The 57,671-nt window shown below is 35.2% G+C and carries 57 protein-coding genes and 1 pseudogene (1 of these 58 running past the window's edge); 49 read left to right on the plus strand and 9 right to left on the minus strand.

What is annotated here, in order from left to right; all coding sequences use genetic code 11:
* Positions 1-24: 24 nt before the first annotated feature.
* Positions 25-582, minus strand: coding sequence for an elongation factor P (gene efp / locus RYK16_RS03545; RefSeq protein WP_294206919.1), 558 nt, complete (start codon positions 580-582; stop codon positions 25-27).
* 230 nt (positions 583-812) lie between these two features.
* Between efp and cls the strand changes: the two genes are divergently transcribed.
* A complete protein-coding gene (cls, locus tag RYK16_RS03550) occupies positions 813-2,330 on the plus strand; it encodes a cardiolipin synthase (protein WP_314850811.1) in 1,518 nt (505 codons plus the stop codon).
* 24 nt (positions 2,331-2,354) lie between these two features.
* On the opposite strand, the gene RYK16_RS03555 is transcribed toward cls, so the two are convergent.
* Positions 2,355-3,170, minus strand: a complete 816-nt coding sequence (locus RYK16_RS03555) for a hypothetical protein (RefSeq protein ID WP_314850812.1) — start codon at positions 3,168-3,170, stop codon at positions 2,355-2,357.
* Positions 3,171-3,412: 242 nt separating this feature from the next.
* Here RYK16_RS03555 and yhfZ point away from each other — a divergent pair, with 242 nt between their 5' ends.
* The 27 genes and pseudogenes from yhfZ to RYK16_RS03690 all read left to right on the plus strand — a co-directional run bounded on the left by yhfZ (position 3,413) and on the right by RYK16_RS03690 (position 26,841).
* On the plus strand, positions 3,413-4,339 hold the full coding sequence (gene yhfZ / locus RYK16_RS03560; RefSeq protein ID WP_314112406.1) for a GntR family transcriptional regulator YhfZ: 927 nt from the start codon (positions 3,413-3,415) through the stop codon (positions 4,337-4,339).
* A 10-nt stretch (positions 4,340-4,349) separates the two neighbouring features.
* Positions 4,350-5,138 carry a tyrosine-protein phosphatase gene (locus tag RYK16_RS03565; protein ID WP_314850814.1) on the plus strand — a complete coding sequence of 263 codons (789 nt, stop codon included), beginning with the start codon at positions 4,350-4,352 and terminating at the stop codon, positions 5,136-5,138.
* A gap of 75 nt (positions 5,139-5,213) precedes the next feature.
* A complete protein-coding gene (locus tag RYK16_RS03570) occupies positions 5,214-5,561 on the plus strand; it encodes a PRD domain-containing protein (protein ID WP_314850816.1) in 348 nt (115 codons plus the stop codon).
* A 16-nt stretch (positions 5,562-5,577) separates the two neighbouring features.
* Positions 5,578-5,946 (plus strand): DUF2620 domain-containing protein, encoded by a 369-nt coding sequence (locus RYK16_RS03575; protein WP_313984433.1) that lies wholly within the window; start codon positions 5,578-5,580, stop codon positions 5,944-5,946.
* Between the two features lie 33 nt (positions 5,947-5,979).
* Positions 5,980-7,290, plus strand: a complete 1,311-nt coding sequence (locus tag RYK16_RS03580) for a YhfT family protein (RefSeq protein ID WP_314850818.1) — start codon at positions 5,980-5,982, stop codon at positions 7,288-7,290.
* Between the two features lie 76 nt (positions 7,291-7,366).
* On the plus strand, positions 7,367-8,341 hold the full coding sequence (locus tag RYK16_RS03585) for an amidase family protein (RefSeq protein ID WP_314850819.1): 975 nt from the start codon (positions 7,367-7,369) through the stop codon (positions 8,339-8,341).
* 2 nt (positions 8,342-8,343) lie between these two features.
* Entirely contained in the window at positions 8,344-9,198 is an 855-nt protein-coding gene (locus tag RYK16_RS03590; RefSeq protein ID WP_314850821.1) for a hypothetical protein, read from the plus strand.
* Between the two features lie 2 nt (positions 9,199-9,200).
* A complete protein-coding gene (locus tag RYK16_RS03595; RefSeq protein WP_314850822.1) occupies positions 9,201-10,307 on the plus strand; it encodes an aminotransferase class V-fold PLP-dependent enzyme in 1,107 nt (368 codons plus the stop codon).
* Positions 10,294-11,451, plus strand: a complete 1,158-nt coding sequence (locus RYK16_RS03600) for an alanine racemase (RefSeq protein WP_314850824.1) — start codon at positions 10,294-10,296, stop codon at positions 11,449-11,451. The genes RYK16_RS03595 and RYK16_RS03600 overlap by 14 nt, the downstream gene beginning before the upstream one ends.
* Complete coding sequence (locus RYK16_RS03605; protein WP_314850826.1) at positions 11,448-12,668, plus strand: phosphopentomutase; 1,221 nt, start codon at positions 11,448-11,450, stop codon at positions 12,666-12,668. The genes RYK16_RS03600 and RYK16_RS03605 overlap by 4 nt, the downstream gene beginning before the upstream one ends.
* A gap of 88 nt (positions 12,669-12,756) precedes the next feature.
* Positions 12,757-13,671 (plus strand): AEC family transporter, encoded by a 915-nt coding sequence (locus RYK16_RS03610; protein ID WP_314850828.1) that lies wholly within the window; start codon positions 12,757-12,759, stop codon positions 13,669-13,671.
* A gap of 74 nt (positions 13,672-13,745) precedes the next feature.
* The gene (locus RYK16_RS03615; RefSeq protein ID WP_314850830.1) at positions 13,746-14,735 is read left to right on the plus strand and encodes an ADP-ribosylglycohydrolase family protein; all 990 of its coding nucleotides are present in this window, start codon (positions 13,746-13,748) and stop codon (positions 14,733-14,735) included.
* 42 nt (positions 14,736-14,777) lie between these two features.
* Positions 14,778-15,473, plus strand: coding sequence for an ankyrin repeat domain-containing protein (locus RYK16_RS03620; protein WP_314850832.1), 696 nt, complete (start codon positions 14,778-14,780; stop codon positions 15,471-15,473).
* A 112-nt stretch (positions 15,474-15,585) separates the two neighbouring features.
* Entirely contained in the window at positions 15,586-16,353 is a 768-nt protein-coding gene (locus RYK16_RS03625) for a nucleotidyltransferase domain-containing protein (protein WP_314850834.1), read from the plus strand.
* A 247-nt stretch (positions 16,354-16,600) separates the two neighbouring features.
* Positions 16,601-16,849 (plus strand): hypothetical protein, encoded by a 249-nt coding sequence (locus RYK16_RS03630; protein ID WP_314850835.1) that lies wholly within the window; start codon positions 16,601-16,603, stop codon positions 16,847-16,849.
* 265 nt (positions 16,850-17,114) lie between these two features.
* Positions 17,115-17,324: a helix-turn-helix transcriptional regulator gene (locus RYK16_RS03635; protein ID WP_298664133.1), complete on the plus strand. Its 210-nt coding sequence runs from the start codon at positions 17,115-17,117 to the stop codon at positions 17,322-17,324.
* A 2-nt stretch (positions 17,325-17,326) separates the two neighbouring features.
* Positions 17,327-17,803, plus strand: a complete 477-nt coding sequence (locus RYK16_RS03640) for a hypothetical protein (protein WP_314850839.1) — start codon at positions 17,327-17,329, stop codon at positions 17,801-17,803.
* Positions 17,804-17,810: 7 nt separating this feature from the next.
* Entirely contained in the window at positions 17,811-18,299 is a 489-nt protein-coding gene (locus RYK16_RS03645) for a low molecular weight protein-tyrosine-phosphatase (RefSeq protein WP_314850840.1), read from the plus strand.
* 136 nt (positions 18,300-18,435) lie between these two features.
* Entirely contained in the window at positions 18,436-18,762 is a 327-nt protein-coding gene (locus RYK16_RS03650; protein ID WP_314850842.1) for a hypothetical protein, read from the plus strand.
* Between the two features lie 3 nt (positions 18,763-18,765).
* Positions 18,766-19,812, plus strand: coding sequence for a V-type ATPase subunit (locus RYK16_RS03655; protein WP_314850844.1), 1,047 nt, complete (start codon positions 18,766-18,768; stop codon positions 19,810-19,812).
* A gap of 13 nt (positions 19,813-19,825) precedes the next feature.
* The gene (locus RYK16_RS03660; RefSeq protein ID WP_314850846.1) at positions 19,826-21,646 is read left to right on the plus strand and encodes a V-type ATPase 116kDa subunit family protein; all 1,821 of its coding nucleotides are present in this window, start codon (positions 19,826-19,828) and stop codon (positions 21,644-21,646) included.
* A 251-nt stretch (positions 21,647-21,897) separates the two neighbouring features.
* A pseudogene (locus RYK16_RS08360) lies at positions 21,898-22,110 on the plus strand (ATP synthase subunit C); the annotation flags it as partial.
* Between the two features lie 9 nt (positions 22,111-22,119).
* Positions 22,120-22,428 carry a V-type ATP synthase subunit F gene (locus RYK16_RS03670; protein ID WP_314850847.1) on the plus strand — a complete coding sequence of 103 codons (309 nt, stop codon included), beginning with the start codon at positions 22,120-22,122 and terminating at the stop codon, positions 22,426-22,428.
* Between the two features lie 9 nt (positions 22,429-22,437).
* Complete coding sequence (locus RYK16_RS03675; RefSeq protein ID WP_314850848.1) at positions 22,438-23,046, plus strand: V-type ATP synthase subunit E family protein; 609 nt, start codon at positions 22,438-22,440, stop codon at positions 23,044-23,046.
* Positions 23,036-24,790 carry a V-type ATP synthase subunit A gene (locus tag RYK16_RS03680; protein ID WP_314850961.1) on the plus strand — a complete coding sequence of 585 codons (1,755 nt, stop codon included), beginning with the start codon at positions 23,036-23,038 and terminating at the stop codon, positions 24,788-24,790. Before RYK16_RS03675 ends, RYK16_RS03680 begins: the two co-directional genes overlap by 11 nt.
* Positions 24,791-24,805: 15 nt before the next feature.
* Positions 24,806-26,224 (plus strand): V-type ATP synthase subunit B, encoded by a 1,419-nt coding sequence (locus tag RYK16_RS03685; RefSeq protein ID WP_006526330.1) that lies wholly within the window; start codon positions 24,806-24,808, stop codon positions 26,222-26,224.
* A gap of 2 nt (positions 26,225-26,226) precedes the next feature.
* Complete coding sequence (locus RYK16_RS03690; protein WP_314850850.1) at positions 26,227-26,841, plus strand: V-type ATP synthase subunit D; 615 nt, start codon at positions 26,227-26,229, stop codon at positions 26,839-26,841.
* Positions 26,842-26,910: 69 nt separating this feature from the next.
* On the opposite strand, the gene RYK16_RS03695 is transcribed toward RYK16_RS03690, so the two are convergent.
* Entirely contained in the window at positions 26,911-28,155 is a 1,245-nt protein-coding gene (locus tag RYK16_RS03695; RefSeq protein WP_314850852.1) for a carbohydrate-binding domain-containing protein, read from the minus strand.
* A 204-nt stretch (positions 28,156-28,359) separates the two neighbouring features.
* Between RYK16_RS03695 and RYK16_RS03700 the strand changes: the two genes are divergently transcribed.
* From RYK16_RS03700 to RYK16_RS03715, 4 genes are read left to right on the plus strand one after another with little or no spacing between them, the layout of a single operon-like run.
* Positions 28,360-29,514 (plus strand): RecX family transcriptional regulator, encoded by a 1,155-nt coding sequence (locus RYK16_RS03700; RefSeq protein WP_314850853.1) that lies wholly within the window; start codon positions 28,360-28,362, stop codon positions 29,512-29,514.
* Positions 29,501-30,442, plus strand: a complete 942-nt coding sequence (locus RYK16_RS03705) for an HD domain-containing protein (RefSeq protein WP_314850855.1) — start codon at positions 29,501-29,503, stop codon at positions 30,440-30,442. The genes RYK16_RS03700 and RYK16_RS03705 overlap by 14 nt, the downstream gene beginning before the upstream one ends.
* 2 nt (positions 30,443-30,444) lie before the next feature.
* Positions 30,445-31,752, plus strand: a complete 1,308-nt coding sequence (locus RYK16_RS03710) for a MurT ligase domain-containing protein (protein ID WP_314850857.1) — start codon at positions 30,445-30,447, stop codon at positions 31,750-31,752.
* A gap of 2 nt (positions 31,753-31,754) precedes the next feature.
* The gene (locus tag RYK16_RS03715) at positions 31,755-32,486 is read left to right on the plus strand and encodes a glutamine amidotransferase (RefSeq protein ID WP_314850858.1); all 732 of its coding nucleotides are present in this window, start codon (positions 31,755-31,757) and stop codon (positions 32,484-32,486) included.
* Positions 32,487-32,495: 9 nt separating this feature from the next.
* On the opposite strand, the gene RYK16_RS03720 is transcribed toward RYK16_RS03715, so the two are convergent.
* From RYK16_RS03720 to RYK16_RS03730, 3 genes are all read right to left on the minus strand, one after another.
* Complete coding sequence (locus RYK16_RS03720; RefSeq protein ID WP_314850859.1) at positions 32,496-32,894, minus strand: HIT family protein; 399 nt, start codon at positions 32,892-32,894, stop codon at positions 32,496-32,498.
* Positions 32,895-32,956: 62 nt separating this feature from the next.
* Positions 32,957-33,838, minus strand: a complete 882-nt coding sequence (locus RYK16_RS03725; protein WP_314850860.1) for a peptidyl-prolyl cis-trans isomerase — start codon at positions 33,836-33,838, stop codon at positions 32,957-32,959.
* Positions 33,838-34,821, minus strand: coding sequence for a peptidylprolyl isomerase (locus tag RYK16_RS03730; RefSeq protein ID WP_314850862.1), 984 nt, complete (start codon positions 34,819-34,821; stop codon positions 33,838-33,840). Before RYK16_RS03730 ends, RYK16_RS03725 begins: the two co-directional genes overlap by 1 nt.
* Before the next feature lie 188 nt (positions 34,822-35,009).
* Between RYK16_RS03730 and sufC the strand changes: the two genes are divergently transcribed.
* The 9 genes from sufC to RYK16_RS03775 all read left to right on the plus strand — a co-directional run bounded on the left by sufC (position 35,010) and on the right by RYK16_RS03775 (position 45,091).
* Entirely contained in the window at positions 35,010-35,852 is an 843-nt protein-coding gene (sufC, locus tag RYK16_RS03735; RefSeq protein WP_314850864.1) for a Fe-S cluster assembly ATPase SufC, read from the plus strand.
* A complete protein-coding gene (locus RYK16_RS03740) occupies positions 35,852-36,652 on the plus strand; it encodes a SufD family Fe-S cluster assembly protein (protein ID WP_314850866.1) in 801 nt (266 codons plus the stop codon). The genes sufC and RYK16_RS03740 overlap by 1 nt, the downstream gene beginning before the upstream one ends.
* Positions 36,649-37,869, plus strand: coding sequence for a cysteine desulfurase (locus tag RYK16_RS03745; RefSeq protein ID WP_314850868.1), 1,221 nt, complete (start codon positions 36,649-36,651; stop codon positions 37,867-37,869). Before RYK16_RS03740 ends, RYK16_RS03745 begins: the two co-directional genes overlap by 4 nt.
* 13 nt (positions 37,870-37,882) lie before the next feature.
* Complete coding sequence (gene sufU, locus RYK16_RS03750; RefSeq protein ID WP_314850870.1) at positions 37,883-38,338, plus strand: Fe-S cluster assembly sulfur transfer protein SufU; 456 nt, start codon at positions 37,883-37,885, stop codon at positions 38,336-38,338.
* Positions 38,335-39,762, plus strand: coding sequence for a Fe-S cluster assembly protein SufB (gene sufB / locus RYK16_RS03755; RefSeq protein ID WP_314850872.1), 1,428 nt, complete (start codon positions 38,335-38,337; stop codon positions 39,760-39,762). The genes sufU and sufB overlap by 4 nt, the downstream gene beginning before the upstream one ends.
* On the plus strand, positions 39,755-40,276 hold the full coding sequence (locus RYK16_RS03760; protein WP_314850874.1) for a 5-formyltetrahydrofolate cyclo-ligase: 522 nt from the start codon (positions 39,755-39,757) through the stop codon (positions 40,274-40,276). Before sufB ends, RYK16_RS03760 begins: the two co-directional genes overlap by 8 nt.
* A gap of 83 nt (positions 40,277-40,359) precedes the next feature.
* Positions 40,360-41,211, plus strand: coding sequence for a DegV family protein (locus RYK16_RS03765; protein WP_314850875.1), 852 nt, complete (start codon positions 40,360-40,362; stop codon positions 41,209-41,211).
* A gap of 94 nt (positions 41,212-41,305) precedes the next feature.
* Complete coding sequence (locus RYK16_RS03770) at positions 41,306-42,511, plus strand: FprA family A-type flavoprotein (protein ID WP_314850877.1); 1,206 nt, start codon at positions 41,306-41,308, stop codon at positions 42,509-42,511.
* A 102-nt stretch (positions 42,512-42,613) separates the two neighbouring features.
* Positions 42,614-45,091, plus strand: coding sequence for a metallophosphoesterase (locus RYK16_RS03775; protein WP_314850879.1), 2,478 nt, complete (start codon positions 42,614-42,616; stop codon positions 45,089-45,091).
* 63 nt (positions 45,092-45,154) lie between these two features.
* Here RYK16_RS03775 and RYK16_RS03780 read toward each other — a convergent pair whose 3' ends face one another.
* On the minus strand, positions 45,155-46,270 hold the full coding sequence (locus RYK16_RS03780) for a hypothetical protein (RefSeq protein ID WP_314850880.1): 1,116 nt from the start codon (positions 46,268-46,270) through the stop codon (positions 45,155-45,157).
* A gap of 91 nt (positions 46,271-46,361) precedes the next feature.
* Here RYK16_RS03780 and RYK16_RS03785 point away from each other — a divergent pair, with 91 nt between their 5' ends.
* The 3 genes from RYK16_RS03785 (at position 46,362) to RYK16_RS03795 (ending at position 50,948) form a co-directional block, all read left to right on the plus strand.
* Positions 46,362-48,866: an NYN domain-containing protein gene (locus RYK16_RS03785; RefSeq protein WP_314850882.1), complete on the plus strand. Its 2,505-nt coding sequence runs from the start codon at positions 46,362-46,364 to the stop codon at positions 48,864-48,866.
* 8 nt (positions 48,867-48,874) lie between these two features.
* Positions 48,875-49,459, plus strand: a complete 585-nt coding sequence (locus RYK16_RS03790) for a thymidine kinase (RefSeq protein ID WP_314850884.1) — start codon at positions 48,875-48,877, stop codon at positions 49,457-49,459.
* Positions 49,460-49,580: 121 nt separating this feature from the next.
* The gene (locus RYK16_RS03795) at positions 49,581-50,948 is read left to right on the plus strand and encodes an MATE family efflux transporter (protein WP_314850885.1); all 1,368 of its coding nucleotides are present in this window, start codon (positions 49,581-49,583) and stop codon (positions 50,946-50,948) included.
* Between the two features lie 52 nt (positions 50,949-51,000).
* Here the strand turns inward: RYK16_RS03795 and RYK16_RS03800 are convergent, their stop codons facing one another.
* Together RYK16_RS03800 and RYK16_RS03805 are read right to left on the minus strand one after the other, a co-directional pair.
* The gene (locus RYK16_RS03800; protein WP_314850886.1) at positions 51,001-51,897 is read right to left on the minus strand and encodes a putative ABC transporter permease; all 897 of its coding nucleotides are present in this window, start codon (positions 51,895-51,897) and stop codon (positions 51,001-51,003) included.
* A 77-nt stretch (positions 51,898-51,974) separates the two neighbouring features.
* Complete coding sequence (locus tag RYK16_RS03805) at positions 51,975-53,462, minus strand: DUF1846 domain-containing protein (RefSeq protein ID WP_314850887.1); 1,488 nt, start codon at positions 53,460-53,462, stop codon at positions 51,975-51,977.
* Between the two features lie 90 nt (positions 53,463-53,552).
* Between RYK16_RS03805 and RYK16_RS03810 the strand changes: the two genes are divergently transcribed.
* From RYK16_RS03810 to RYK16_RS03830, 5 genes are all read left to right on the plus strand, one after another.
* Positions 53,553-54,638 (plus strand): MmcQ/YjbR family DNA-binding protein, encoded by a 1,086-nt coding sequence (locus RYK16_RS03810; protein ID WP_314850889.1) that lies wholly within the window; start codon positions 53,553-53,555, stop codon positions 54,636-54,638.
* A gap of 21 nt (positions 54,639-54,659) precedes the next feature.
* The gene (pepF, locus tag RYK16_RS03815; RefSeq protein ID WP_314850891.1) at positions 54,660-56,465 is read left to right on the plus strand and encodes an oligoendopeptidase F; all 1,806 of its coding nucleotides are present in this window, start codon (positions 54,660-54,662) and stop codon (positions 56,463-56,465) included.
* Between the two features lie 88 nt (positions 56,466-56,553).
* Positions 56,554-57,102: a glutathione peroxidase gene (locus RYK16_RS03820; RefSeq protein ID WP_314850892.1), complete on the plus strand. Its 549-nt coding sequence runs from the start codon at positions 56,554-56,556 to the stop codon at positions 57,100-57,102.
* A gap of 76 nt (positions 57,103-57,178) precedes the next feature.
* A complete protein-coding gene (locus RYK16_RS03825) occupies positions 57,179-57,604 on the plus strand; it encodes an NUDIX domain-containing protein (protein WP_314850893.1) in 426 nt (141 codons plus the stop codon).
* Position 57,605: 1 nt separating this feature from the next.
* Positions 57,606-57,671: the start of a hypothetical protein gene (locus RYK16_RS03830; RefSeq protein WP_314850895.1), read on the plus strand. It continues 807 nt past the right edge of the window; only the first 66 of its 873 coding nucleotides appear in the window; the start codon lies at positions 57,606-57,608; its stop codon lies off the right edge, out of view.

Genomic DNA, 57,671 nt, shown 5'->3' on the forward strand with positions numbered 1-57,671 from the left:
AAATGTCATAGCTTATTTTAATGATTAAGCACGTCCAGAGTACTTACCATCAGCTGTGGAGATTTCGATTACTTCTCCTTCGTTGATGAATAATGGCACACGAACATTTAAGCCAGTTTCTACAGTAGCGTTCTTTGTAGCAGATGTTGCTGTATTACCCTTAACTGCAACTTCGCACTCTGTAACCTGTAAGTTAACCTTATCTGGTAACTGTACACCTAAGATTTCTCCGTTATAAACCTGAATGTTTACCATTGAAGATTCCTTAAGGAAGTTCTTTTCCCAGTCTAAGCGGCTTGCTGGAATTTCGATCTGTTCATATGTTTCTGTATCCATGAAGATTAAGTTTGCACCATCGTTATAGAGGTACTGCATTTCTCTTTTATCGATGAAAGCTTCTTCTACACGGTCAGAACCAATTAGGCTAAGTTCCTTTACTACACCTGTTCTTGGGTTTTTAACTTTAACAGCGACCTTCATCTTAGCCATAGCTGTCTTATTACGGTCAACTGTGATTGCTTGGTATAAATCACCTTCCCAAACGAAACACTGACCTGGTTTAATTTCTGTTGATTGAATCATGATATTAACTCCTTTCAATTTCCGCATATAATTTTCTCTTAATATTGGCTTTTTTACAACCTTTTCAACCGAAAAAAGTAAATAAATTATCTGTTCTAGCAAGTTTTTAAAAATTATTCTAATTTTCAGGAAAATATAGGGCAGCATATGAATGTTACAAGAATTATGAAGTATTGACAATTGTGATGTATAAATGGTACATTTTGAACATAGATTTAGTGAGGGAATGTATGAGTTTTTTTGAAAAAGTCTTTCGGTTTGGACTCATTGCAATCGGTCTAATTATTCAAGTTATTATTGTTCGTAATCTATTTATATTCTTTACAGTACATTTTGTTTGGATAGAGGTAGTACTGCACCTACTAAGTATGATTTTCGTCATTAATATTATCAATAATTCACGTCATTTATCTGCGGATATGCTGTGGATTTTATTAATTATTTTATTTCCAATTCCAGGAACAGTCATATTCTTATTGTTGGGTGCAAATTTAATTACATCTAAAACTTTTAGAGAACTAATTAAAAGTACAGCTGATTCCAAGAGATACTATGTTCAAGATGAAATAGTTTTAAAAAAGTTAGAAGAAATGGCACCTCAGATGAAGGGTGATTTTCACTACTTATCTAAGACTGAAGGATATCCAATCTATCGCAATTCTGATTTTGATTATTATCCTCTAGGAGATATTGGTTATCCTGTAATGCTAGAGGAAATGAAGAAGGCAAAGAAATTTATCTTCTTAGAGTACTTTACAATTGAAAAAGGAAACCTTTGGGAAGGTATGCATACAATCCTGAAAGAGAAAGTTGCTCAAGGCTTAGATGTACGTGTAATGTATGATGATATGGGTACAATTCACTCTCTTCCAACAACCTATGCAAATATGCTTGAAAGTGAAGGAATCAAGTGTGTACGCTACAACAAGATTAATCCATTCTTAGGTGCAGTTATGAATCATCGTGATCATCGTAAGATAATGGTTATTGATGGCACAGTAGCATTCTCGGGTGGTATGAATTTAGCAGATGAATACATTAATCAGAAGATGGTCTTTGGTCACTGGAAGGATAATGTAATTCGAGTTAAGGGTGAAGCAGTTTGGTCCTATACTGTACTCTTCTTAACAAACTGGAATGCGATTCGTAAAACTGATGATGATTATACAGTCTTCAAGGTAGACTCTGTTACACAGCATACAGATGGCTATATTTCCCCATATGGTGAAACACCATTTGATGGAGAAAATACAGGGCAGAATATCTATATGAATATATTGAATCGTGCCAGTGAGTATGTATACATTTGTACACCATATTTAATTATTGATACTGAATTAGAAAATGCATTAATCTTAGCAGCTAAACGTGGTGTAGATGTACGTATTATTACGCCAGGGATTCCAGATAAGAAGATCGTTTGGAATATTACAAGATCGTTCTATCGCAATCTGATCGATGGTGGCGTAAAAATCTATGAGTACACACCAGGCTTTATTCATGGGAAAGTATTTGTGAGTGATGATATAGTTGCGACGGTTGGTACAATTAATCTTGATTATCGCTCTCTATATTTACATTTTGAAAATGGCACATATCTCTACGGTTCTAAGAAAGTACTAGATGTACGTGATGATATGTTAGATACCATCAGTAAATCGCACCAGGTTCAAAAGGGTGAAATTAAGGATGGATTGTTACGTAGATTATTTATTGGTGTTGTGAAGTTATTTGCACCATTATTATAAAAATAAATGAAGATGCTATAAAGCTTAAGCATCTTCATTTTTATCAATCTTATATGTTGATTCAGTAGACTGTGTAAGTGTTTCTGATTCGTCTGGTTTTATTTCTACATACTTATAGAAATAGTATAGCGCATGTGCATAATAGGCACAGAATACTCTGTATTGTGTAAGAATTAGCACAATAAGTAAAGGAATAAACATTGCGGTAATTAATGGAATCATTGATTTAGTGATTTTATATAAAGAACTAGGGTCTTCAAGTGTAACAATAGGGATTAGAGCTGCACCACCAAAGATGGTTTTTATAATAGGGAATATGATAACTAGGGTAAAGAGTAAGGCTGCTAAGCATATCCAGATGTAGTGAATATCCATTTTAATCATATCTTTAAATGAATCAATAGCCTCTTTTATACTATGTCTGATTGCGTCTTGATATGCGTGTGGTGGGTAAGTATAGATCGCAAATGCAATAAAAATTGTTAAATAGTAAAGTACTAATTTTGGAATCAGTAATAAAAATGTATTGGAGATACAGTATGCAAATAAATTATCTAAGAATGCTATAAAAGAAGAGATACATAAGATAATTAGCCATTTCTCCTTTACGGGTTCAAAGAGATCAATTAGTTTGGTATAAGAGCCTTGTGCAATTCTATATATTTGCATGAGGATTAGAAGCGTGAAAAACTGCATTATAATTGAACTAATAAATGATAGAAGGAAACTTGAATGTTCAACTTCAGCAAAGTTAAGTGGACTAATAGTACCATTTACAATCATCTGAATGGCCGGGAAATCAGAGAGGATAGAGATTAATAATTGTAAAAATAAATACAAAAGAAAGTACTTCCAAATACTCTTCTTCCGAATCTGATTCACATGATCATAAAATTTATTATCGACAAACATATTCGTATTCTCACTTTCTATTAATTATGAAGTATGCCTAAATAAATCTTCTATATGTATATTGTATCACTAGAAAAATAACATTTATAAAACAATTTTATAAAATTTAATGTACATTGAATATTCAAAAAAATGAATATTCATCCTATAATAATCATAGGAGTTAAACTATGGACTATAATAATCAGTTAATGAGCAAAAATGGACTTGCAGTACTAAGTCTTGCAAAAGCCCTTATAAAATATAAAGTTGGGGATAGGACACCAACTGTTACGGAGTTAAGTGAGAAACTGAATATTTCAAGAGGTACTGCACAATCTGCGCTTAAGACCTTGCAGAATAATAATGCGATTCATATTGTAAGTAAAGGACACTTAGGATCTTATGTAATTGAAAAGAATGATAAGATTCTACTTGAACTTGCAGGCATTAATTTACTGGTAGGTGCTATGCCATTACCATATTCTAGAAAATATGAAGGACTAGCAACAGGCATTATAACAACCATGGAAAATAAACATGGTATCCCAATGACACTTTCGTATATGAGAGGTGCTAAGAATCGAATCGCAATGGTCTTAGAGAATCGTTATAATTTTGCGGTTGTGTCGAAATACGCAGCGAAAGAGTTTTTAAATGCGCATAAAGGTCAAATTGATATTGTATGTGAATTTGGAGAAGGTACTTATTGTTCGTCGCATGTTATCGTATTCCATGATGCACATATAAAAGATATTCAGGATGGTATGCGAATTGGTATCGATCGTGACTCAATTGATCAAAGTGATATTACGAAGCGTGCATGTGGAATGAAAAAGGTTGAATTTATTCCTGTCGAATCAAACAATTTACTGCGACTAGTTCAAAATGGTGAGATTGATGCGGCTGTTTGGAATGAAGATGAAATCATTGATAAGATGTCAAAAATAAATTACGTAAAAGTTACAATTGATGATAATGATGATACAAATGCAGTTATTGTAACAAATGGTAAATCACCTGAAATGACTGAACTATTACGTCAGATGCTTGATGTAAAAGAAACCTTAACGATTCAAAATCTTGTTCTAGATGGAATTGTAACACCGAGTTATTAGGTAATATATTATGAGAATACAAGATGAAAAGTTTCGTCGTATCTGTAATTTTAGGGATTTAGGTGGTTATTTTACCCGAGATGGTAAAAAGGTTAGAACAGGACTGTTATATCGTAGTTGTTACCTAGGGTGGATGAATGAAGAAGAACTACATCATTTACAAGATTTAGGGATTAAAACGGTATTAGACTTGCGTACATCATATGAAGCATTTGATGATCCGGACCCAATAATTGAAGGAATTGAAAATTATAGAGTAAGTGGAATGCGTGACCGCAATGGGGAGGGTGTAGATTTCTCACCGTATGGGATTCATAAGATGATCATTTCAGATGATAGTGATCAAGAAACATTGCATAAGCACATGGTCCAATTATATCGGGATATGATGTTTAGGAATGAAGGTTTCATGTTTATCATTGAAATGATGAAACAGAATATAGAATTTCCAATACTATTTCATTGTGCTACTGGGAAGGATAGAACAGGTGCAATCGCAGCTCTTATGTATTTATTACTAGGTGTATCTATAGAAGATATTATGGAGGACTATCTATTATCTAATCAGGCTTATTATGAACGTATTGAAAAGGCACTAGAAAATAATCAATGCGCAATCAAGAAGGAACCGACACTTAAACGAATCATCATGATGGAAGCAGGTGTAGATGAACAGATGGGTAGGGAAATGCTTGATGGAATATTAGATAAATACTCTAGCTATGAAGAATTCTTCTTGAAAGAATATGGTATTGATGAAGATATGCGCGAATATGTTCGTAGCATGTTCCTTATATAATTTGTGTTGACTATAAAAGCAATTATAGGTATTATTGAAATATCAATATACAATATTCTGTATAATGGAGATAAGATGTTAAAAGATAGAATAGAAATATTAAGGTCTGCAGCAGTTATCAATGATAATGTTGCACAATATGTAAATAAAGTTATAGATGCATTAGAGAAATATCAGTTTGATGAGTCAAAGATGGAGATGTTTACTACACATCTTGCAATGGCAGTACAACGTATTATGACAAATGGAGAAGTGGAGCATCTTGATGAATCCATTTGGAATGAAGTAAAAATCTTTGATACATTCAATGAAGCAAAACAGGTCTATGCTAGCATTATTAGTAATGCGCCTGTACAGATTCCAGAGAGTGAAGAAAAGTTCTTGTTAATGCATTTATGTAACTTACTTCAAAAAGAGAGCTAAAAGGAGAATTTAATTTATGAAAATTGTTGTTGGTGGACAAATTAATAAGCAAGAAATTCATGACTATATCCAAAAATATTTTGGAGAAGGAAATGTAGAACTTGCTGTAAAAAATGATTTAGATGCTGTTATGGCTATGAAAGCAGGACAGTTTGATTATTACATTGGTGCTTGTAATACAGGTGGAGGTGGTGCATTAGCAATGGCAATGGCTCTACTTGGAGCAGGGGCATGTAAAACAATTTCTATGCCTGGAAAGATTTTATCGGATGAAGAGATTATACAAGCTGTAAATGAAGGGAAAACTGCATTTGGTTTTACTTCTCAACATATGGAACAGGTTTTACCAGTTTGGTTGAAAGCTATTCAAGAAAAGAATAGCTAAGATATACCTAATTAACGAAAGGGGATAATTATAATGAGGTATTTTGTATTAGCCGCTATTGGTGCATTAGCATCTATTTTAGCGAACAGAGGTATTGCGGTATTCAATGATGGATTCCGCCCAATCGTTCCACAATTCTATGATGGACAAATTTCAAGAAAAGAATTAGCAACAATGAGTTTTGCGATTAGTTTTGGTTTAGTAATTGGATTTGCTATTCCAACATCAATCGCTGCTTCTATTATTCTAATTCACTGTATTTTACTAACAACAGATATTATTGGTACGTTCTGCCCTGATTCTCTTGTTGGTACAGTAATTGCAGGTGTAGTCGGTGCTGCATACGGGGTTGCTATTTTATTAGGTTTAGAATCTATTGTTAACTTATTTGGTTCTTTACCATTTAACTTCTTAGCAAATCTAGGATCAGTATCTTCATATATTACAGCTGCATTTGCTATTTTCCCGGCGGTTGCTGTCGGTTATCAACACGGCTTCAAGAAGGGAGCAGTTGCTGGATTAATCACATTAGCTGTTTACTTATTAACAGTTAAGTTTGGTAAGTTTGCTCTTGGTGAAGCAAAGGTTGCTTTAAATGGTTTTGGTATGGCTATGCTTGCAGGTATGGTTTGCCTACTAGTATTTGCTACAGGCGTTAAAGGTACAGGCGATGCAAATAGCTCGTTGGTTACTACATTTAGTGATAAGGTTAAGAGAATTCGCTCTAACTGGTGGTTATTGGCCATTATGGGTGGATTAGTTGCTATGGCTACTTCATTAGGTATTGTTGCAGGTGACCCAATCTCTCTTGGACTTGTTTCTGAAGGTTCATGGGCTGAAGCCGCAATGGTAGCATTAGCACGTGCTATTGGATTTGTTCCACTCGTATTTACAACTGCAATTGTTACAGGTGTATATGGACCAGCAGGTTCTACATTTGTATTTGTTGTAGGTTTATTATTACATGGTAATCCATTTGTAGCTGTTATTGCAGGCGCAGTTGTCATGGTAGTTGAATTAGCATTAATCAACGTATTTGCAAAGGGTATGGATAAGTTCCCTGGTATGAAGGATATGGGTGAACATATTCGTACATCTATGAATAAGGTTCTTGAAGTTGCATTAACAGTTGGTGGTGTAGTAGCGGCAGAAGCTATGGCGGCTAAATTTGTAGGTATTGCTGGATTTGGTGCACTATTTGTTGTAGGTTGCTTACTGTTGAACCGTATTTCTAAGAAACCAATAGTTGAATTAGCGGTTGGACCTGTAGCGTGCATTGTATTCGGTATCTTACTAAATATCTTATTAGTACTACAATTGATTGCATTAGCACCAGTTGCATAAATTAATATGCAAAGTGCGGTACGGGTAAATTTGCCGCGTGCCGCACTTTTCACTTTATGTATAGAAAGGGCAGAATATGAAAGTAGAACATATGCATCGACTAGCAAATTTAAATCCATTTCATTCGGTAATTCGTTCAAGACCAGTTCTAGAAGGAAATGGTCTATTATTGGGTGTAAAGAATGACTTTCATATTCAACCTACATTTATCCAAGATTTAGTAGATTCAAAAAATTATCAACTTCATACGATTGATGTTATGGCAAACGGTGGAAGAGCAATAGATTTACAGTTAATAAATCCAATTACCGGTAATTACATGAGTGGTTCTTCTTCTGGAACAGCAATCAATGTTTTTCTTGGTATGAATGATATAGGAATTGGATCCGATGGTGGTGGCTCTGTTTTAGCACCTGCCATGTGTTTAAATTTATTTGGATTTATTTCCTATCTCATCGATAAGGAAAATATGAATTTATATTCGAAGGTATCTACCGACAACATTAAATTTCGACCATCACTTGGTTTTATTACAAAGGATTTCAATATATTAAAAGATATAATTAAGATGACAGTACCTTTAGAAAAAGGACAAAATTCTAAAATCTATATATCGTCAAGGGATATAACAACTTATCCATTTGAGATTGAAAAAATTAATTTTCCTGACATCTATGGCGATAGAAGAGAGAATATATCTTTCTTACAAGAAGTATTACCGAGTGTTGACTTTATTATCTCCAAAGAAGGCCCTGTTGATATAGAGGGATTTGGAGATAGTGTGTTTGGCCACTTTGATGAAAGAACTCAATTTATTCAAAGAAAATCCAAGAAAGGATTATTGCGTGTGGCAAATATGGTTGGTGCTACAGCAATATCGATTCCAACAGATGAACTTGGTGTTAGTTATCTTGGAATCTGTGAGTCAATTCCTTCCAAAATTTCAGTGATGTTAGAGAAGATGGAAGAACTTGTGATTCCACAGGATGAATTGATTGAACGTTATTTTAGAAATCCAGAAACATGGTTTCGGAAAGGTTATGGAGAATAAATATGAAATATCAGAATATTACATACTCACATGAGCACCCGCGTATTGATTTATCTACTGGTAAAAATGATCCGGACTGCCTATTGAATGGTTATCTTGATTGTATTGATGAATTACGGGATATTCACGCAAAAGGGGTAACGCGTTGGGTAGATTGCTCAAATCATGGTATTGGTGTTGATTGGGAAAATAATAAAAGAATTTTTGAAGATGTTGGCATTGAAATTATCAACTCTACAGGATTCTACAAAACTCCATTTATGCCAGATTATGTTAGTACTGCAAGTGTAGAAGAATTGGTACAAATTATGCTAGATGATCTTGCTAAAGGTGCAAAGGTAATCGGCGAGATTGGTACAAGTAAAAATGAATGGACTAAGGATGAACATAAAGTATTTGAAGCAGCTGTTATTGCACAAAAGCAAACGAATGCAGTTATTATTACACATACTACATTAGGTACATTGATCAAGGAACAAGTTGATTTCTTCTTAGAAAAAGGTGTGAATCCAAAGAAAGTAATTATTTCTCATGTGGCGTTATCAAATGATTTGGATGCACTTCGATATGCTCTACAAAAAGGATTTAATATTGCATTTGATACAATCGGAAAGACGAAATACTTACCTGATGAAACACGTATTGAATTTATAAAAACATTAGTGAAAGAAGGGTATACTACACAGCTGCTAATGTCTATGGATATTACAAGACAGAGTCATCTCAAGAAAAATGGTGGAGTAGGTTATGCATATTTACTCGATACATTTATCCCTATGCTTGAAAGGGCGGGTGTATCTCAGGAAACAATTTCTACTATAACATCAGAGAATTTCACAGAGATTTTGGAGGCTTAAATATGAAAACATATCCATTAGAATCAATTTCATTAGCGGAAGCGAAACAAAAACAGTTTCAACTAATTGATGAGATTACAAAAGAATTTCAAGGCAAAGAGTTTCTGTCTGCAGGGGACTTTGGTGTAGTGCCTGGTTTAAATAAACCGGTATATGCTCAAAAAGTTGAACGAGTGATTGCAAATTTCTTTCATGCGGAGAAGGCGTTATTAGTAATTGGTTCTGGTACCGGTGCTATTCGCAGTGGTTTACAAGTGATGTCATCACCAAATGAAGAAATATTAGTACATACAGCACCAATTTATCCAACAACTGAGACAAGTTTTCTTTCAATGGGACTTGTTCCTGTAAGGGCAAATTTTAATGACCTTGAAGATATAAAACAAGTTCTTAATGAACATAAGAATATACGTACTGCACTTGTTCAATACACACGTCAAGCGATTGATGATTCGTATGATATGGAAGAAGTGATTCGTGCTATTAAATCCCTCAGAGATATACAAATTATTACAGATGATAACTATGCAGTAATGAAGGTTCATAAAATTGGGGTAGAACTTGGTGCAGATTTATCTGCGTTCTCCTGCTTTAAATTATTAGGGCCAGAAGGAGTTGGCGTTGTTGTTGGTAAAGCATCCTTAGTTGACGCAATCGAAAAGATGAATTATTCAGGTGGTTCAAAAGTTCAAGGGTGGCAAGCGATGGAAGTATTACGTGGTTTAACTTATGCTCCTGTGGCACTAGCGATACAAGCTGAAGTAAATGAAGAACTTGTAAGACGTCTAAATAATCATGAAGTAGAAGGTATCAAAAATGCATTCTTAGCGAATGCACAATCCAAAGTATTATTGGTTGAATTTGAAGATAATATTGCAAAAGCAGTGTTGGAAGAAGCAGAGAAGTTAGGTGGTCTACCTAACCCAGTTGGAGCTGAGTCCAAATATGAAGCAGTTCCTATGTTCTATCGTGTATCTGGAACATTTAGAAAAGCAGATCCAACACTAGAAGAGAGAATGATACGTATCAATCCAAATCGAAGTGGACCAGATACGATAATACGTATTCTGAAAGAGAGTATTAGAAAGGCGAAAGATGTTTCTAGATAAGTTATGTAAAACAAATCCAAATCTTATTCAAACAACAGTACATATGCATCAACAGAAACAGATTATGCCTGATACATATGTTGTTGATGTTGATCAGTTTATAACCAATGCAAAAGCAATTCTACAAAAAGCGAACGATCAAAATATTGAACTCTATTATATGCTAAAGCAGATTGGACGTAATCCATATCTTGCTATGGAACTAGAGAAAATTGGTTACAAAGGTGCAGTCGTTGTGGACTTCAAAGAAGCTGAAGTGATGATGAAAAATCATCTTCATATTGCACATGCAGGTCATCTAGTACAGATTCCATCAATGATGGTGAATAAGTTAGTAGAGTATGGCTGTGACTATATCACAGTTTATTCTTATGAAAAATTAGTTGAAGTTAACGAAGCTGCTAAGAAAGTGGGTACCATTCAAAAGATATGTGTACGTGTTATTGGTGAAAATGATCGTATCTATAGTGGACAAACCGCGGGCTTCTACTTAGATCAATTAGAAGAACTTGTACAAAAAGCAAAATACTTAACACATATTGAAATTGCTGGGGTTGATAACTTTCCGTGTTTTCTTTACGATGAGACAACAAAGCAGATTGAAGTACAAGAAAACCTATATACCGTCCTAAAAGCAAAGAAAATTTTGGAAGGTTTAGGTTGTCGTATTCAAAATGTGAATGCTCCTTCAGCGACATGCGTGCATACACTAGAACTGATGAAGCAGTATCCTGAGATTACTTCAGCTGAACCAGGTCATGGACTCTCTGGTACTACACCATATCATGTTGATCATGATACAGAAGAGATTCCAAGTATTCTCTATCTTTCAGAAGTAAGTCATGTATTAGATAACCATGCATATATTTATGGTGGCGGATACTATCGACGTGGACATATTCAAAATGCACTGATTGGAAATTCTTATGAAGGATTAGTAAAAGATAGTGTTATCCTTCCGGATATGGATTCTATTGATTATCATTTTGGATTGGAGAATCCACATCACATTGGTGATAGTGCGATATTATGTTTCCGTTATCAGATTTTTGTGACTCGTAGTGACGTATGTCTTGTGAAAGGAATTCATTCAGGAAGTCCTGAGATTGTAGGTGTATATGATAGTCTAGGAGGTAAGAAATGAAAAAGAGATTTATTATTATCGTCTTAGATGGGTTTGGAATTGGTGCAATGCATGATGCAGCGCAAGCAAGAGCTGGTGATGAGAAGTCAAATACACTGGCTTCAATTTTGGATGAATTCCCAGATTTAAAGTTACCTACACTAGAAAAACTTGGTTTGATGAATGCCTTTGGAAGAGAGAGCAATTGTATGAAGTTTCAACCAAAAGCTAACTTTGGTAGAAGTGAATTAATGCATCAGGGTGCAGATACATTTATGGGTCACCAAGAAATCATGGGTACCAAACCAAAGAAACCACAGTTTGTTCCTTTCCAAGAGAAAGTAGATGAAGTTGCTAAACATCTTAAAGATGCGGGACATAAAGTTGAAATTATTAATCGAAATGGACTGCGTTATGTCGTTGTTGATGATTATGTAACTGTTGCGGATAACTTAGAAGCAGATCTAGGTATGTGCTACAACGTAACAGCTCCACTTGACTACATGCCTTTTGAAAAGGAATATGAAATTGCTAAATTGGTTCGTGAAGTTTCTACAGTAGGACGTGTCATTGTATTTGGTGGAACTGGTAATACGATGCAGGATTTATATAATGCTGAGGAAATTCGCGAGGGTAAGTATATAGGTATTGCTTCCGCAAAATCAAAATCGTATGACCAAGGATATCAATGTCTGCATTTAGGATATGGTGTAGATAAAGAAGTACAAGCTCCTACAATACTAACAAAGAATGGTATTCCATGTACGCTTATTGGAAAGGTTGCAGATATTGTCGCAAATGATTTGGGTAAGTCTATCTCGTGTGTTCCAACACCAGAAGTTATGGAAATTACTCTAAATTCAATTCTTGAAATGGAGCAGGGATTTATCTGTACAAATGTTCAAGAGACAGATTTAGCAGGACATGCACAAAACGCTGCACGTTATGTTGAAGTCCTAAAACAAGCAGATGAAGGATTAGCTAAAATCCTTCCACATTTAACTGAGAACGATATTCTAATCGTTCAAGCAGACCATGGAAATGATCCACATATTGGCCACTCTAAACACACAAGAGAATATGTTCCACTTTTAATCTATCGTAAAGGATTAGAAGGAGTACAAGTAGGAACACGTAAAACTATGTCTGATATGGGTGCTAGCTGTTGTGATTACTTTGGTGTAGAAGCACCACAAAATGGTGAGTCATTTATTGAACTTATTGGTGGAAAAAACTAAGATTTTATCCAATCAAATTAAATACCTTACTATTTAAGAGTCTTTATATTAGAATAGTAGGGTATTTTATTATTCATGAGGTATAAGTATGTCACTATTTACGCAGATGATACAACTACAGATGCAAATCCTATTGATGCTAGGCATCGGTTTTTTCTTGCGTAAAAAGGAAATTGTAACAGCTGAAATTCGCAAAGGATTATCTACACTATTAATTAATGTAGTTTTGCCATGTACTGTAATTCTTTCTTTTATGAATGATTCCAATGTAAATTCAGAATTATTAATGGCTTGTTTAGTGGCTGTGATTATATCTGCAATCATTCAGACTATATCTATTATCGGCAGTAAATTTCTTTTCCAGAAATACGAAAAAACGGATGCTAATGTATTGACCTATGGCATGATTGTTTCAAACTCAGCATTTATTGGTATTCCTGTGATTCAAAGTATCTATGGTAGTGAAGCAATCATGTTTGCATCTGTATTCCAAATTCCAATTATTGTAACGATGTGGACAGTTGGTTTAGCCTTATTTAAACCAATTGATCCTAAACATGCTTTAAAGTCTGTGTTTAAAAATCCATCTGTAGTTGCTGTGTTAATTGGATTTATCATTATGCTTACAGGTATTAAGTTTCCAGTATTTATTACTAAAACAATAAGTAGTATTGCAGCCTGTACAACAGCAATCTCTATGTTTGTAGTAGGATCAATCTTAGCAGAGATTGAATGGAATAACCTATTAGATAAGAAAGTATTATTCTTCTGTTCTATACGTCTAATTGCGTATCCTTTAATTGTATATATTGCATTATCATTCTTAAATGTTCCAACTTTAATTAAGGCGATAGCAATTATTATGACAGGCATGCCTGCGGGATCTACAGCAGCAATTCTTGCAGAGCAGTATGGATGTGATGCGAAGTTTGCAGCAAAGCTAATCCTAGTTTCTACAGTATTATCTGTGATTACGATTCCAATTCTATGTTTAGGTTTATAACAATGTAGTACAATTATCTCATCAGTAACTTTGATACTGCTTTAAATCAGTTTGATTGTTACAGAGAGGGTAATATGAATAGACATTATAATCAGTATCTTGGAGCAATCATTGGGCATGCAGTTGGTGATGCGATGGGTTTTCCCACTGAATTCTCAAAGAGGGAAGAACTATTAAAGAATCCAGTGATTGAAATGATTGATAGTCCAGATGTAGGTCAACCTGCAGGGTCATGGTCGGATGATACTGCTATGGAAATCGCAACAATCGATTCATTTATCCAAAAGAAATGTTTTGATTACAAAGACATCATGGATAAATGGGTAAAGTGGATTAGTAAATCAGAATACACACCAACTGGTGTGGCTTTTGATATTGGTAGAACTTGTTTAAAGGCGATAAAAAAATATTGTAATGGTACAGCTCCATTACAGTGTGGCGCTACATCAATAAATGAAAATGGGAATGGTTCACTTATGAGAATCTTGCCAATTGCTTTATATGCATATTCAAAAAATCTTGACGATATATCAATTCGTAAATTAACAAATGAAGTCTCTTCATTAACGCATGCACATGAAGTCAGTAGGCTAGGTTGCTATATCTATGTGCAGTTTATAATATGCTTGTTAAAAGGATATACGAAAGAAGGAGCATACAAACATATTCAATGTTTAGACTATAGCGCTTATGATATGCATTCTTTAAAGTTATACAAAAGAATTTTAGATGAGCAAATTGAAGTTCAAAGACTGAATCAGATTAAATCCACGGGATATATCGTTGATACATTAGAGTCTGCAATTTGGATTTTTATGAATGCACAACACTATAAAGAAGCTATCATTGCGTCAACAAATATTGGTGGAGATACTGATACGATAGGCGCAATTGTTGGGTCAATGGCTGGTATTTATTATGGATTTGATAGCATACCATCTAATTGGTTAGATAAACTACAAAGAAAAGATTATTTAATAGAACTTGTGGATAGATTTGAAAAGTCTATCGCTGTATTACCTAAAAATGTTTCTAAACCAATACACAGAGCAAAGAAATACTGATTGAAACAAACTATAAATTCTTGTTTAAGAAAGAGGAGCGATATGAAAAAATTATTTACTGCCATTAGGAAACACGACTTAGAATTGGTTAAACAAATTATTGAGAAGAAACCTGAGCTGGTCAATTGCGTTGCGAAGCAACCACCAAAAAAAGATGATGGACAATCGCCTTTACAGGTTGCTCTTAAAACGGAAAATATTGAGATTGCTAATTATCTCCTTGATATGGGAGCAGATGTCAATTTCATTGAGAGCGAGACTTGCTGTAATGAGTGGAGGGCACCAGTAATTCAGGATGCAATAACCTGTGCGGTAATGTGCTCTAGGTGGAGTAGTTATAATAAATATAACCGTTCCTCTCGAGTTTTCTCAACAAAAGAGCGTGCTAATGATGCGCTAGCCTTGCTAAAAAGGATTATCGCTTCAGGCGCTGATATCAATGCAAAGGATTCATTTGGGATCGATTGTCTGGGTCACTTTGCTTCTCAGGCGGACCAGATACTACCACATCCGTTAGAGTATTATAAGGAAGATCTTGAAAGTTACTACAGGGAATTTACCGAGGAAGTTCACGAAGATCTTAGATGTGTTTTACGGACACTAAAAGATGCCGGTGTAGATGTAAACTATAGACATCATGGTTATTCTGTAAGAGAATTTTTTAGTAAAAAAACTGTTTCGATTTTGTTTGATGAAGTGTTTGGGCGTGATTTAGAAAAAGAAGTTGAAACGAAATAGATTACATCAACAAATTTATATTTATCATCTGAATGATTTTGGAGAAGTTAAATACTTCTCCATTTTATTTGGTGAGACAAAACTTACTTTGTTTGTTATTATAAAATAAGTTATGAAAGAAATCATTCAAAAGAAGTTAGAAGAAATTGAGAAACAAGAGCATGTAAAAATAATTTTGGCAATCGAATCTGGAAGTAGAGCTTGGGGTTTTGAATCGGCGGATAGCGACTACGATGTAAGATTTATTTATGTTCGTGAACCAGAAATGTATCTTAGACTCGATCCTGTTCGTGATGTAATTGAGTGGCAATTAGATGAAGTATTCGATATTAGTGGCTGGGATATTAAGAAAGCATTACAACTATTATATAAATCAAATCCAACACTATTTGAATGGATTAATTCTCCAATTGTTTATAAGGAAACAATCGAAGGAAGAGAATTAAGAGACCTATCAAAACAATATTTTGATGTAAAGAAGAGTGTTATGCACTACTTAAATATGGCATCAAGCACTTTCGAGAGTTATTTGCAGGATAAAAGCGTTAAGTTAAAGAAATATTTTTATGCATTAAGACCTATATTAGCATCAAAGTATGCATTAGAAAATAAAACACAACCTCCTATTAAATATAACGATTTAATGGATACAATGCTAGAAGATAAATTAAAGACTGAAGTTAATCATCTATTGGAATTGAAGATGAAATCTAAGGAGACTGAATATATTCCTGTAGTAGATCATTTAAATCAATACATCGAAGAGAATATAAATAAAATCAAAAATTATGCAAATGGCATTGCTGAATCAAAGTTTGACTGGGAAGAATTAAATCTATACTTTCTAAAATTAGTACAACAAAAAAGTAACGATATTTGATGACCGATTATTGATAGTTGTAGAGTTAAATCAAAATTCTATATATCTATACTATAAAAAGTATTATAATATATATGATAATTTTTGCTTTGGTAAAAATTATTCTCCAACCTTGAAGTCAATAAAATGCATGGATAATCTAGTAATTTACTCGATTCAGCTGAAAAAGGTGACACAATGTTATACATATAGTCCGCTATCTTGTGCAGTATTGATGTATGGGAGTCAAGGGGAAAGGAGGATATTCATGGCTAAAGTTAAAGGGGTGTCTTCAAAGACACATACTCAAAAACAGTTGGATGATTACGCAAATCAGCACAATCCAAATAACAAAGCATACAGGGCAAGAGTGAAAAATGATATGACTTATAAAATCAAATTAGTAAAAAATGAGTCTACTTTTCCAAAAAAGAAATATGCTAAGTTTAAAAAGAAACGTGGTCTAGATGCTGCACTGGATTGGATGTGTTACAGCAATCCATTTGATTTTGAGTGATTAACATCTATGAATACAGAAAACATCTATGTAGTAATACACAGATGTTTTTCTTATTATCAATATTATTTATTATCTTTAAATATTCAAGACAAATTCGTACTGATTTATGGACAAATTTATAGATGCGTATTTTTAGACTATAATTATTATATTATTAAAAAATATATGCAAAGCGAACTTGACATATAATGCAAAGTTAACTATACTTTAAATGCAAAGTAAACTTTGCGTATATATCGATATATCAGATAGGAGTATAAAGGTGAAAAATAGAATCAAGGAATTAAGAAAGGAACATAAACTTTCTCAAGGTGAACTTGCGGATTTAGTTGGTACGACAAGACAGACGATAACTTCAATTGAAGTAGGGAAGTATACTGCCTCATTACCACTAGCGTATAAGATTGCGAAGCAGTTTTCATTGAGTATTGAAGAAGTATTTGATTTTACAGAATTAGAGGAAGAGGAATAAACATGGACAAGAAATTATTAAAAGTAAAACAAGAATTACAAAAATATACAAATATTTGGATAGTGGTTGCAATATGTTCGATATTGCTTCTTGCTGTAAATAAATTAGGATATCTGACGAAATCATATGCAGATAGTCACATGGCTAACTATATGGATGGATTTTATACGGGCCTATTTATTGTAATAATCGTGGTAGCTATGTGTTATATTGCAAAGAATTATAAAGCAATGAAGAATGAAAAAGATTTGATGCGTTTATATAACGAGATGCATGATGAAAGATGCCGTCAGATTGAATTAATGTCTAAACGTCAAGCATTTTTGATTGCGGAAGATTTATTGCTGGTAGTTGCTGTGATTGCAAGTTTCATAAATTCTTATCTATTCGCTGGTATCATCATTTCAATGATTGTATTTATTTTTACTTCTATTTTCTGTAAGGAATATTACAAGAGGACTTATACAGGAGAAGAGTAAGTATACTATGACGATAAAGATATTATTTGTCTGCCATGGAAATATCTGTCGTTCGCCAATGGCGGAATATATCTTTCGTAAACTAGTAAGTGATGCAGGTGTTAGTGATAAATTTGAGATAGCTTCTGCTGCGACTAGTTCGGAAGAGATATGGAACGATAGGGGTAACCCAGTTTATCCTGCTGCAAAACAAAAATTATGCGAGCATGGCATTTATTGTGATGATAAGCGTGCTCGCCAAATTACAATAAGTGATTATGCATACTATGATTTATTAGTGGGAATGGATGAGATGAATATTCGTAATATGAAACGTGTATATCACAATGATCCAGAAGGGAAGATACATCTATTATTGGAGTATACAGGAAATCGCAGAGGTATTTCGGATCCATGGTATAGCGGTGATTTTGATACAGCATATCGTGAAATTGAAGAAGGTTGTATCGCATTATTTAAATATCTAACAAGTGAAAGTGGACATCTACAGTCGTAGATGTCTTTTTGTAACTGCTTACTTTTTTAAATTTGGAAAAAATATGACTGAGTTACAGGTTTTATATCCGTTTTACCTGTAAATTTGAGATGAAAAGGACTATAATTATAGGCGCTAATGTTTATGGGAGGTAGCTATGGAAATAGAAGTAATTCAAGATCTTATTAAGATGGATGAAGATACACGAAATAGGATTAATAATGCCCATGAATTGAAATACAAATTGAAGCAGGCAATCGAGCAGGAGAAAAAGAAACTGACAGATGAAGCTTGGGCCAATGTAGAGACACAAGTTAAATCAATGCGTGAAGAAATTCGTACGACTCATGAGAAGAAACAAGCAGAAGCGAAAGCGATGTATGAGAAGGAATCAAAGCGTATCTCAGACATGTTTTATGCAAATAAAGAACGCTGGATTCAAATGATTGCGGATTATACAGTTGGAAAAAGAGAACAGGAGTAGCAAATGAGCAAATCAAGTAATGCGATTACCGCAAAGGCGAGAGCGATGCTTGCAGAACATTTGACACCTGTTGATTACGCTTCGATGTTACAGAAAAAGACAATTGGTGATATTGCAGTATTCTTGCAAAATCATCCTCTCTATAAAGAGTCCTTGGAAGGAATTAATCCAAAGGCGATACATCGTGGACACTTAGAAGTTCTACTTCGTACAGGTGTATTCAATCGATTTGCGAAGCTGATTCGCTATGCGGATGATAATGCAAAACATTTTGGTCATATCGCTGTAATGGAAACAGAAATTGAACTCATTTTGATGAAGCTACATACATTATCTGATCAAGATAATGAAATACTCCGTCAGAATATGATTTCTAAATTACCATTATATATAGGTAACTATACATCTTTTCCTTTAGAGGATTTGGCAAAGAGTTCCACATTCCAGGATGTTTTAACATTAATGAAAGGTACTTCTTATTACGATGTACTAAAGAAGTATGAGCAGAAATCATTAGAAGATGTTGATTTTATCAGTTTGGAACATTCCTTGCGTACTAGATACTATGCAACGTGTCTAGATACGATTGAGAAGTATTCCAATAACGTGTCAAAAGATAAGATGAAGGAAATTGTTTTATCTCGTATTGAGTTAGAAAATATCGCTATCATCTATCGTTTAAAGAAGTATTTCACAGTATCAAAGGAATACGTAAAACAGATGCTTGTTAACTATTGTTGTTTCTTCCGCATGAAGGATTTATATGACATGGTAGATAACGATAGTGCTGAACAAGTTATTCAACGCTTAGAGAAATCAAGATATAAAGTATATTTGTCGAATCAAAAGTTCCTATATATTGAACACTATGCACAACGCATTAGTTTCAATATGAGTGCACATTTCATTCGTACATATACCGATCCAAATCTTGCGCTACTAGCATATGTAATATTGGCAGATATTGAGATTCAGAATGTAATTGATATTATCGAAAGCGTAAGATATCAAATTCCGCAAGAGCGCGTGAAAGCTCTGCTGATTTATTAAGAAAGGAACGCACATGGCTATTGAGAAAATGAAATTTGTCAGTGTGTGCACGGACCCGGAACATCGAGATGCGATGTTACTAGCGGGGATGAACACAGGTCTGTTACAGCCAGAGATAGCGACCAACATTATCAATGAAGATAATAATGGTAGTCTTATCAGTACGGATAATCCTTACCAGGAATATGTACAGACATTTAAGAGTATTGCACATGCAGTAGGGTGTGATTTAAACGTAAAAGAAAAGATTACATCTAGTTATACCAATGCTGAAATTGAAGCATATATCAAAGAATTGAATGAAGAGTTTGGTTTAGATTCTATTGCACAAAGTGAAACATTGTCACCTGATGATGAGAAAGCTTTGAAGGAATTAAGTCAATTAATCTTCGAAAAGATGCATGCATGTAACTATCTAAACTTCGGTTTTGGTAGATTACCAATGGATAGTTTTAAGAAGTTATCCTTGTATCGTGAAGAAATGTTTGTATTACATCGTCTACACTCCACAGCACAGTATGTATGGCTTGTATATGTAACGAGTGATACTTATGCTGCTAAGACTTCTAAGATCTTCCAGAGTTTATTCTTTGAACCAATTACAATACCAAAGTTTGATATTCAGGAAAGAGTGGAACAGTGCCGTATTAAGATGGTGGATATGTATTCCTATTGTGTACGTCAGAGTTCTATCTGTAATATGTATCCATATGTTGCAGTGTTAGACCAGAAACAAATCCTCAGTGGATTTATGAAGGCATCTGATGTGGATGCGTATAAAGCTGCCTTTGAAGGATTACCGGTTGACTTTAGAGTGAAGGATCCAAGTGAAGTAAAAGACCTCAAGTGTCCAACACTATTAAAGAATGGTTTGTTCTTCAGACCGTTTGAATTATTCATCGAAATGTATGGTTTACCTGCATATGATGATTTTGATCCAACAATCTTCATTGGAATTACATACTGTATCTTGTTCGGTATCATGTTTGGTGATTTAGGACAAGGACTTGTGCTTGTAATTCTTGGCTTCTTATTTGAGAAGAAGGGTAAGTTATTTGGAATTGTTGGTAGAGTAGGTATTACATCAATGATATTTGGTTTCTTATTTGGTTCTGTCTTTGGACACGAAACATTATTGAATCCTATTCACCAATCCTTATTTGGTGTAAGAGATAAATTATTTGAAGTGATGGCTTCATCTAGTACGATGGTTCTTCTGATTGGTGCAATTGCGATTGGTGCAGTTCTTATCTTAGTAACAATGATTATGAACATGTGGAACCGTGCTCGCAAGAAAGAGTGGGCTGAATTCTGGTTCTCTCAGAACGGTGTTGCTGGATTTGTATTCTATGGATTTATCATCACAGCTGCGGTATTGAATGCTGCTATGAAAGTGAATGTATTCAAGCCAATGTTTATTGTTCCATTTATTGTTGTGCCAATTATCTTATTTATGATGAAGGAAGCTTTTGCGGAGATGTTTGAAGGTCACTCATTAAAACCAGAAGGTGGTTGGGGTAACTACTTCGTTATGAACTTCTTTGAAGCATTCGAAATCTTATTGAGTTTTGTAACAAACTCCATGTCATATCTGCGTGTTGGTGGTTTCGTATTAAGCCATGCAGGCATGATGCTTGTTGTAATGACGCTTGTAAAGATGACAGGTAATGCAGGTATCGCAGTAGCGATATTTGGTAATATCTTCGTTATGGCGTTAGAAGGTTTGATTGTTGGTATTCAGACGTTACGTTTGGAATACTATGAAATGTTTAGCCGTTACTATAACGGTGGTGGAATTAAATATCAGGCATATACTGCCGAAGATGCAGAATAAAACATTTAGGAGGAGAAATCATGTTATTATCTACAAAAGAAATTTTATTACCATTAGTTGCTGTTATTTTAGTTGTTGGTCCATTATGGATTCTATTACGTAAAGGTGTTAATACTACAAATGCTAAGACAAGAATTCTTGCACAGATTGCGATCTTTGCTGGTGTGTTCTTAGTTACATTATTATTCCAAGCTCGCTCATTTACTGCTTTAGCTGAAGAGGCTACTACAACTGCTGCTACAGGTGATTTAGCAAAGGGTCTAGGATTTATCGCTGCTGCGATTTCTGTCGCTGCTTCCTGTTTAGGTGCTGGTTGGGCCGTTGCTTCTGCTGCTCCAGCTGCTATAGGTGCTGTTTCTGAAAATGGAGACAACTTCGGTCGTGCAATTATCTTCGTTGCCCTTGGTGAAGGTGTAGCGATTTACGGTTTGCTAATTTCTATCTTGATTATCAATGCACTCTAAGGAAGTTGCATGAAAGCATATTGTATTAGTGATAATACTGACACGTTGATGGGAATGCGTCTTGCTGGATTTGAAGGCATCGTATTACATGAACGCCAAGAAATATTAGATAAACTCAATCAGTTGATTGCTGATCCAAATGTTGCGATTGTCTTAATGACAACCAAGGCAATGGAACAGGTGGCTGATGTTGTCGCAAGAAAGAAATTAGTATTACAACGTCCATTAATTACTGAGATTTCTGACCGTCATGGTTCCGCTAAGATTGGCGAAACTATTGACCGTTATATCAGTGAGGCAATTGGCGTAAAACTATAGAGGTGAGCAATGGAAGAATTTGAAGAGAAAATAATCAAATCCATTAAATCCGATATGCTGAACCAATCTACTTTAGTTGAAGAAACTGTTATGAAGGAAATTCAAATGATGCATGATGAGCAGTTGAATTACTTCATGGTAGGTCTAAAGAAGGAAACAGAAGCTTATCTTGAGAAAGAAACAAACGATTTACGTTTAAGTGCTTCTTCACAGCTATCCCAAGAAACTTTAAAGATCAAGCATGATTTACTAAAGCTTCGTATGGATTTTATTAATCAATTGCTAGAAGGTGCTAGTAAGAAAATTGAAGACTTTGTAAAGTCTAGTCAATATAGAGATTATCTTGTAGAAAATATTAATCTAATTAATGTTACTCCTACAGGTATCTTTACAGTTAGAAAAGAAGATGAAGAATTGTTCAAAGAATTGTTAAAAGAGAAGAATATTTCAGCGAATGTTCAAACAGGATATTTCCGCTTTGGTGGATTTACTTATTCTGATTTAGAAAATCGTATGGAATATCGTTGTGATTTGAGCGAGAAGCTTGAAGAAGCACGTCTTTTATTCCGTGAACATTCTGGATTCATTATTACGGAAGGAAGTGACGATCATGAGTGATGTAATTTATTCAATTAATGGTTCAGTTATTTCCGTCATCAACACGAAATCTTTCTCAATGCGTGAGATGGTTTATGTTGGTGTAAAAGAACTTCTTGGTGAAGTTATTCGTGTTGATGAAGATAAAACAATGATTCAGGTATATGAATCTACAACAGGTTTGAGACCAAATGAACCAGTAAAGGGAACAGGTCATTTATTAAACGCAACACTAGGTCCTGGTATCTTACGTAATATTTATGATGGTATTCAAAGACCATTAGATGAGATTGCTAAGGAACAGGGTGCCTTCATTGCGGAAGGTAAATCTGTACCTGCATTAGATCTTGAAAAGAAGTGGAATGTTACGATGTTAGTTAAGGAAGGCGATACTGTAAAAGAAGGACAGATTTTCGCTACGACTCCTGAAACATCTTTAATTGAACACCGTTCTTTAATTCCAGTTGGTTTAAACGGTACAGTTGTAAAGGCATTACCAAGTGGAGAGTATACTGTTAATGATGTACTACTTGTTGTAAAGAGTGACTTTGATGAATCAGAGGTCGAAGTAAAACTGATGCAGCAGTGGGCTATTCGTAACCCACGTCCAATTATTAAGCGTGAGCCAATCTCTATTCCTTTAATTACTGGACAGCGTGTTATCGATACAATGTTTCCAATTGCTAAGGGTGGATCTTCTGCGATTCCTGGGGGCTTTGGTGCAGGTAAGACAATGCTTCAGCACCAGATTGCCAAGTGGTGTGATGCGGATATCATCATCTATGTAGGTTGTGGTGAACGTGGTAATGAAATGACACAGGTTCTAGAAGAATTTGCTGAATTAATTGACCCTAAGTCTGGCAAGCCATTGTTAGACCGTACGGTATTGATTGCGAATACTTCAAACATGCCAGTAGCTGCACGTGAAGCATCTATCTATACAGGTGTTACTATGGCTGAATACTATCGTGATATGGGATATCATGTGGCGCTTATGGCTGACTCTACATCTCGTTGGGCTGAAGCCTTACGTGAAATTTCTGGTCGTTTGGAAGAAATGCCTGCAGAAGAAGGCTTCCCAGCATACTTACCATCACGTATCGCACAGTTCTATGAACGTGCAGGTATGGTAGATGCGTTATCTGGTAAGAAGGGGTCTGTTACTTTAATCGGTGCAGTATCACCACAGGGTGGTGACTTCTCAGAGCCAGTTACACAGAATACAAAACGTTTCGTACGTAGTTTCTGGGCCTTAGATAAATCACTTGCATATATGCGTCACTATCCAGCTGTAAACTGGACAGACAGTTACTCTGAATATATCGATGATTTAACACGTTGGTATGATAAGAATGTAGCACATGACTTTATTGACTTACGTCAAGAGATGCAGTCTATTTTGCATGAAGAAGCACAGTTAATGGAAATTGTTAAGTTGATTGGTTCTGACGTATTACCTGAAGATCAAAAGTTAACACTAGAGATTGGACGTGTTGTACGTGTTGGATACCTCCAACAAAACTCTTTCCATCCAGAAGATACTTACGTTTCTCTTGAGAAACAATACAAGATGTTAAAGGTGATTCATTACTTAAGACAAGCATGTACACCATATGTTCAAAAGCATATTCCTGTATCCCTCATGACACAGACAGGTGTATTTGATGAAGTTATCAAGATGAAATATGATGTACCAAATAACAATCTAGCATTACTCGATACATACAATGAGAAGATTGATGCGGCTTTAGCGTCAATTCAATAAGAGAGGAGGATTTCAATGAGTTTACAGTTATTAGGTTTAGATGAAATCCAAGGCTCTCTTGTTGCGTTGGATCATGTAAAGAATGTTTCAAACGAAGAAATGGTATCAATCCTTTTAAATAATGGCTCAAGACGTAAGGGTAGAGTTGTTGAAATTGAAGGGGAACGTGCCATCATTCAGGTTTTTGAAGGAACAGATGGATTAGGTAAAACAAACACAAAGACAAAGTTATTAGGACATCCAATGGTATTAGGTGTATCCAAAGAAATTCTTGGCCGTACATTTAATGGTGTAGGTGATCCAATTGATAACCTTGGACCTGTATACATCAATAAATATGAAGATGTAAATGGTAAACCTTTAAACCCAGTTTCTCGTGAATATCCACGTAACTACATCAATACAGGTATCTCTGCGATTGATGGATTAAATACTTTAATTCGTGGACAAAAATTACCTATTTTCTCTGGCTCAGGTTTACCACATGATAAACTTGCTAGCCAGATTGTTAGACAAGCATCACTTACAGGACAAGATGCGGAAAACTTCTGTATCGTGTTTGGTGCGATGGGTGTTAAGAATGACGTAGCGGATACATTCAGACGTTCTTTTGAAGAGACAGGTGTAATGGATAAGGTATGTATGTTTATTAACTTATCTGATGACCCAATCCTTGAAAGAATTATGACGCCACGTTGTGCATTAACAGCTGCTGAATATCTTGCGTATGAATGTGATATGAACGTTCTTGTTATCTTGACAGATATGACAGCGTATTGTGAAGCTGTACGTGAGTTCTCATCCTCGAAGGGTGAAATTCCTTCACGTAAAGGTTTCCCTGGATACATGTATTCTGATTTAGCTTCTTTATATGAAAGAGCAGGTATCGTCAAAGGTGGAAAGGGTTCTGTTACACAGATTCCTATCTTAACGATGCCTAACGATGATATTACTCACCCAGTACCTGACTTAACTGGATATATTACTGAAGGACAGATTGTATTGGATCGTGACTTATATCTCAATAACATTAACCCACCAATCGGTATTCTTTCATCACTATCTCGTTTGATGAAGGATGGTATTGGTGAAGGTTATACAAGAGCAGACCACCAGGATGTTGCAAACCAGTTATTTGCATGTTATGCAAAAGTACAGGATGCAAGATCTTTAGCAAGTGTTATTGGTGAAGATGAATTATCTCCACTTGATAAGCAATATATTGCGTTTGGTAAGAGATTTGAATCTATCTTCTTAGGCCAGGGTTATCGTGTGAATCGTTCCATGAAGGAAACACTTGGACTTGGTTGGGCATTACTATCCTTACTTCCTAAGGAAGCGTTAGATCGTCTTGATCCAAAGATTATTGAAGCTAACTACGACTCTGAACACGCTGAGCATACGATTCAGTTAATTATTAAAGGAGAAGAGTAGTTATGGCAGCGCAGGCAGTTGCGACAAAGGGTAATCTTATCAAAGCCCGCAAGTCCCTGGCTCTTGCTCAAAACGGCTTTGAATTAATGGATCGTAAGCGTAATATCTTGATTCGTGAAATGATGTCTCAGGTAGAGAAGGTAAAGATTCTACGTGAACAGATTACTAGTGCTTACCAAACTGGGTACTACTTACTACAACAGGCAAATATGTCCAGTGGTATGATTACCGCTATTACAGAACATATTAAAGTTGATGATTCGATTAAACTTACCTATCGTAGTGTTATGGGTGTCGAAGTGCCAAATATCATCTATCATGAGCCTGAGAGTATGGAAGTACCATATGGATTGGAGGGTACATCATCACGTATCGACGAAGCGTACATCCAATTTCAGAAAGTAAAGCAGATTACATTGATACTAGCGGAAGTAGATAACTCGATCTATCGTCTAGCAAATGCAATCTCCAAAACACAAAAACGTGCAAATGCTTTAAAGAATGTTGTGATACCTCGTTATCAATCATCGATTAAAGAAATGACTGAATCTTTGGAAGAAAAAGAACGTGAAGAGTTCTCACGTATGAAAGTCATCAAAGCACAGAAAGAGAATTAGGGAAGGTCATATGACCTTCCTTTTCCTATAAAAATCAACCCTATGTTTCCATAGAGTTGATTGTGGTTGTCATCTAGGACCACCAAATTCACCTTGTCCGCCTGGACCTCCGCCACCTTCCATCATGGAGTTGGTAATTGATGTGACTTGTGTTCCATTTACAATAACTGTTCCATCGTTTAATGAGGCAGTTAAGTCATAGTCGAATGCGAATTGAGCTGTGATATTGATATAACCACCATTGATTGTTAATGTTCCATTAGCATCAAGGGCATCTGTATCACCCTCAGCCATTGTAATATCTAAGTTACCGCCATTGATTTCAATCTGTACATCATAGTTTGTTGCTTTTTCGGATGCGTTGATACCATCGTCTGTAGCATAGATTTTGATTGTGCCATCATTAATCTGTACGTAAGTACCTTCAATTCCTTCAACAGCATTGATATCAAATGTACCTCCATCAATCTCTGTGATAGTTGTACCTTGGATACCATCATCTTCAGAGTTGATTGTAAAGTTACCACCAGCGATATATACATATCCTGTTGTTAAATCATCTTCATTTTCAGAATGGAAGCCATCCTTTGTTGCGTTGATGTTGAATATTCCATCTGCTACACGGATACTGTTAAGAGCTTTGAATCCGTGCTTTGTTGTATTTACGTTATATGTACCACCAGTAACCTTTAAGTCGTTATTGGAAGCAACACCATTTGCAGAAGAATCGATATTTAATGTACCTAAACCATTTAGAGTAATATTTGTTTTTGCAAAGATTACGGCATCGATATCATCTCCATTGTCTTCAGTAAATTCACCAGTAACCGTTAGGTTATTTGTAGAGTTCTGTGTTGTTGTTACATATACGTTCTTAGCGTTAACTGTATATACAGCAGGCTTGTTCGTATTTGTGATAGATACGTTATCAAATACGAGATGTACTTCCGCATCGGCTGAAGCGTTAACAATTACCGTGGAATTCTTTGCGGAACCGGTAATAACATAAGTACCGGCTGTATCGATAGTAACATCCTTACCATCTTCTAAAGTTATCTTCTTTGCGTTAGTTGTATCGACAGTCTGTGTAAGATCTGTTTGTGTAAACATATTTGTTGTATCTAAAGGAGAATTCTTTGAATCGTTAAGAGTAGTATTCTTTCCTGTAGTCGTTGTTGTTGAAGTATTTGCAGTTGTAGCAGGGGTAGTAGTGACTGTCCCGTTATCTGCTTGCTTATTGCAACCGGCTACTGCTAAGCCAAGTGCTACGATTGGCACAATTGCTATTCTTTGATATAGTTTTGTTCCGTTCATTTCTGTTAACCTCCTTTGGTTGCATTTAATATATTGGTGGAATGTGAATATTATATGAACAAGTCGTGATAGTTTTCTAAATATAGCGTGCTATATAAAATCTTTGTTAAGATTGTAAATCAATCTGTTTCATTGTGATAGAGTAGGCAAAATAGTATAATTAGTACATATTGATAAGCATTATTTTTAAAGAAGGAGTAAGTGATGAGAATTGGATTTTTAACAAATGTATATCCGTTTGAAAAACAAAGTCAGATTTCATCCTTCTATCAATGGTTAAAAGTAAAACAACAAGATGTAATCTTGATTGCTTGTCATAGTGAAGGGTATCACTATGATAAGAAACTTCAAATTCTAACATTACCATTTCAGAATTTGAATGATGTGATGGAGTTAGGAGAGTATCATTTTGATATTTTACAAGCTACGTTTGATGATCCGCTTATTGATCTCTGTAAGACACAGTTAAAACTTCCAGTATTTAGAAAAGAATTGCTTCAAAATAAGTTTGAAGATATATTCAATCATTATCAGGATGCTTTAGAAACGTATTATATTCGTAGTGTAGACTTACAGAAGAAATACGCAAAGTTAATGATACAAATCAATCCAAATTTAACGAAAGAAATTAAGGTTACATTAGATGATTATGTACAGTATGGCTTAAGAAAAGGTATTACAATTAGCAAAGAACAGTTACGTAGTTTTGAAGAACATATTGATTCTGAGCAGTTGTATCAAAGATGTTTACGCAAACTATCCTTAAAAGATAGAACGATTTATGAAATGCGTAAATGGTTAAAAGAAACTGAACTTGCAGATTATCAAGAAGTAAATGTTTTGATGGATAAGCTAGTTAAAAAAGGTTATCTGGATGATGAAAAATTATGTATGGAACAAATACAAGCATTATCTAATAGCTTATATGGGCCAAAGCAAATTATCTCCAAGTTAAAACAACGAGGCATAAATGAAGATTGTATTCTTGCATGCATGGAACAGTCGAAATTAAAAGAATATGAATATGCACTAGCATATGCTACGAAGACTTTAAAACAAAATCAAAAGTCATCTGTCACAAAGACGAAGAATACGATTCGTAATAAACTAATGACAAGAGGTTATTCGAGCAGTACAATCGAAAAAGTTGTACCGGAGTTAGATTATTCCTCAAATAAAGAAAATGAAGATGTACTATTAGAAAAGTTAATTAAGAAAGCTATCAAACGATATGAGAGAAAATATCGTGGATATGATTTGAAGACACGTATCTATCGCTATTGTTTAACACAAGGATTTCATGGTGAGGATATAAGTGCATACATGGATAGAATGGAGTGGATTTATGACGAAAATTAGTGAATATGAAGTTGGCAAAAGATACGTTTTGCCACTATTAATAAAAGATGTAAAGAATGGTACAACAAATAAAGGCGCTCAATATTTATCTCTAGTTGTACAGGATAGCTCTGGTACGATTGATGGTAAATTTTGGGATGTGAAACAAGAGGATAAAGATATTGTACAAGTTGGTTTAGTACAAGAAGTAAGCTTTGAAGTACTAGACTACAACCATAATTTACAGATACGTATTAATCGCATTCAGCCTTTAGATCAATCAACAGTGAATATGAGTGACTTTGTAATCTCAAGTGCGCAAAGTGAAGAAGAACGTAGTCGTAAACTTCATGAAATTCTTGATTCCATTCAGAATGAAGTATACCGTAAGTTGGTAAAAGGAATGTTAATCCATGCAGGAAGAAAGTTTATAGAATATCCTGCTGCTTCGCAAATTCACCATAATTATTTAGGTGGTTTAAGTGAACATTCTATTAGTATGGTTGAAGTATGTCAGATGTTATGCCAGCACTACCCACAGTTGGATTATGATTTACTAGTTTCTGGTGCATTAATGCATGATATTGGGAAGACTGCCGAAATGAGTGGAGCGATTGCGACGGAGTATACCTTAGAAGGAAAACTGGAAGGTCACATTTCTATCGCAAATGGTTGGTTAACAGAAGTAGCAGCTAAGGAACATCTAGAAGACTACGAAGAGACAATCTTCTTACATCATATGATTCTTTCTCATCACGGTAAGATGGAATTTGGTTCTCCGGTATTGCCAAAACTACAGGAAGCAGAAGTGTTATACCTAGTCGATAATCTAGATGCGCGATTAAATATGTTGAGTCAGGCTTTCGCATCGATTAAGCCAGGCACATGGACACCAAAATTATTTGCGTTAGAAAATCGTCAATTCTATAAACCGAAAGGAAAGGAATAAACATGGATTTACGTTTAGTAGCAGTTCAAATTGTTCGTAAAGCATTAACTGCAGTAGGCCGTGGTGGTTCCTTACCAGGACGATTAGCACTGAAGATGGATCCTCACTTCATTGAGAAATTCCATATGCCAAAACATGTGATTCTTGTAACAGGGACAAATGGTAAGACAACGACATCAAACCTTATTGCAAGATCACTCATGCAAGCAGGTTTAAAGGTAATTAATAACAGTCGTGGGGATAACTTAAATGTAGGTATTGCAACATTACTAGCGGCCAATTCTGATTCAAACTTTAATGTTAAAGCTGACGTTGCTGTAATTGAAGTTGATGAATTGACATTATATCGTCAATTTAAAGCACTACGACCAACAGCACTTGTCGTCAATAACTTTTTCCGCGATCAGTTAGATCGAGCAGGAGAGATGGAAACAATTATTCGTAAGATAGAAGAAGTAACAGCAGACTTTGAAGGTGATCTTATCATGAATGGAGATGACCCTAACGTTGTTCGTATTGCCAATCATGCAAAGAAAGCAAAAGTTCATTTTTTCTCCGTTGGTGAAAATGAAGTATCACAAAAGACTACCAACGAAGCTAGTGAAGGTAAGTTCTGTCCAGATTGTGGTGCACGCCTAGTGTATGACTATTATCAGTATTCTCACATCGGAAGATTTGTATGTCCATCTTGTCAATTTGGTAAGATTTCTCCATATACGTATGTCTCAGAAATTGATTACCAGAATCAGACCTTCACAGTAGATGGTATTAAGTATCATTCGTTTATGAATACAATCTATGCAATCTATAACTGTGCAGTTGTATTAACTGTGATGCGTTTATTAGGCTTAGATTTACAAGCAGCGAATACTGTATTTAAGACATTCTCTATGAAGGAAGGTCGTAATGAAGTGTTTGCACTAAGTAAACCATCTGTATTGAATCTGATGAAGAATCCAACTGGAGCTAATGAAGTAATGAAGTACATTGTTAGTCAAGCAGGTGATAAGAATATCGCTATTTTCTTGAATGATAACGATCAAGACGGTAGGGATATCAGTTGGATTTGGGATGCGCATTTTGAGCGATTAAACAAAGAGGATATTCATACGATTATATGTTCAGGAACACGTGCTTATGATATGGCTTTACGCTTGAAATATGAAGGCTTAGAAGATCATCTTCAAGTGATTGAAAACTTCGAAGAAGCAATCAAGTATCTAGATAAAGCTAATAAGGATAGTTATATTCTTTCTACATATACTGCCTTACATGTTGTACGTAGTATTTTGAAGAAGGAGGCACGATAATCATGGATTTAAAGATTTTATGGATGTATCATGACCTCATGGACCTTTATGGCGATAAAGGAAATATAGAGACACTGCGTTATCGCACAAGTAAGCGTGGGATAGATGTCGTTGTTGATACTTGTACATTACAAGAAGAAAGAAATATTGAAGATTATGATATTTTCTTCTTGGGTGGAGGAGCAGATAAAGAGCAGACACTTATCTATAAAGATTTACTAGCACGAAAAGAATCTATTTTAAAGGCAAAGCAAAGTGGTACAGCATTCTTATTAATTTGTGGTGGTTATCAATTATTTGGTCAATACTATTTAGACCAGGATGGTCAAAAGATTGATGGTTTAGGCATCTATGATTACTATACAGAAAGTAGTGATCGTGATCATCGCTGCATTGGTAATATTGTTGTAGAAGCGAACATTCATGATAAAAACGTAACTGTAGTTGGATTTGAAAACCATGGCGGCCAAACCAAAGCAGTATCCAATCCATTTGGCAAAGTACTTGTCGGACATGGAAATACATTCGATAGTGGTTTTGAAGGCTATATGGATGTACAGACTATCGCAACTTACATGCATGGTCCGCTATTACCAAAGAATCCAACTATTGCGGATGAAGTGATTCTTCGTGGTTTAAATCGTAGATATGAAGTTAATCAGCTGGAGCCACTACAAGATACTCTTGAGAATGCGGCACATGATGTAATGTTAAAACGATTGAATGTAAAGTAAAAGGGGCTATTAAGCCCCTTTAATTGTTTGAAGTACTTCATCTAAGTCTTGTGTTTTAGATTTGTTGAATATGAATTGACATGCATCATCTGTGCTGTAGCGTGGGATGATATGGAAATGTAGGTGGTGTACTGTTTGTCCTGCCACTTCACCACAGTTATTTAGGATATTACATCCTTCAGCTTTTGTGGCACGAGTGATTTTCTTAGACAGGTTAGAGATAACCTCAGCACATTGTTTTACTGTTTCACTATCTGCCTCTAGGATATTTGCTACATGCTTCTTTGGCATGACAATTGTATGCCCATAGGTTACTTGTGAGATATCAAGTATTGCTAGCACATTGTCATCTTCATAGACTACTTTTGATGGGATCTTATGATCGATAATATCGCAGAATATACACATAATTAATTCCTCTCATTTCTCTATATTTATATTGTAAAAAAAGTCGCATGATTTTGCGACTTTTATTTCATATCTTGTACTAAAATATCTGGATACATGTCCTTAACAGCATCGTAGATAGTCTTATCATAAATGTGGAAGTTGTGCTTCTTGAAGAAGTATGTAGATGCATCTGCAGAGATTTGATTAATCTTCTGTAGAGCTGTATCAACATCATCCTTAATCTTTGAAGCATCATTTTCATCTACCTTGATAACATAGAACTTTGCTCCATCACTAGCAGGTGACTCTGTCCAAGGATCACTTGGAGAGTTTGAAGTGATGATAGTACGTACTAATGCATCTAAGTCAGATGATTCAGTTGTGTAAATCTGTGATACAGGTGTACCAGTACCGTTATGTGCAGAAGATACTGCTGCAAAATCAGTATTGCCACCTTTTAATTCAGCTAATGCTGCATCAGCATCAGCTTGTGCTTCAAATGTTAAGATTGTAGCCTTAACTGGTTTGTATGTATCTACTAGAGAATCAAAGTTTTCATCGATATACTTCTTTGTTAATTCTTTTGCCTGTAGAGAAGGGATAAGGTATTCCTTTAGGTATGTATCTTCATCTAAGTTATTGTTCTTCATATAAGTGGCAAATTTATCACCATACATTGACTTGTAGTTTGCTAAGCTTTGTTGTGCTTCTTTTTCCATCTTTTCTGTTACTTCAATTTCTGCTTGAGCAATTGCTTTACTTGCTTCGTTAACAACAGTAGTAGCACCAGCATTTTGCTTCATTAATGTGAATACATCACCTTTAGTAATATTCTTCTTACCGATAGAGAAGAGTACTTCATTGCTATCTTTTAATTTTGCAACCGCATCAGAACATCCAGCTAATCCAGACAAGAGGATAGCAGTACAAACAACGGCAGTAAGTTTCTTAAACTTTGTCATTATTTTGTTTCCTCACTTTCTGTCTCAATACCCATAGCTTTCTTGATGGAGTTTTCAAGTTCTGTATTACCCTTGAAATCAATACCTAATTCTTTAGCCTTAGCCCAAAGAGCTTGGTTTGAAAGAGTTGTGTCGTAGTTTTGAACTAAAGTTAAGTATGGGTTATCTCCAGCAACTTCTTCTAACTTAGCTTGTGTTGTTGCGTTAGCAATAATTCTGAAGTAACCAAAGTTTGAAGAACGTACCCACTTACTTACTTCGCCTTCATTGAGGGCGAGGGAAGCTTCTAAGAATGCAGCATCCAATGTAGATGTGTTCTTATCGATAACACCTAATACACCACCGTTAACTGATGTTGATGTATCTTCGCTGTGCTTGGAAGCTACTGTAGCGAAATCATCACCAGCTGCTAATTCATCATCAACAGCTTTCATTCTAGCTGCTTCATCTTCTGTAGGCTCAGCAGTAGGGTTGTTTCTATCTGTGAACTTAATCAAGATGTAGGATACTTGACGAATCTTTAGTTCATCAAAATGTTCTTTTGCGTATTCAGCTGTTAACTGGTTTACTTTCTGTTGTTGAATTAAATATTCTTCTAAATCTGTATAACCAGTTTTTGCCATATCTGCATGTAACTTAGCTTCATAGTTTGCACCATAAGAATTCTTATAGTTAGCAATAATTGATTCAGCTTGCTTAGCAGCTGCATCTTTGATTTCATTTGTTGTAGAAATACTAGCATCGGCTACCGTACGTTTGAACAATGTCAATTGAGCATTTGAACCATTTGTTCTAAAGAGTGTTTCATAGAATTCGGAAGCCGTTGTATCGTTATCATCGATAGAATAAACGACATCTTCTCCGTTTGTTTGTTTACCTTTTAGTTTTCCTTTGTTTGTATCGTAAATGTAATAAACACTGATAGCAAGAAAGATTGCTACCACTAACATTACAAACCAGTTCTTTTTCAAGAATTTGCCCATAATACCTCCTAAATTTTTATACGTAAAAACGCTTATTTATTATAGTGTAAAAGCGATTTAAATGCAATTTTCATTCACTGAACTTTGTGTGAAGAATCACAATATAAGAAATTTTCACAAGTGAGATAGTATAATCCCAAGAATTTGCCGGAAGATGTTACAATAAGTAGCGGAATGAAGGTGATTGTGTGAAAACTTTAGAGATTAGAGATCTCCACGTATCAGTGGAGGATAAAGAAATTTTAAAGGGTGTTAACCTCACAATAGGCGAAAATGAGGTTCACGCCTTAATGGGCCCAAATGGTAATGGTAAATCAACATTACTCGCAGCGATTATGGGTAATCCTGTATATACTGTTACAAAGGGTTCTATTACATATGATGGAAAAGATGTATTGGCGATGCCTGTAAATGAGAGAAGTGTTGCTGGTTTATTCTTAGCAATGCAGTATCCTCAAGAAATTCCAGGTGTTACAAACAGTGACTTTTTACGTGCTGCAATGAATGTACGTCGTGAGTCTCCAGTTCCATTATTTACATTTATTAAGTCTATGGAAAAGACGATCCAAGATTTACAAATGAAAGAAGATCTTGCTCACCGCTTCTTAAATGAAGGATTCTCTGGTGGTGAAAAGAAGAGAAATGAAATTGTACAGATGGAGATGTTACGTCCATCCTTATCAATGTTAGATGAGATTGACTCAGGCCTTGACGTTGATGCGATGCATATTGTAGCGAATGCTATCAATAATCTACGTGCAGAAACAGGCATGTCATTAATGATTGTTTCTCACTATGATCGTTTCTTCGAATTAATTGAACCTCAATATACACACGTATTAGTAGATGGAAAAGTCGTACTTGAAGGTGATGGTCAATTAGCTCGTAAGATTGATACAGAAGGTTATGATTGGATTTATGCTGAGTATGGTATTGAAGCACCTCATGAAAAGAAGGCTGCTCGTCGTCCAGCAAATACAATTGGAAGTTGTGCCGTTCGTACTGCCGCAGAAGCTGAGGCTAAAAAGTAATGGAAATGATTCATGTAGATACAGATATTCAATTACGTGATGCTTTCAGTCAATTTGAGATTGATACTGAGCGCGATATTGAATTAACTTTTAGTGCAGATGCGGGCGAATATGAAGTATTTGTACGTATCAAAAACTGCGGTAAATTACGTATTCGTACATTTGCTTACGCTGATGCACAAGTTAAATATCTGTTCTGGAATGACAATGAACATATGATTGAGATTGATGAGACGCATGATGTATTACGTAATGCGAATGTTGAGGTTGCTCATTGTGAAGTTAACCCATATCCAGTGAAGCGTAATACATACATGGCTTTAAGAGAGCCTGGTGCGTATGGTCATTTAGTTTCTTCATCACTCGTAGCATCCGATAAGAATTACAAACAGAACGTTGTAAATTTTGCTCAACATACATTAGCGAATATTGATAACTTTGCGGTTGTATTAAAGGGTGGTAAGTTATTTATCGATGCGATTGGTAAGATTGTAAAAGGTGCTTCTCGTTCAGAAAGTCATCAGAAGTCACGTGTAATGTGCTTTGATGATGGACAGAGTTCCACAGTGATTCCTGAACTATTGATTGATGAAAATGATGTTCAGGCAAGTCATGCTTTAACAATTGGTAGAATTGATCGTGAGCAGTTGTACTATCTACAATCACGTGGTTTAGATCAACGTCAATGTACATCATTGATTAGTTCTGGTTATATGTATCCAATTACACAATTTTTAAGTAATGAAACTCTCCAGCAGGAACTTCGTGTAGAAATGGAGGCGAAGCTAGCAAACTTATGATTGATGTAGAAAAGATTCGTCAAGATTTTCCGATGATTGTAAATCATCCGGAGTTAATTTATTTAGATAATGGTGCGACTACATATAAACCAAAGGCTGTAATTGATGCAATCTGTAATTTCTACTGCCACTTTACATCAAATGTAGAACGTGGTGATTATGAGACTGCAATCAAAGCAGACCGTGCATATGATAATACACGCAAGATTATTGCTAGATTTATCAATTGTCAACCTCGTGAAGTCGCATTCACTGCAAATATTACAGCGACATTAAACCAGATTGCCTATGGTCTTGGTAAGGGTTGGTTAAAAAAAGGTGATGTAATTCTTACAACACTCAATGAACATGCTAGCAATCTTTTACCTTGGTATCGTTTAGAAAAAGAACTTGGTATAAAGATTCAATATGTTCCAGTAGATAACCATGGTGTGGTTATTCTGGATGAATATAAGAAGTTATTAAACGCTGAAGTTAAGGTGGTTACCGTAGCGCATGTTACAAATGTAATGGGTGCTTTACAACCAATCCAAGAGATGACAACATTAGCGCATGAAGTAGGTGCTTTAATGGTTGTGGATGGGGCGCAGAGTGTTCCTCATCATCCAATCGATGTTAAGGCACTTGATATTGATTTCTTAGGTTTTTCATCACACAAGATGTGTGGACCTGATGGTGTCGGTGTTCTTTACGGTAAGTATGAATTACTAGACCATATGGAGCCATTACTACTCGGTGGTGGTATGAACGCACGCTTTACTTCAGATGCCGATGTCATTTTAAAGAATGCACCTATTAAGTTTGAAGCGGGTACACCAAACATTGAAGGTGTTATCGGTTTAGGTGCTGCAGCAGAATATCTAATGTCCATTGGTATGGAAAATATCAGTGCATATGAAAAGGAACTACGTGCATACTTTGCAGAAAAGTTAAAAGAATTAGATAACATTGAATTCTATAACCCAAATAATACTTCTGGACCTATCACATTTAATGCGAAAGGAGTATTTGCACAGGATGCGGCTGGCTATCTAGGCGCAAATCATATTGCGGTACGTTCTGGCAATCATTGTGCTAAGGTGTTACATGAAGTAATTGGTACGGATCAAACAATTCGTGCATCGCTATATTTTTACAATACAAAAGAAGAAGTAGATCGTTTTATTGAGGTTGCTAAAAACATTAGTTTAGAAAATGCAGTAGGCATCTTCTTCTAAAGGAGTACAAACAATGAGTGAAGTAGAAAGTTTTATTAATGATCCACAGATACTTCGAGAGTTAATCATGGATCATTATCAATATCCACATAATCATAAGTTGGTAAAAGACGATCGTTACTTATCTGTTCATATGGCTTCAGATAGCTGTATTGACGATATTACGGTGCAGTCCGATATCAAGGATGGTGTAATTCAGGATATTCGCTTTGAAGGTGTTGCTTGTACAATTTCAACAGCGAGTACTTCAATGATGACAGACTTATTAAAGGGAAAGACATTGGAAGAGGCACGTGTAATCATTCAGAATTATTTTGCGATGATTAACGAACAACCATATGATCCGGAACTTTTACAAGAAGCAGTTGCGTTGAAGAATGTTTATAAACAAGCCAATCGTATTAAATGTGCAACCATCGGTTGGGATGCGATTGAACAAATGATTGATGAAAGTGAGGGTAAGAAATGAGCGAACAGATTAAGCTAACTTCAGAAGATGAAGCAGTTCTTTCTTCCCAGGATGATTATAAATATGGTTTCCATGATGACGTGAAGTCCATCATAGATACTGGTAAGGGTATTTCAGAAGAAGTTGTAAGACAGATTTCAGCATACAAGCATGAACCTGAATGGATGACTGAAAAGCGTGTAGAGGCTTATAACATCTTTATGAAGAAGCCTATGCCAAAGTGGGGACCAGATTTAAGTGAAATTGATTTCCAAGATTTTACATACTATCGTAAGGTCTCTCAAGAAACAGAAAAGAGTTGGGAAGAAGTTCCTGAAGAAGTAAAGAATACATTTGAAAAATTAGGTATTCCTGAAGCAGAACGCAAGTTCTTAGCAGGTGTAACTACACAATATGAATCAGAAGCTGTATATCACAACATGCTTAAGGAAGTTGAAGAGAAGGGTGTTATCTTCTTGGATATTGACTCTGCATTAAAGGAACATCCGGAAATCTTTAAGCAATACTTTGGAAAGATTGTTAGTGCTGGTGATAACAAGTTATCAGCATTAAATAGTGCAGTATGGTCTGGTGGTAGTTTTATCTATGTACCTAAGGGTGTTAAGTTAGAAAAACCTTTACAGTCTTATTTCCGTATTAATTCTGAATCCATGGGACAGTTTGAAAGAACAATCATCATCGTTGATGATGGTGCTGAATGTTCCTATGTAGAAGGTTGTACAGCACCACAATATTCCAAGGACTCCTTACATGCGGCAGTCGTTGAAGTTTATGTTGGTAAGAATGCAAAGTGTCGTTATTCATCTGTACAGAACTGGTCAGGCAATATCTTAAACTTAGTAACAAAGCGTGCAAGAGTTGATGCAGGTGGAACAATGGAATGGATCGATGGTAATATCGGTTCTAGAATTTCTATGAAGTATCCATCATGCATTCTTGCAGGAGAAGGTGCAACTGGTCTTTGTATCTCAATTGGTGTAGGTTCAAAGGGTCAGTTTCAGGATACAGGTTCTAAGATGATTCATGCTGCTCCTAATACACGTTCTTCTATTATTTCTAAATCAGTATCACGTAATGGTGGTGTAACAAACTTCCGTGATGAAGTACACTTTACACCAGCTGCGAGAAACTCAAAGGCCCACATTGAATGTGATACATTAATTTTAGACAATATCTCTAAGAGTGATACGATTCCTACAAACTCAAATATGAATAACTCCTCTACGATTGAACACGAAGCGAAAGTTTCCAAGATTTCTGAAGATCAATTATTCTATTTGATGTCACGTGGTTTAAGCGAAGAACAAGCAACAGAAATGATTGTCATGGGATTCCTAGAGCCGTTTACAAGAGAATTACCGATGGAATACGCAGTAGAATTGAACCAGTTGATGAAACTGGATATGAGTGGATCCGTTGGATAAAAACATTGCACGTGCGAAAGGATTACAAGCACGTGCTTTCTTATCTTTGAAAGAACGTAGAGAGAAAAGTCATGCGGTATGCCAAGAGATAATCTCGAGGATACATGCAGGCATGATTATAGGATGTTATGTTTCTGTCAAAGATGAATTAGATACATCGGAAATTCTTGAATTTTGTTTTGCGAACAATATTACAGTATGTGTTCCAAAGGTGGTAGGAAAAACCTTACAGTTTTATAGAATAGATTCCTATCATGATTTAAAGCCAGCACATTTTGGATTATTAGAGCCAAAGTCTATGGTTATGATTCCAGTACGAGAGATTAACATGATGGTTGTCCCATTGAGTAGTTACGATTCAAAAAATCATCGTACAGGATATGGAAAAGGGTACTATGATTCAGTTCTAATGAATTGTAGAAATAGAATAGGAGTTGCATTTCAGGAACAAGAAGTTGATCAAATAGATGTAGAACCACATGATGTAACATTAGATGAGATTATCGTTGCATAAAATACGCTAAATGATTTCATATCAATACACTCTATATGTATTCTTTGGTATGATATATACGATAAATAAAGGAGAACAGCTTAATGAAAGTTGTACTAGTAGCCGAATCAGGCGCAGATATTCCAAAGGATATAGCTGAAAAAGAAGGTATCTATATTGTGCCAATGCACGTTACTTTTGATGGTGAAACAAAGGATGATGGTACTTTCCCAGCATCTAACATCATTGATTATTTTGAAAAGAATTTAAAGATTCCAAAGACAAGTGGTTCTACAATCGTAGACTTTGATTACATTTTTGATCGTATTCATGCGGATCATCCAGAAGCGCATATCTTATATCTTGCGTATTCTTCTGTCACAACTTGTGCGTATGGTTGTGCGCAGATTGCAATGGAGAATCGTGATTATATCACAGCAATCGATACAAAGTTATATTCTATCGGTCAGGGTCAAGTATTAGTTCGTATGGCTGAATTATTACGAGAACATCCTGAATGGGATATTGATGAGGCAGTAAAAGCTGCAAATGACTTGATTGCTAGAGGTCACATGTCATTTATTCCTAAGACATTAGCGTTCTTAGTGGCTGGTGGTAGAGTCAGCAATGCAAAAGCTTTATTAGCAGGTGTATTACTCTTACATCCATGTATTGAAGCAAAGGATGGACGTCTAGTTGCCGGAAAGAACTATCGTGGTAAGATGAATCGTGTCATCTACAAGATGATGGATGACTTCCTTGTGAATAACGCAATTGCGAAGGATGAAGTATGGTGCTGTACTACAGTTGGCTTTGAAGAAGGATTGAAGCCAGAAGTAGAAGAGTATCTTCATAACCAGGGTGTTGCAAAAGTTCGTTGGACACAATGTGGTGGTGTTATTACTACACATGGTGGACCTGGTGCCTTTGGTATCGCAGGATTTCGCACAAAATAAGCTAGGTACAGAGTAATCTGTATCTTTTTTGTGAGATAGTATTTTCACAATTTTTATTATAAAAGTTATATACTAATTGTCGGGAGAAAATATTATGTATAACGTTAGAAAGATTCATGATGATATTTATTGGCTAGGTGCCTCTGATAGACGCCTTGAAAAGTTCGAAAATACGTATAGTGTTCCTGCAGGAATGTCATACAATAACTACTTAATTCTAGATGAAAAGACATGTCTAGTAGATGGCATTGATTATAATGTAGCGCAGCAATTCTTTGATAACTTGGAATATGCTTTGCAGGGTAGAGCATTAGACTATATGATTGTTAACCACATGGAGCCTGACCATTGTGCGATTATTCCACAGCTTGTTCAGATGTATCCAGATATGAAATTAATAGGTTCTTTGCAGGCATTCAGAATGATGAATCAGTTCTATCGTTTTGAAACGGATAGTCGTTCTATCGTCGTAAAAGAAAATGATACATTGTGCCTTGGTAAGCATAACTTGAAATTTATGACTGCACCAATGGTACATTGGCCAGAAGTCATTGTGACCTATGATGAAACAGCAAAGGTATTATTTAGTGCAGACGTGTTTGGTTGCTTTGGTGCAATGAGCGGTAATGTGTTTGCGGATGAAGTTGATTGGGAACACGATTGGAAGGATGAATGTAGACGCTACTATACCTGTATCGTTGGTAAGTATGGCATGCAGGCATCTGCAGTATTAAAAAAGGTTCGTAACTTTGAAATTGAAATGATCTGTCCTTTACATGCACACATTTGGCGCAAGGACTTTGATAAGATTATTAGTCTTTATGATAAGTGGACTTCATATAGTTATGAGGTAAATTCTGTTGCGATATTCTATGGTTCTGTGTATAACAATACAGCACTTGCAGCTGATATCTTAGCGATGAAACTTGCAGAGAAGGGCATTCACAACGTAAAGGTATTTGATACATCCAAGACAGATTTATCAATCATGTTATCGACAGCATTCCAGTATTCTACGCTTGTGTTTGCGGCTGCATCTTATAACGCTGAAGTATTTGATACAGTACAACACTTGTTGTCTGAAATTAAGAATCATAGTCTAGCAAATCGTACAGTTGGATTAATTGAAAATGGTTCTTGGGTTCCAACCGCAAAACTTCTTATGGAAAAACAAATTTCCACTTGGAAGAATACAGTGATTCTTGAGCCAAAGGTTACTGTAAAGTCTGCTGTTAAGGAAGATAGCTTAGCTGAAATTGAAAAGTTAGCAGATGCGATTGTCGCATCATTAGAAAAATAAATTAAGAGTGCTTGGTTATAAGCGCTCTTTTTTCACAATAATATAGATACTGTCTGAAAATAAGTGATAGATTATAGTAAAGTAGTTATATGTGAGGTAATCATGAAAAATTCTCTTGATTTAAATACAATAATTAATTTTGTCTTACAAGCAAAAACAAAGAAGTCTATAAAAAATTATATTTATGATAATAGACAGATTTATGAAGGTAATATACTTACAGATTTAATTTTAACTGGTGATATTGAGATTTTAAAAAAATTACCGAGCGAATATTTGGATTTTCGTAACTGCATGAAAGTGGCAGTAATATTTGGAGACGAAGGATTATCGTATTTACCTAATACGAAAAATTTGAGAAAGGTAATTTCTCATGCATTATTAGGAAAAACTCTTGAAGTAAAGGTTGATCCGAGTTCTATATCTTATAACTACTATGATAAAAGATATTATTTAGAAAAATATATCTTTGCTGATGGGGTGAAAGCCCTTAATACATCATACGAAATTCTATCTTTTAGAAATATTATAGATTTATATAGAGCAAATAATTTTAGTTTAATTGGCGTTAATTTAATAAATGTTCCAGTTCCCAAATCAGCTAGAAAAGAGATGGATTTTACAGGCGCATATGTATTACGTAAAGATATCAGTTTATATCCGAATGCAATTGCGGTTGATGAAATTATTTGTAGTAAAAAGTTCCACAAAAATAATAATGCAAATAATGCTATAACTAATTTAAATTTTAGCGTTAAATACTCACTGGTATCTGAAGATGGTAAGTTTAACGAGTATAGTAGAACTGAATGGTTTGATACATTTACAGAGTTTTCCAAATATTTAAATAATGAGTTATCTAATTCCGATTTACGAGGCTATAATCTAAATGGTGTTAATTTAGAAGATTTTAATCTTGATAATGCCCTGTACGATGATCCTAATTATTATACTAGTAGAAATTTATTAAATATTTTATCAAGTTCTAGTTTGGAATTATATAATCCAGAATCTAAGCTTCCTGCATTATATAATTTTGATTATTTTTCTGATTACTTTGCTTACTATATATCAGATTTGCATTTAGACCATAAGATTAATAATCTTTCTTTAGGTTATGATTATGAAATACCAATGTATATAGAGAAGAAAGTTAATGAATTATATACATCAATAAATAGAAGTGCGGATGAGGATGAAGACGATAGTGATTCTTATGTCTATTCCAATTATTCTCCAATGTTTATACTAGGAGATATTTCTTCTTCGTATGAGATAAATAAATACTTTTTAGAAGTATTATCGGATAAATTCAAATTTAAAGATATAATACTAGTTTTAGGTAATCATGAATTATGGGAATCAAAGTATCGAGTTCAATTGAACAAATATAAAAAATTATGTAAAAAATTAAATATTGAGTTACTGGATAATAGTATGTTGGTCATTAAAGATGGCGAATACTGTGCATCTCGCTTAATAAGATACTCGGAAGATAAATTACTTAAAATGAGTAATACCGAGATTCAAAAAGCAGTACGAAATAGTCGTTTAATAGTCTTTGGTGGAATTGGCTTTGCAGGGTTAAACAAAGAATTTAATGCAACTAATGGTATTTACCGTGATTCATTAACAAGAAAGGAAGAAATTTTCGAATCGAAAAAAATTGAAAAATTATATAAGAAATTAAATAAAGCTATTCCTTCTCATCAAGTTGTTATAGCAAGTCATATGCCAAAGTCTGATTGGTCAAAAGAAAAAAATAATAAGAATTGGATATATCTGCATGGTCACACGCACCGGAATTATTTCAAAAATGATTTGGATGATCATATATTCGCGGATAATCAAATTGGTTATAAAGAAAAGAAATTTAATTTAAATCACTTCAATTTCTGTGGTAGATACGACACATTAGAAAACTATAAAGATGGAATTCATAAAATTTCAGCATTAACTTATTTGAATTTTAATCGAGGAAAAAATATTGATGTTAATTATAATTCTGATTTACCAGTTATTATGATTAAGAAGAACGGATTCTATCTATTTATGAACAAATATAATAATAAGTATCGTATTCTTCGTGGTGGAACAGTGAAACTAGCTGATTATGATCCAGATTATTACTATACATATATGGATGAGCAGGTAGATATTGTTTTAGAACCATATAACAAATATTCTGAACTTCAAACAAAAGTTTCAAAGTATATTCAGTCTATTGGTGGTAGTGGAACTATTCATGGAGCGATTGTGGATATAGATTTTTATAATCACATTTATGTTTATCCAAATGGTAAGTTAATTCCATATTCAGCTGAAGATATTATTAACAAAGAGATTTATTCAGATTTATCAACTCTACTCGAAGAACAATGTCCAAAATTATATTTGAATTATCAATCATCACTATTGCCAAAATTATTTCAGAGTAGTATAAGTCTCAAAAAAACATATTTAGATACTGACATCTACAGAGTTTCTAATAAAATGAGAAGTATGCAATATCTAAAGGAATGTAATGTTATTAGAGAATGGACAATTCAGCCTAAATTAATTAAGAGCAAAAAGAAATAATTATCTGATTAAAACCAACATCAAATTCTATTGAGAATCTGATGTTGGTTTAATTTATATATTTCACTGTTTGATATTCTTTTTTAGTAGTTCAATGACAGCGCATTTTTGTTTAGTTGAGCGTGCGGTAACTATCTTTGGCGAGCCACCACCGCTTGCTTCTAATGATTCTTGTATAGCTGCGTAGATATCTCTTGCTTTTCCTTCTGGTGAAATGATTGAGAAATCAGTTATTTCTTCAGAAGTTGTAATCAAGATTTTTGTGGAAGATACTTCAGTTAGTAGAGCTTGTGATACTGGACGTAATAGACTAACATCCACAACATCTACTAGTACGTTATCTTCCATTTGAAGAATTTCTTGTACCTTATAGGTTGTTAGTTCTTTTTGAAGATCTTCAATTTGTTTTTTATATACCTTGTTTGTGTTGCGTAAACTTTGGATGTTTTCTAGGATATCATCTTCTTTACCATTGAGGGTTTTACGCAATTCTTGAATTAAGTTATAGTACTTCTTCAACTTAATATTTGTTGCCCAACTAACGGTTGTATAGATACGTGTACCACGTGATGTCTTTTCACTTCCTAGAATGATAAAACTACCAATTTGATTGACATTATTGACGTGTGGAGTTCCACATGGTTGAGAGTCGATATCACCAAAAGTTACGACTCTTACTTCATCATGATTTGCGTATTTTGGATTTGGATATTCGCTGCCTTTATAGTATGTAAACTCTGCTGGAATATCTTGTAGTAGGGTATCATTCATGAAGTTTTGTACTTCTTCTAGATGTTTTTCATCTAGGTCTTTGCTGTTAACTTCATACCATTGATTTTCTGGTGAAGTCACACCAATCGCAACGATATAGAGTCCCATCTTGCCATAATAGCCATCTAGTAGATGATATGCACTCTGTACAGTAGTATTAATGATACGTGTTTCTTTATCAACTTCCATGTGAATAGGGTTTTTTAAAATGCCATCTACTTTGTGATAGAGGATATCATCTTCCCATTTTAAATCAATGACTTCTAAGCCGTTAATTGTTCCTTTATCTCCTGGCATGCCACCTTTTTCACCATAGAATACAGTGTCTTCAAAGCTGTAATAGCCATCTTTTTCAGTTGCAATCATTGTATCGCAACTGAGGTTTAAAAAATTATCATAATGTTGCATAAGGTACCTCCATTTTCATCATTATACTTGAAAAAGAGAATTCCTGCAGATTAGGTTTTCTATGCGTATTTCAAACTGGTATAATACAAGCATGGGTCAAATAAAACGAACCGTTATCGGTATCCTAGCGCATGTAGATGCTGGAAAGACGACATTAATAGAGAGTATCCTTTATCAAACAGGTGCAATTACAGCATTGGGCAGGGTGGATCATCGGGATTCTTTTTTTGATTTTGATGAACAAGAAAGAAATCGTGGGATTACAATCTATTCCAAAGAGGCTCACTTTGTTTATAAAGATATTGAAGTATATATCATCGATACACCAGGACATGCGGATTTTTCCTCTGAGATGGAAAGAACTTTGTCCGTTTTAGATATGGCAATTGTATTGATTAATGGACAAGATGGTGTACAGGCGCATAGTGAAACGATATGGAAATGTTTAGAGTATTATCATGTACCTACTTTAGTATTTGTTAACAAGATGGATATTAGCTATCTTAGCCAAGAAAAGTTACTGGCTGATATTCATTCTAAACTATCTAGTAATTGTATTGATTGGTTGAACGAAGATAAGATGGAGGAAATATGCTTTTCTAGCGATGCGCTCTTAGAACAGTATGAGAGTAAGGGTTCTTTGACGGCAGAAGAGATTGTAGATGGTTTCTATCATCGTAGTTTCTTTCCCGTATTCTTTGGCTCTGCATTAAAGGTGCAAGGTATTGATGTTTTGTTAGAGGGAATTTCTCAATTTTCAGTTGATAGAAACTATCCTGAGGAGTTTGGAGCAAGAGTTTATAAGATTACCATGGCAGAGAATCATACACGTTTAACACATGTAAAGATTACGGGTGGTATATTGCATGCCAAGCAAAAACTTGATGAGGATGAAAAGGTAGATCAGATTCGCCTTTATCATGGCTCAAAGTTTAGTATGCTAGAGGAAGCCTATCCTGGTATGGTTGTGGCATTGAAGGGTTTAGAACACTTTGAAGCAGGTGATGGTTTAGGCTTTGAAGAGACACAAAAACAACCAATGTTAAGTGCATATATGGATTATCGTTTGGTTTATCCTAGGGGTACAGATTTACTTGCACTTACGACGGCTTGTCGTGAAATTAGTGAAGAAGATCCTGCACTTGAAATGGATATCCAAAGTGAAACTGGGCAGATTGATGTACATATCATGGGTGAAATGCAGATGGAAGTCTTGCAGAAGAGAATCCTTAATCGTTGTGGAGTTTCAGTAGGCTTCAGTACAGGCAGGATACTTTATCGTGAAACGATTGGAGAAACTGTAAAGGGTGCAGGTCACTTTGAACCATTACGCCATTATGCTGAAGTACAAGTTAGACTAGATCCTCTTGAAAGAGGAAAGGGAATTGTGATTGCCAATGAAACGGGTTCTGATCAATTATCCTTTAACTGGCAAAATGCAATACTGAGTGCGCTACGCACAAAGAAGCATCGTGGGGTACTAACTGGTAGCGAACTGACGGATGTAAAGATTACTTTAATCGCTGGAAAGGGTCATTTAAAACATACTGAAGGTGGAGACTTTAGACAGGCTGCTTCGCGTGCAGTACGACAAGCACTGATGAAAACATCATCAATTCTATTAGAGCCGTATGTACGGTTTGAATTAACTGTACCTAGTGAATCCTTATCAAAAGCATTATTTGATTTAGAAAGTAAAAAGGCACAGTTTGAAATACAGGATAGTGGAGATAGTCGTAGTGTTATTGTTGGCCGTGGTTGTATTCGTTTACTTGCCCACTATCAAAATGAAGTCAATGCTTATAGCAAAGGGCAAGGAAGATTTTCCTTCCAACCTGATGGCTACGATGTATGTCAAGATACAGATGAAATTGTGGCTCAAATTGGTTATGATCCTGAGATGGATATGCGTAATCCTTCATCTTCTGTATTCTGTGCAAATGGTAGTGGCTTTACAGTGACTTGGGATAAAGCGGATGAATACATGGATATTGTGGAGGAGAAGGTAGAGTCCACTTCAACTGCGCATCGTACATATCAAATTGAAGAGGATGAATTAAAACGTATTTTCGAACGCTCAACTTCTAACAATCGCAACTTTAATAAACAAAGCAATCCTGTCAAAAAGAAACCTAAGGAAGAAAAACCAAAAGTAATCAAACACTTACCAGCTTGTCTTGTGGTAGATGGCTATAACATGATCTTTAGTTGGGATATGTTTAAAGAATATAAAGAGGAAGAACTTACAATCTCACGTGAAAAATTATTAGATATTTTATTCAACTATCAAGCTTTTACAGGTGAAAAGATGATTGTTGTATTTGATGGCTATAAAGTCAAAGATAATCTTGGTACAATATATTCACGTAAGGACATGGAAGTCGTGTACACATCTAGTAATTTAACGGCAGATGCGTATATTGAACGCTTTGTGGCAGATCATCAGAAAGACTATGATATTACTGTCGCAAGTTCTGATGGTTTGATTCAAAACGCAATCTTCGCACAAGGTGCTAAACGCATGTCTGCTAGAGAATTATTCGGACGTATTGCATTTATCAATCAAGAGATTGAAGAACAATTAACACATTCATAGGAGAGAGTATGGCAAAACTATATTTTTATTACGGAGCGATGGGAAGCTCAAAGACAGCGAATGCACTTATGGCTGATTATAACTATCGTGAGCGTGGTCAGAAGACTATTCTGGCAAAAACAAATATTGATACACGTGATGGAAAGAATGTCATTTGGTCTCGTATTGGTTTAGAAAGAGAATGTGTTCTACTATCTGATATCTGTGCGATGAATGAAGATGAGTTACGCACATACGATGCAATTATCGTAGATGAAATTCAATTCGCAAAGCGTGAACAAATCGACTTCTTAGCACATATCGTTGATTATTTAAAAGTACCAGTATTATGTTATGGATTACGTTCTGACTTCCAGTTAAATTTATTTGAAGGCAGTGAACGTTTACTTGCGATTGCGGATGAACTACATGAAGTAAAGACAGTATGTTGGTGCGGTAAGAAAGCAACTTGTAATGCACGCTACAATAAACATGGGATTGTGCGTGTTGGTACACAGGTATTATTAGGCGCTAATGATGATTATATTGCCTTATGTCGCAAGCATTTCCTAGAAGGAAAACTACATGGTGAAGAACCGGTAGGCTTGAAATAATTCAATGTTTGTATAAATTGAGTTACAAATATTAATTTTTTTGTGATGAATGAGATATTTGTTCATCACTTTTTCTTTATTTTCTGATATACTTTTCTACATTGCGAAAGGAGAACTGAAGATGTTTAAACAAAGACAAACTGACATGTTAAATGGAATTATTTGGAAAGAAATTTTACTGTTCTTTGTCCCGATTATGTTCGGTTCTATCTTTCAACAGCTTTATAACACAGCTGATGCGATGGTTGTAGGAAACTATGTTGGTAAGGAAGCTTTGGCGGCAGTAGGTGGATCTACTGGTGTGGTAATCGGATTGCTTGTTAATTTGATCGTAGGCTTATCGAGTGGTGCGACAGTTGTTATTGCGCAAGCGTATGGGAGTAATGATTATTCTTCTGTTAAGAAGGCAGTACAGACTGCGATGAGTTCAAGTGTATTTATCGGTGCAATCTTTACGGTAATTGGCATTGTCTTTACGCCATGGGCGATGAAGACATTGAATGTACCTGCAGATATCATGGATTATTCTGTACTGTATATGCGTATCTATATGTTGGGTATGATTCCGACAATGATCTATAACACTGGTGCTGGTATCTTACGTGCGGTTGGTGATTCCAAGCGACCATTATACTTCTTGGTGGCCGCATGTATTACCAATATCGTATTAGATGTATTATTTGTAGTTTTCTTCCATTGGGATGTGGCAGGTGTAGCGATTGCGACTGTTGTATCGCAGGTTGTAAGTGGTGTATTAACGCTGTATATCTTGGCAGCGGAAGATAGTGCATATTACTTTAATATTCGTAATTTAAAATGTGATATGCATATTCTAAAGCAGATTCTAGTGATTGGTTTACCAAATGGTATCCAAGGTGCGTTATATAGTTTCGCAAATCTCTTTGTGCAGGCAACTGTCAATAGTTATGGAACGAATACTGTCGCTGCATATACTGCCTTTGGTAAGATTGATGCATTATTCTGGAATTACTCTGGTGCACTCGGTACCGCAACACTAACATTTATTGGACAAAACTTTGGTGCAGGTAAAATTAAGCGTATGAAGCAGGGTGTATGGAATGCAATAGGTATCTATACAGTTGGTTCATTGATTATTACTGCACTCCTATACTTCCATGGGGATTATATCTGTAGTTTATTTACGCAAGATACGGAAGTAATTGATATCTGTGTACAGATGATTCGTCAGTTATGTGTATTCTGGCCAGTCTTTGTATTCCTAGAGATTTATGTTTCTGCGACACGTGCTTGCGGTGATGTCATTTATCCAATGATCATTACGATGTTAGGTATTGGTGTATTACGTATTGTTTATATTTTATTTGTACCATCATCTAGTGTCTTTGAATCCTTACGTATTTATCCAATTACTTGGGTTGTAACAAGCTCTATCTTTATTATTTATTACTTCCAAGGTAGTTGGCTCAAACGTAGTCTTCAAAGAAGAAATATCACTGTGATTGATTAGGAACTTTGTATAAAGTTCCTTTTTTCATGCATGAAAAAAGTAGTCATAGTGACTACTTTCGTTTTGTACGAGATGTAATGATACGCTTGATATCTTCCAATGTATCATGATAGGAATGAGAATCAAGTTTAGGGAAGGCATCAATCAGACGCTTTGTTAGATTAAATTTATCAGAAGTAAGAGTTTCTTTTAGACTACTTATCTTCTGTTGTAATTCTGCAATTTGATCATCCTTAAACTGAACTGCGGTATCTTTGACATTAACAATATTCTCTTTGAGTTCGGCACCAGCAATTCTAGCTTGAATACCTGCTTCACTGACTTTGAGCGCAGTTTCCATAGCGCCGCCACCAATACGTTCTGTTAATTCATCACTGACGATACGCAATTTTTGTTGGAGTGTATCAATTTGCGCGAGCTTTTCATTAAGGCCAATCATAACCGAAACAGAAATCACCATGTCCATTGCTAGGCCAAAATATGTAGCTCCTAATATCCACCATCCGATTTGTTTAGGAATCCAATTAACAAAGTCGATGATCATTGGATGTATAAAGCCAATCGCAACAACACAACCGACTCCCCATGCAAGAGAGAATATCAAACATACATAACCATTGATGTTAAAAGGCATATCTCGATAATCCCACCAACGTGCATGGAAGATTTGATCTAAAATCCAACCACCAAAGTATTCAATTAACGTACAGACGATACTTCCGACATTAAAGATAATAAGGAAGTGGATATGCTGTATGTCAGAATGTGTAACAGTAGTTAATAAATAGATCATCGCAATCATACCAACGCCATAGATAGGACAGAAAGGTCCATTTAAGAATCCGCGGTTGATAACTTTTCCGACGATTGCACCATGAAAGGCAACTTCTAATATCCAGCCTAGAAAGGCATATATTGCAAAGTAATACAAAATCTGATAAATAGTCATAAAAACTCCGTTCCTCAAAAATCATAGCATTTTAATAAATGAAAACAAGAGTCGAAACTCTTGTTTTGTCTGGTTTACTATTTCTTATGATATAGCTTTTTGTGTTGGTGCACTGGATCAAATGTGACGTTGATACCAAGTTTACGTAATACATTCTTATCTTCTTCCGGTAAGATAACAGTGGAGTGAGCTTCACTACCTTTTAGGTTACCAAGTTGTTTCATTGCAAGATCTGCGTCCTTGTTTGTCATTGCGGTAATCGCAAGTGCAATCAATAATTCATCTGAGTGTAAACGTGGGTTATGGTTACCTAAGTGCTTAATTTTAAGATTTTGAATTGGTTTAACGTATTCAGGTTCAATCAAGTGTGTAGGTTTTGAAATGCCGCTAAGCTTCTTGATTGCGTTGATAATCACTGCAGCAGATGGTCCAAAGAGTGACGAAGTCTTACCTGTTACAATTTCACCATTTGGTAGTTCTAATGCAAGTGCAGGTGCACTTGTTTTTTCTGCTTTTTCTCTAGCGATAATGGCTACCTTACGATCGGATGGAGATATAGCGCAATCATTCATTAATAGCTCAATCTTCTTGACAGCAGATGCAGGAATCTTTTCTTCTTTATAATCAACAAGAGCTTGATAATAACGTCGAATGATTTCTTCTTTTGCTGCAGAAATTGCCGCATCCATATCTGTGATACAGAAACCCACCATGTTTACACCCATATCTGTAGGGGATGCGTATGGAGATTTTGTAAGAATACGTTCAATCGTACGATTCAATACTGGGAATACTTCGATATCACGATTATAGTTAACGGAAGTTTGGTTATAAGCTTCCAAGTGGAATGGGTCAATCATATTGACGTCATTAAGGTCAGCAGTCGCTGCTTCATACGCAAGATTTACTGGATGATGTAGAGGAAGATTCCAAACTGGGAAAGTTTCAAACTTTGCATAACCAGACTTTATGCCATGAAGTTGATCGTGATAAAGCTGAGAAATACAAGTTGCGAGTTTTCCAGAACCTGGACCTGGAGCAGTAACGACAATTAAGTTACGAGATGTCTTAACATATTCGTTTTTTCCAAGACCTTCTGGAGAAACAATATAATCAATATCTGTAGGATATCCTTTAATTGGATAATGGACATAAGAGGTAATTCCATTTTTACTAAGTTGATGACGGAAGTTATCAGCTGCAGGTTGGTTTTCATATTGTGTAATAACAACAGAACCAACAAAAATTTCTAAATCACGGAATGCATCTAAGAGACGGAAAACCTCTTGGTCATAAGAGACACCAGAGTCACCGCGGGCTTTGGAGTGTTCAATGTTATTGGCATTGATACAGATCAAGATTTCTACTTGGTCACGTAATTCTGTAAGAAGCTTTACCTTGTTATTAGGGTCATAACCAGGCAAGACACGAGCAGCGTGATAATCTTCAAACATCTTACCACCAAATTCCATGTATAATTTACCGTTAAATTGATTGATACGGTTTAAAATTTTATCACGTTGTAGATTTAAATATAATTCTGAATCAAAAGCTTGTTTTTTCATAACTGATTTCCTCCAACGAAGAGTATACCAAATTTGAGAACTATTTTGCGGATAAATTTCGAAATTGTTATACTATTCATGGAGAATATGATGCGTTTAGAAAATGAATTATTTTATCGTTTAAGACCAAATATACAACAACTCATTGAATATGGCTTTATAGAACAAAATGGTATTTTTCAGTATCAGACAAAATTAGAAGATACTGGTATGTACGCACGAATCACAGTAGAAAATAACAGCGTTTCTGGAAGTGTTTTGGATGCGTTTACAGATGAAGAATATATAGCGGTTCATACCGCTGGTAAGAAGGGTAACTTCGCTACCAAAGTTAGAACTGCCTATCTTTCTTGTTTAGAAGATATCGCAAAAAACTGTTTTGAGAAGATGATGTATTCTACTAATCAAGCTAATATCATGCATGAATGGATGATACATCAATTACATGACAGTGCTGATCATCCATTTACAAAATCTCAAAATAACAAACGAACTGCTGATAACGATTTTACAGCATACAAACCTAGTGGTTGTGATAAGATGTATGCGCTCATGTTTACAATTGGTAAGCGTAAATTAGATAACACATCTGATGATGAATATGTTGATGCAGTAAATATTAAAGTAGAACCATCAAAGGTAGCTGATTTACTTCAGTCACCTGGTTTCTATCCTGCATATCATATGAATAAGAAACACTGGGTGACTGCAATCTTAGATGGCACAATCAAAGATGAAACCCTAAAAGAACTTCTATTAAAAGCTAGAGATTTGGTAGGGGATAGGACATTACACAATCATTATTGGGTAATACCTGCTAATCCTGCTGTCTATGATATTGATGAGGGGTTTGTACAAAGTGATTTGATGTACTGGAAACAGAAACTCAATTATCAAATAAATGATTATGTATTTATCTATTATGGTATGCCATTTGGAGAACTACGCTATCTTTGTAAGGTGGTTGAAAGAGATGTTGTTCTTCATGATGACTTTGATAAAGAGAGTGATAATGAGGTGTTTATCTGTCTTCAAAAGATTCATTTTTTTGAAGATCATCAGTTAACAAGGAAGTTTATCTCAAACTTTGGACTAACGAATATACGTGGGGCACGATCCATGCCACAAGAATTAATCAATCAAATATGCGAAATGTATCCAACAATAATGATATAATACAGAAACTGAGGTGATATTATGACAGAATTAAAAGAACGTAATCAAATCGAACAACAGTATACTTGGGACTTATCTACATTATTTTCAAATGATGAAGCTTGGAATGAAGCATTCTCTAAACTAGATGCATTAATTTCTGAAGCTGCTTCCTTTCAGGGAAAGCTAAATAATGCGGAAAGTTTACTTGCGTATTTTACAGTTTCAGATGAATTAGATAAGGCGTTAAATAACGTATTTACATATGCAATGTTACGCCATAGCGAAGACACAAGAGCGACTGATGCACAAGGTATGTATTCTAAAGCATACGGTAAGTATGTTGAAGCAGTGAGTGCTACTTCCTTTGCACAACCAGAAATTCTCGGCAATGATGAAGAAGTTCTAAAGGGACTAATCGCAGATCCATCATTAAAGGACTTTGCATTTATGCTAGAGAATCTTGTAAGAAACAAGGCTCATACATTAACCGCGGCAGAAGAGAAGCTATTATCTGCCTTTGGTGAAGTATTCTCTGCACCAGGAAGAACAAGTGAAGCGTTAATGGATGCGGATATGGTATTTGATGCAGTTAAAGATGGTGAAGGTAATAGTCATGAAGTAAATGGCTCTAGTTATATTCTTTTACAGGGTAGTGATGATCGTGAACTTCGTAAGAATTCTTTCCAATCTTTATACAAGGGCTACAAGCAACATATCAACACATTCGCATCGACTTATAGTACAACTGTAAAGGCTGCTTCGATTGATGCTAAGGTAAGACACTATGAATCATCACGTCAAGCTGCGATGTTCTCAGATAACATTCCGGTTAGTGTATACGATAACTTAGTTGAGACAGTGCACAAGCACTTGCCAACGATGTATCGTTACGTAAACCTACGTAAGAAGATGTTAGGACTTGATGAACTACATTACTATGATGTTTATGCACCACTTTTAAAGGGTAGTGCAAAGAACTATTCCTATGAAGAAGCGAAGGAAATGGTCCTAGAGGCTGTAAAGCCACTTGGTAGCGAATATACAGATGTTGTAAAGAATGGTCTAGAAAACCGTTGGGTTGATGTTTATCCAAACAAAGGTAAACGTGGCGGAGCGTACTCTTCTGGTACATATACATCTAATCCATATATCTTATGCAACTATACAGGTACATTAGATAGTGTATCCACGTTAGCCCATGAAATGGGACACTCCATGCATAGTTATCGTACAAACCATACACAACCAGTACACTATGCTAACTACACAATGTTTGTAGCAGAAGTAGCGTCTACAGTAAATGAGAACTTATTAATCGAACAGTTATTACAAAAGGAAACAGATCCTGCACAACGTATGGCTCTATTAAACCAATATATGGAAGGTTTCAAGGGTACAATCTACCGACAGACAATGTTTGCGGAATTTGAAAAGGAAGCACACGCTGCTTCTGAACGTGGTGAATCCTTAACGCCAGAATTCTTAAATCAGTTATACCTAAATCTTGTAAAGAAGTACTTTGGTGAAGATTTAGTAATTGACGATGAAGTACAGTATGAATGGGCAAGAATTCCTCATTTCTACAGACCATTCTATGTATATGTTTATGCGACAGGTTATAGTACAGCAGTTGCCTTATCAGAAGGCATCTTACATGGTGGCCAAGAGAGAGTTCAAAAGTATCTTGAATTCTTATCCATGGGTAGCTCTGCATATCCAATCGACGAACTTAAGCATGCAGGAGTAGACTTAACAACTCCAGAACCAATCGATATTGCACTTGAGAAGTTTGCTAAGATTCTCGATGATGCGGAAGAAACATTCGCTAAATTACAACAGAAGTAATCAACTTGGAGATATGAAAATATCTCCAATTGACAAACTATAAATATTGTATAAAATATAATTGTAATAAATACAGGAGATTCAATATATGACATTTTATAATTATTCTTTAATAGATAGAAGTGGCAACGAAGTATCGATGCGTAACTATGAAGGCAAGGTAGTGATTGTTGTAAATACAGCTACTGGATGTGGATTTACACCGCAGTATAAAGACTTAGAAGATATGTATGAGAAATATCATGAACGGGGACTGGAGATTGTTGATGTACCATGTAATCAATTTGCGGACCAAACGCCAGGTACTGATGAAGAGTTACATGAATTCTGTACATTAAAGTACAATACCCAGTTTGATCAATTTAAAAAGAGTGATGTCAATGGCGAACATGCATTACCATTATTTACATTCTTAAAGAATGAAAAGGGATTTGCTGGATTTGGTAATAGTATAAAGGCACTTGCCATGCGTGCAATGTGCAAACTTAAAGATAAGAATTATAAGTCAAACCCAGATATTAAATGGAATTTTACAAAGTTTGTGATTGATCGTAATGGTAATGTAGTAAGACGTTTTGAACCAACAGAAGACATGCATTCAGTTGAAACATGCATACAATCTTTACTAAAAGTATAAAAAATGTAAGCGTTTTAAGATAATTGTTTCACAAACCTTAAAAAAACATATATACTATCTTTTGCGGAGGTAGTGTATGAAAAAGGAAAAATCATGCGGTGCGATCGTATACCGTAAACAAGAAGGTGTCATTCAGTTCTTATTGATTCATCAGACTTTAGGACACTGGACATTCCCAAAGGGACATGTTGAAGATGGTGAAACTGAACAACAAACAGCTTATCGTGAAATTCTAGAAGAAACTGGAATTGAAGTTTCTTTCGAAGATGGATTTAGAGTTATAAACACATATTCCCCAAAAGAGGATACTCTAAAAGATGTCATTTTCTTTTTAGCACAACCTATCGGTGGTCATGAAGTACCACAACCATCAGAAGTATCTGATGTACGTTGGTTAACATGTATTGAGGCACATGCCATTATTACATATCCTTCAGACCGTGCATTATTAAAGAAGGCAATCGATCATATTAAACTCAGAGGGGAATGGAAAGAGTACTAAAATGATTTCGTTACAGGTTTGTATTGCTAATACTGATAGTGATACATATTTCTTAAAATATCAAAAG

The sequence above is a fragment of the uncultured Solobacterium sp. genome (assembly GCF_963550625.1).
Lineage (GTDB): Bacteria > Bacillota_I > Bacilli_A > Erysipelotrichales > Erysipelotrichaceae > Bulleidia.

What these genes read in the sequence shown, in the direction of transcription:
- efp (WP_294206919.1), bottom strand. Translation starts at nt 582, where the DNA reads ATGATTCAATCAACAGAAATTAAACCAGGTCAGTGTTTCGTTTGGGAA.
- cls (WP_314850811.1), top strand. Translation starts at nt 813, where the DNA reads ATGAGTTTTTTTGAAAAAGTCTTTCGGTTTGGACTCATTGCAATCGGT.
- yhfZ (WP_314112406.1), top strand. Translation starts at nt 3,413, where the DNA reads ATGGACTATAATAATCAGTTAATGAGCAAAAATGGACTTGCAGTACTA.
- RYK16_RS03565 (WP_314850814.1), top strand. Translation starts at nt 4,350, where the DNA reads ATGAGAATACAAGATGAAAAGTTTCGTCGTATCTGTAATTTTAGGGAT.
- RYK16_RS03570 (WP_314850816.1), top strand. Translation starts at nt 5,214, where the DNA reads ATGTTAAAAGATAGAATAGAAATATTAAGGTCTGCAGCAGTTATCAAT.
- RYK16_RS03575 (WP_313984433.1), top strand. Translation starts at nt 5,578, where the DNA reads ATGAAAATTGTTGTTGGTGGACAAATTAATAAGCAAGAAATTCATGAC.
- RYK16_RS03580 (WP_314850818.1), top strand. Translation starts at nt 5,980, where the DNA reads ATGAGGTATTTTGTATTAGCCGCTATTGGTGCATTAGCATCTATTTTA.
- RYK16_RS03585 (WP_314850819.1), top strand. Translation starts at nt 7,367, where the DNA reads ATGAAAGTAGAACATATGCATCGACTAGCAAATTTAAATCCATTTCAT.
- RYK16_RS03590 (WP_314850821.1), top strand. Translation starts at nt 8,344, where the DNA reads ATGAAATATCAGAATATTACATACTCACATGAGCACCCGCGTATTGAT.
- RYK16_RS03595 (WP_314850822.1), top strand. Translation starts at nt 9,201, where the DNA reads ATGAAAACATATCCATTAGAATCAATTTCATTAGCGGAAGCGAAACAA.
- RYK16_RS03600 (WP_314850824.1), top strand. Translation starts at nt 10,294, where the DNA reads ATGTTTCTAGATAAGTTATGTAAAACAAATCCAAATCTTATTCAAACA.
- RYK16_RS03605 (WP_314850826.1), top strand. Translation starts at nt 11,448, where the DNA reads ATGAAAAAGAGATTTATTATTATCGTCTTAGATGGGTTTGGAATTGGT.
- RYK16_RS03610 (WP_314850828.1), top strand. Translation starts at nt 12,757, where the DNA reads ATGTCACTATTTACGCAGATGATACAACTACAGATGCAAATCCTATTG.
- RYK16_RS03615 (WP_314850830.1), top strand. Translation starts at nt 13,746, where the DNA reads ATGAATAGACATTATAATCAGTATCTTGGAGCAATCATTGGGCATGCA.
- RYK16_RS03620 (WP_314850832.1), top strand. Translation starts at nt 14,778, where the DNA reads ATGAAAAAATTATTTACTGCCATTAGGAAACACGACTTAGAATTGGTT.
- RYK16_RS03625 (WP_314850834.1), top strand. Translation starts at nt 15,586, where the DNA reads ATGAAAGAAATCATTCAAAAGAAGTTAGAAGAAATTGAGAAACAAGAG.
- RYK16_RS03630 (WP_314850835.1), top strand. Translation starts at nt 16,601, where the DNA reads ATGGCTAAAGTTAAAGGGGTGTCTTCAAAGACACATACTCAAAAACAG.
- RYK16_RS03640 (WP_314850839.1), top strand. Translation starts at nt 17,327, where the DNA reads ATGGACAAGAAATTATTAAAAGTAAAACAAGAATTACAAAAATATACA.
- RYK16_RS03645 (WP_314850840.1), top strand. Translation starts at nt 17,811, where the DNA reads ATGACGATAAAGATATTATTTGTCTGCCATGGAAATATCTGTCGTTCG.
- RYK16_RS03650 (WP_314850842.1), top strand. Translation starts at nt 18,436, where the DNA reads ATGGAAATAGAAGTAATTCAAGATCTTATTAAGATGGATGAAGATACA.
- RYK16_RS03655 (WP_314850844.1), top strand. Translation starts at nt 18,766, where the DNA reads ATGAGCAAATCAAGTAATGCGATTACCGCAAAGGCGAGAGCGATGCTT.
- RYK16_RS03660 (WP_314850846.1), top strand. Translation starts at nt 19,826, where the DNA reads ATGGCTATTGAGAAAATGAAATTTGTCAGTGTGTGCACGGACCCGGAA.
- RYK16_RS03670 (WP_314850847.1), top strand. Translation starts at nt 22,120, where the DNA reads ATGAAAGCATATTGTATTAGTGATAATACTGACACGTTGATGGGAATG.
- RYK16_RS03675 (WP_314850848.1), top strand. Translation starts at nt 22,438, where the DNA reads ATGGAAGAATTTGAAGAGAAAATAATCAAATCCATTAAATCCGATATG.
- RYK16_RS03685 (WP_006526330.1), top strand. Translation starts at nt 24,806, where the DNA reads ATGAGTTTACAGTTATTAGGTTTAGATGAAATCCAAGGCTCTCTTGTT.
- RYK16_RS03690 (WP_314850850.1), top strand. Translation starts at nt 26,227, where the DNA reads ATGGCAGCGCAGGCAGTTGCGACAAAGGGTAATCTTATCAAAGCCCGC.
- RYK16_RS03695 (WP_314850852.1), bottom strand. Translation starts at nt 28,155, where the DNA reads ATGAACGGAACAAAACTATATCAAAGAATAGCAATTGTGCCAATCGTA.
- RYK16_RS03700 (WP_314850853.1), top strand. Translation starts at nt 28,360, where the DNA reads ATGAGAATTGGATTTTTAACAAATGTATATCCGTTTGAAAAACAAAGT.
- RYK16_RS03705 (WP_314850855.1), top strand. Translation starts at nt 29,501, where the DNA reads ATGACGAAAATTAGTGAATATGAAGTTGGCAAAAGATACGTTTTGCCA.
- RYK16_RS03710 (WP_314850857.1), top strand. Translation starts at nt 30,445, where the DNA reads ATGGATTTACGTTTAGTAGCAGTTCAAATTGTTCGTAAAGCATTAACT.
- RYK16_RS03715 (WP_314850858.1), top strand. Translation starts at nt 31,755, where the DNA reads ATGGATTTAAAGATTTTATGGATGTATCATGACCTCATGGACCTTTAT.
- RYK16_RS03720 (WP_314850859.1), bottom strand. Translation starts at nt 32,894, where the DNA reads ATGTGTATATTCTGCGATATTATCGATCATAAGATCCCATCAAAAGTA.
- RYK16_RS03725 (WP_314850860.1), bottom strand. Translation starts at nt 33,838, where the DNA reads ATGACAAAGTTTAAGAAACTTACTGCCGTTGTTTGTACTGCTATCCTC.
- RYK16_RS03730 (WP_314850862.1), bottom strand. Translation starts at nt 34,821, where the DNA reads ATGGGCAAATTCTTGAAAAAGAACTGGTTTGTAATGTTAGTGGTAGCA.
- RYK16_RS03740 (WP_314850866.1), top strand. Translation starts at nt 35,852, where the DNA reads ATGGAAATGATTCATGTAGATACAGATATTCAATTACGTGATGCTTTC.
- RYK16_RS03745 (WP_314850868.1), top strand. Translation starts at nt 36,649, where the DNA reads ATGATTGATGTAGAAAAGATTCGTCAAGATTTTCCGATGATTGTAAAT.
- sufU (WP_314850870.1), top strand. Translation starts at nt 37,883, where the DNA reads ATGAGTGAAGTAGAAAGTTTTATTAATGATCCACAGATACTTCGAGAG.
- sufB (WP_314850872.1), top strand. Translation starts at nt 38,335, where the DNA reads ATGAGCGAACAGATTAAGCTAACTTCAGAAGATGAAGCAGTTCTTTCT.
- RYK16_RS03765 (WP_314850875.1), top strand. Translation starts at nt 40,360, where the DNA reads ATGAAAGTTGTACTAGTAGCCGAATCAGGCGCAGATATTCCAAAGGAT.
- RYK16_RS03770 (WP_314850877.1), top strand. Translation starts at nt 41,306, where the DNA reads ATGTATAACGTTAGAAAGATTCATGATGATATTTATTGGCTAGGTGCC.
- RYK16_RS03775 (WP_314850879.1), top strand. Translation starts at nt 42,614, where the DNA reads ATGAAAAATTCTCTTGATTTAAATACAATAATTAATTTTGTCTTACAA.
- RYK16_RS03780 (WP_314850880.1), bottom strand. Translation starts at nt 46,270, where the DNA reads ATGCAACATTATGATAATTTTTTAAACCTCAGTTGCGATACAATGATT.
- RYK16_RS03785 (WP_314850882.1), top strand. Translation starts at nt 46,362, where the DNA reads ATGGGTCAAATAAAACGAACCGTTATCGGTATCCTAGCGCATGTAGAT.
- RYK16_RS03790 (WP_314850884.1), top strand. Translation starts at nt 48,875, where the DNA reads ATGGCAAAACTATATTTTTATTACGGAGCGATGGGAAGCTCAAAGACA.
- RYK16_RS03795 (WP_314850885.1), top strand. Translation starts at nt 49,581, where the DNA reads ATGTTTAAACAAAGACAAACTGACATGTTAAATGGAATTATTTGGAAA.
- RYK16_RS03800 (WP_314850886.1), bottom strand. Translation starts at nt 51,897, where the DNA reads ATGACTATTTATCAGATTTTGTATTACTTTGCAATATATGCCTTTCTA.
- RYK16_RS03805 (WP_314850887.1), bottom strand. Translation starts at nt 53,462, where the DNA reads ATGAAAAAACAAGCTTTTGATTCAGAATTATATTTAAATCTACAACGT.
- RYK16_RS03810 (WP_314850889.1), top strand. Translation starts at nt 53,553, where the DNA reads ATGCGTTTAGAAAATGAATTATTTTATCGTTTAAGACCAAATATACAA.
- pepF (WP_314850891.1), top strand. Translation starts at nt 54,660, where the DNA reads ATGACAGAATTAAAAGAACGTAATCAAATCGAACAACAGTATACTTGG.
- RYK16_RS03820 (WP_314850892.1), top strand. Translation starts at nt 56,554, where the DNA reads ATGACATTTTATAATTATTCTTTAATAGATAGAAGTGGCAACGAAGTA.
- RYK16_RS03825 (WP_314850893.1), top strand. Translation starts at nt 57,179, where the DNA reads ATGAAAAAGGAAAAATCATGCGGTGCGATCGTATACCGTAAACAAGAA.